Origin of the sequence: Pantoea sp. BS_8 (genome assembly GCF_041954965.1) — a bacterium.
GTDB lineage: Bacteria > Pseudomonadota > Gammaproteobacteria > Enterobacterales > Enterobacteriaceae > Pantoea > Pantoea stewartii.
This window is the reverse complement of the sequence record NZ_JAVAXU010000002.1, coordinates 56,122-113,792: the sequence shown is the minus strand read 5'-3', so window position 1 is coordinate 113,792 and position 57,671 is coordinate 56,122. Positions and strand designations below refer to the sequence as shown.

The following is a 57,671-nucleotide window of genomic DNA, read 5'->3' as shown; positions in this document are numbered from 1 at the left end:
CAATACCAATGCGCTGCAGGCTTCCAATTATACCGTGACTTATGACGGAACAAACTGGTCAGCCACGCGTCTGTCAGACAACACCAAAACGACGCTCACGCCCACTACTTCTGGCGGCGTCACCACGCTCAGCCTGGACGGGATGAGCCTGACGGTCAATGGTACACCAAACGCCAAAGACAGTTTCCTGGTAAAACCCGTTCAAAACGTGGTTAACGGGATGTCAGTGGCGATTACCAGCGGCTCGCAGATTGCGGCGGCGGCGGCACCAGGCGGTGAAAGTGATAACCGCAATGCCCAAAATTTGCTGGCGCTACAGGATGCCAAAATCGTCAACGGTAATTCTACGTTGTCCCAGGCCTATGGCGCGATGGTGAGTACCGTTGGTAACAAAACACAGGCCCTGAAAACGGCCAGTACAACGCAGCAGAACGTGGTGACGCAGTTAACAAACCGTCAGCAGTCTGTCTCCGGCGTTAACCTGGACGAAGAGTATGCGAACCTGACCAAATACCAGCAATATTACATGGCGAATGCGCAGGTTTTAAAAGCGGCCAGCACCGTTTTTGACGCCCTGCTTAGCATTAACTAAGAGCAGAGGACATCATGCGACTCAGTACAAATATGATTTTTGACCAGCAGGTTCGCGGCGTAAGTGATGCGCAATCCTCCTGGTTGAGTGCAGGCAAACAGCTGTCTACCGGATACAGAGTATCTAACCCCTCTGACGATCCGATCGCCGCTTCCCGTGCCGTGGTGTTATCGCAAACTCAGGCGCAGGCAAGCCAGTATGCGGTTGCCCGTACCTTCGCCGACCAGGGCTTATCCCTGGAAGAAAACACGCTGGACGGTGTGACAAACAGCATTATGAGCGCGCAGTCGATGATTGTGGCCGCCTCAAACGGCTCATTGAGCGACGATGACCGCGCCTCGTATGCGACGCAGCTGGAAGGGTTGCGTGCGCAGTTACTGAACCAGGTCAACAGCAAAGACGCCAACGGGCGTTATATCTTTGCCGGCTATAAGACCGATACACCACCGTTTGTGGATGGTGCCGGCGGCGTGACCTATCAGGGCGGAACCGACGCGATTACGCAAAAAGTCGATACGGACCGTACGATGACGATCGGTCATACCGGCAACAGCATCGTAATGTCGATCACCAGCAACGCGGTGAAAGAACCGAACGGTGGCACCAGTGAAACGAATTTATTCAATATGCTGGACAGTGCTATTAGTGCGCTAAAAGTGCCCCAGAATGGCGCGGATGATGCCACCAAAGCGACCTTTTCAGCGGCAATGGATAAAACCAACCGTGGTCTGAGCAACTCGCTTAACAACGTGCTCAGCGTGCGTTCCGAAATCGGAACACAGCTGAAAGAGCTGGATACGTTGAATGCGCAGGGTGACGATCGCAAAGTGATTTATGACTCGCAGATGAGTAGCCTGGTGGATGTGGATTACACCCAGGCGATTTCCAGCTACACCATGCAACAACAGGCGCTGCAGGCTTCTTATAAGACCTTCACTGATATGTCTCAGATGTCATTGTTCCAGTTAAATTCATAAAAATTTTAGGCGTACTTTAACCGGGTGCGCTTAGTTTTTCCCATCGTCCTACAGGGACGGTGGGATTTTTTTTGTCTGCGTAATGCCTCTTTCGCTGCTCAATTAACATGGCGACCTGTGCGGAGAACCTTTGCTGCATGATTGACGCTGTGCTGCACGGATCAGGCTAATGTAGCCCTGATTACATACCTCAGGATGATCCCTCCGTGGTGTTTCTGCCCGCATACCTCACCCGAAATGTCCGTAACAGACAATAAAAAACCCGGCCGGAGCCGGGTTTATCACGTCTGCGAACCGTGCTTATGGCTTGGTCGCAGGGGCCGTTGCCTGGTGGGTAGCACTATGGCCGCCCGCAGAACCTTTGCCTTCAAAATTGAAGGAAGGACGCTGCCAGTCGCTGTGACGCGCAGGCTCTGGTTGCCATGCTGGCGCAGGCGCTTTGGTCATTGGGGCTGACGCAAAGTGCTTCCAGCGCGTTTCCGCATTGGCCTGGAGGGCTTCTACAGCAACGTCGCGCGCAGCCACAGGCGCATGCGGTTCGGTGATGGGTGCAACGGTTTCCTCTGCAGCAACCGGTGCATTTAACACCGCGTCAACCTGAGCTTCGGTTGTCGGGCTCACCGCCGTACCGGCCTGCTCTGCGGGCCCAACGTGCTCGTGTTGGGCGACCTCGGGCGCGGCGGTCACGTCGGACTTATGCGCGTCTTCAGCCGTGACATCGGCAGGTTGTGCCTGCTGCGCGACGGCGTCGGCGCGGGCTTCTGCAGCCGCAGGAATCACAGAGGGTTCCTGATGCACAGGAGCATCAATCGCCTGCGTGTCATCCGTATTCACCACAGTAACCGGCGTGTCTGTCTGGGGTTCAGCAACCTGTACTGGATCGGGCTGTGAAACCGGCGCCTCGTCTACGGCCGCTGCCACAGGCAGGGCGATAGCAGGTGCTGTGTCTGCATGGCTGTCGTCCTGTGCGGTTTTCACGGCATCCTGTGTGGTCTGCTCTTCGTTCGTCTGTGCGACCGGATAGCGCACCCAGACTTTGCCTGACGCCATCTCAGGTGAGGCCGAAGCGGCTTCTAATGGCATAGCAGACTGTGTTGGGTAGCGCTCATCGCGGTAACGACGGCGACGCTGACCACTGACGCGCAGATGGCGCGGTGAACGACGAGAGCGACGCGGCATGTTGGCGTTATCACGCGCTTCGGTTTCGTCCGCGTCGTCGACCTGTGAGGCTTCTGCAACCGGCTGAATCTTGCGGGCTTCAACAGATTCTGCTGACTCGACGGCAGCATGCTGAGGCTGATCATTGTTGTCGCCAACACGCACTTTTTGCGTCAGCTGACGCGGTTTGCGGCGTGGCATAGCCTGAACGCGCTCATCGTCCTGTGCTTCAGCCGCAACGGGCTCAGCGGTTTCAACGGCCTGTTCAACCGCGCTGTTCGCTTCCTGCTGGGCACGTTTCTCTTCCTGACGACGACGCTGACGTTCAGCACGCTGTTCACGACGCTGCTGCTGTTGCTCATCGCGTTGCTGGCGAGCTTCATCGCTCAGCGCCGGACGTTCATCACGCGCCTCATTAGACTGCCCCTGACGCTTATTACGACGGTTGTCTTCACGCGGTTCACGATTGTCACGGGTTTCGCGGTTGTCCCGAGATTCACGCTGCTGAGTGGTGTCACCATTACGTGGCGTGCGCTCACGGCGGTTATTGTTACGGCGGTTGTTACGACGATCGCCACGCTGATTGCCGTTCTCCTCACCGCTGGTTTTCTGCGGTTCGGTCACTTCAGCAACGGGCTCTGCCGTGGCAGGCGCAGGCTCACCGGCGAACATTTTTTTCAGGCCCGCCAGCAGGCGACCAACAAAGCCTGTTCCGTTGGATGGCGTTGCAGGGGCGGTTTCAGCAACCGGCGCAGTTCGCGCTTTGGTCGCTTCCGGCGCTGCTTCCGTCGGTGCCGGTGGCGCATCAGGCATCACAAATGCCGCCAGGGCCGGTTGTTCTGGACGACGACGTTCGGCATGTTCTTCTTCCGAAGGCATCGCCATTTCGGCTTCGTGCAGCTTAGGCAGGTGATAGCTCAGCGTCTGCGTTTCTTCACCTTTCCGCACGCGCAACACGGAGTAGTGCGGCGTTTCCATCCGGTCGTCCGGTACGATAACCGCACGCACGCCGCCCTGGCGTTTTTCGATAGCATTGACCGCTTCACGTTTTTCATTCAGCAGGTAAGAGGCCACAGGCACCGGGACAATAGCATGCACTTCTTTGGTGTTGTCCTTCAGGGCTTCTTCTTCGATCAGGCGCAGAATAGACAGTGACAGCGACTCGTTATCACGAATGGTGCCGGTACCGCTACAGCGCGGGCAGACATGATGGCTCGACTCGCCCAGTGACGGGCTGAGACGCTGGCGGGACATTTCCAGCAGGCCAAAACGTGAAATATGGCTGATCTGAATACGGGCGCGATCCTGACGGACCGCCTCACGCAGACGGTTTTCTACCGCGCGCTGATGGCGAACCGGCGTCATATCGATAAAGTCGATAACGATCAAACCGCCGAGGTCGCGCAGGCGTAACTGGCGGGCGATTTCATCTGCTGCTTCGAGGTTCGTGTTAAACGCGGTTTCTTCGATATCGCCACCACGCGTAGCGCGTGCCGAATTGATATCGATGGCGGTCAGTGCTTCGGTGCTGTCGATAACAATCGAGCCACCGGAAGGCAGGCGCACTTCACGCTGGAAAGCGGACTCGATTTGCGACTCGATTTGATAGTGGCTGAACAACGGGATTTCGCCGGTGTAGAGCTTGATCTTGCTGGTAAAGTCCGGACGGCCCAGAGCCGCAATATGCTGACGCGCCAGTTCCAGGACCTTCGGGTTATCGATAAGAATTTCGCCGATGTCCTGGCGCAGGTAATCGCGGAATGCGCGCACGATTACGTTACTTTCCTGATGAATCAGGAAGGGCGCAGGACGGCTGTCAGCGGCTTTCTTAATCGCTTCCCAGTGTTTCAGACGGAAGCTGAGATCCCACTGCAGCGATTCGGCTGATTTGCCTACACCTGCGGTACGGACAATCAGCCCCATACCATCAGGCAGTTCCAGTGCCGAAAGCGCTTCTTTCAGTTCGGTACGGTCGTCACCTTCAATTCGACGAGAAATGCCGCCCGCGCGCGGGTTGTTCGGCATCAATACCAGATAACTTCCTGCCAGCGAGATAAAGGTGGTCAGCGCGGCGCCTTTATTACCCCGTTCTTCTTTATCGATCTGAACAATAACTTCCTGGCCTTCACGCAGCACATCCTTAATGTTTGGACGACCGTGAGCGTTGTAGGAAGCAGGGAAGTATTCGCGAGAAATTTCTTTGAGAGGGAGGAAACCGTGACGTTCTGCACCGTAGTCGACGAAAGCCGCTTCAAGGCTGGGTTCGATACGGGTGATTTTACCTTTGTAGATATTGGCTTTTTTCTGTTCGTGTCCGGGACTTTCGATATCCAGATCGTACAGACGTTGACCATCAACCAGGGCAACGCGCAACTCCTCCTGCTGAGTTGCGTTAATTAACATTCTTTTCATCGTAACGTACTCGTTATTCTTTCATGAGTGATTAAAGCTGCGGGCATAGTTACCCTGGACGAGTATCAACCGATGGCCCCGTGACTTAGTGCAATGTCGTCAACCTCACGGTTATCGACCGCGCGAGGGGCGCAAATAACGTCGGTGGCCTGTTTTTCATAAGGAACAACAGCACCAGATAGTGGAAATGCGAGAGATAATTCTGTAAACCCGTGCACTCCATCTCATGTCCAGGCCGCAACCCGCAGCCCGCTAAGTGCCTGATTTCGCATTACGTCTTACGCCATTGCTGCGTGTCTGCTCAATCCGACAAAATAACTAATTTCGCTTTTTTTCTTATCTGAATCCTCAGCTAAGAAACCTAAGCATTATTCCACTGCTAACCTTCATATAGCAAGGTGACTTTAACTGACTGATCAATTTTCTTTACATTTTAAGAACCCTGCGACAGAAAGCGCATTCAGGCTGTTGAAAATGCCAGCAATCTGATTGCTCATCCCGACGCTACGCAGAGAGTTAAGCACATAAAAAGGGGTGGCGCTATCAGGGGACACTATTTAGAATCGCCGCCATGAAAACAGAGAATCCCGGCGTACAGTTTGTCGCCATCACGGCTGAAAACGCCGGACAACGTATTGATAACTTTTTGCGCACCCAGTTAAAGGGCGTGCCGAAGAGCATGATTTATCGCATCGTGCGAAAAGGTGAAGTGCGCGTGAATAAAAAACGCATCAAGCCTGAATATAAACTCGAAGAGGGCGATGAGGTGCGCATTCCGCCAGTACGTGTGGCGGAGCGTGATGAGGACGCTGTCTCGCCCAAACTGGCCAAAGTTGCCTCACTGGCTAACGCCATCCTCTTTGAAGACGATCATTTGCTGGTCATGAACAAACCGTCCGGTACAGCCGTACACGGCGGCAGCGGCTTAAGCTTTGGTGTGATTGAAGGACTGCGCGCCCTGCGTCCGGAAGCGCGCTTTCTGGAGCTGGTACATCGCCTTGACCGCGATACGTCCGGCATTTTACTGGTGGCCAAAAAGCGCTCAGCATTGCGTTCGCTGCATGAACAGCTGCGTGAGAAGGGCATGCAGAAAGATTATCTTGCGCTGGTGCAGGGCAACTGGCCCTCGCATATCAAAGTGGTTCAGGCGCCGCTGCTGAAAAATATCCTGCAAAGCGGTGAACGTATGGTGCGTGTCAGCAGTGACGGCAAACCGTCGGAAACCCGCTTTAAAGTGGAAGAACGTTTTGCGTTTGCCACGCTGGTCAAAGCCAGTCCGGTAACCGGGCGTACGCACCAGATTCGTGTACACACCTTGCACGCCGGTCATCCCATCGCCTTTGACGATCGTTACGGCGAGCGCGACTTTGACAGCAAACTGGCCTCTACGGGGCTGGATCGGCTCTTCCTGCACGCGGCTGCGTTGACATTTACGCACCCGAATACAGGGGAAACCCTGCGTATGGAAGCGCCGCTGGATGACACGTTACAGCAGTGCCTGACGAAGCTGCGCCAGCAAAAAAACTGACGCAGGGCGGCATCACGCTCCCAGGGGATTGATGCCCGCTTCACGCAGCATCGCGCTGAGCGCGATAAGCGGTAGTCCCACCAACGCATTCGGATCGCGCCCTTCAAGCCGGTCAAATAAGCAGATGCCCAGTCCTTCACTTTTGAAACTGCCGGCGCACTGTAGCGGTTGCTCTTTCTTTATATAGTTGGTGATGTCGGCCTGACTCAGCGTGCGGAAATGCACGGTAAAAGGTTCGCAGCACTGCATCAGCCGCTGGCTGGCAGGGTGGTAGAGGGCGAGGCCGGTGTAAAAGGTTACGCGGTTGCCACTGGCAGCGCGTAGCTGTGCTTCTGCGTTCTGCGCCGTATGGGGTTTTCCGGTAATCCTGCCGTTAAGGACGCAGACCTGATCGGAACCAATGATCCAGTGATGTGGATAACGTTCAGCCAGCGCCTGAGCTTTGGCTATGGCCAGGCGCGTAACCAGATCCTCTGCGCGTTCATTTTCTAACGGCGTTTCATCTGTCTGGGGTGAATCTACTGTAAAAGGCAGGCCAAGCTTGCTCAGCAGCGCCTGACGAAACGGTGAGGTTGATGCTAAAAGAATCGATGCTGTCATTTTTTTTCAATATTGATAGCGAATTGGTGGCAGTCATTTTAAACTGTGCGCCGCACTGGATGCGAATAGTGGTTGAAAGATGCTGTCCAACGGCCTTTTTCTTTGACTCTATGTGATTACAAAGTTAATATGCGCGCCCTATGCAAAAGGTAAAATTACCCCTGACGCTGGACCCCGTCCGCACCGCTCAAAAACGCCTTGATTACCAGGGTGTTTATACCTCGCAACAGGTCGAGCGTGTGGCTGAGTCGGTCGTCAGTGTGGACAGTGATGTTGAATGTGCCATGTCGTTCGCGGTTGATAACCAGCGTCTGGCAGTACTGACGGGTACTGCTGATGTTGAGGTTACGCTTCGTTGTCAGCGCTGCAACCAGGTTTTTCCACATCATGTTCACGTAAGCTATTGCTTCAGTCCTGTTTCATCTGATGAGCAGGCCGAGGCGTTGCCGGAAGCGTACGAGCCGGTTGATGTCAACGAATTCGGTGAGATCGACTTGCTGGCGGTTATCGAGGATGAAGTTATTCTCGCGCTGCCTGTGGTTCCGGTGCACGATTCTGAACACTGTGAAGTGTCCGAGGCGGACATGGTCTTTGGCCAATTGCCTGCAGAGGCAGAAAAACCAAACCCATTTGCCGTATTAGCCAGTTTAAAGCGTAAGTAATAGGAGTAAGGTCCATGGCCGTACAACAGAATAAACCCACCCGTTCTAAGCGTGGTATGCGTCGTTCGCACGATGCGCTGACCACTGCTGCTCTGTCAGTAGATAAAGTTTCTGGTGAAACTCATCTGCGTCACCACATCACTGCGGATGGTTACTACCGCGGTCGCAAGGTTATCGTTAAGTAAGATCTTTGCTTAGCAAGGCGATACCTTGACACGTTTGACCCTGGCTATCGATGCCATGGGCGGGGATTTCGGTCCCTGCGTGACGGTGCCTGCAGCATTGCAGGCACTGGCCTCTCATTCGGAACTTATCCTTCTTCTGGTCGGAGACCCCGACATTCTCACGCCATTGCTTGCCAAAGCCGATTCCGCCCTGCTGGCGCGTTTGCAGGTTGTCCCTGCAGAATCCGTTATTGCAAGTGATGCGCGACCCGCACAAGCCATACGTAACAGCCGCGGCAGTTCAATGCGAGTGGCGTTAGAGTTGGTGAAAGAAGGGCGGGCAGAGGCCTGCGTCAGCAGCGGCAATACCGGCGCGCTGATGGGGCTGGCGACATTATTACTGAAGCCGCTGGACGGCATTAAGCGTCCGGCGTTGATGACCGTTTTACCCCACCAACATCAGGGAAAGACGGTCATTCTGGATTTAGGTGCCAACGTCGATTCTGACAGTGCGATGCTGGTGCAGTTTGCGGTAATGGGCGCGGTCATGGCCGAAGAAGTGTTGGGCATAGCGCATCCCCGCGTGGCACTTCTCAATATTGGCCATGAAGAGCATAAAGGGCTTGAAAGCATTCGCGATGCGGCGTTAAGTCTGAAGGCATTACCGCAAATTAATTACATTGGTTACCTTGAAGGTAATGATTTGCTGACCGGCAAAACGGACGTGCTGGTTTGTGATGGTTTCGCTGGAAACATCACACTGAAGACAATGGAAGGCGTGGTAAGAATGTTCCTTTCTCTGCTGAAATCATCGGGAGAAGGTGAAAAGCGGTCGTGGTGGCTGACGTTGCTGGGGCGCTGGGTTAAAAAGCGTTTGGTCAGGCGTTTCGGCCATCTCAACCCCGACCAGTATAATGGCGCTTGTCTGTTAGGATTGCGCGGGACAGTGATCAAGAGTCATGGCGCAGCAAATCAACATGCCTTTGCCATGGCGATCAATCAGGCCGAGCAGGCGGTGAGGCGGCAGGTTCCTGAACACATTGCCGCCCGTCTGGACGCTGTATTAGCCAGGAGTGACAAAGCCTAGATGTTTACCAAAATTATCGGTACGGGCAGTTATTTGCCCAGCCAGGTCCGCACCAATGCCGACCTGGAAAAAATGGTGGAGACCTCGGACGAGTGGATTGTTACCCGTACCGGCATCCGTGAGCGCCGTATTGCTGCGCCGGATGAGACTGTTGCAAGTATGGGCCACCAGGCAGCACAACGTGCCCTGGAGATGGCGGGCGTCGATGCCAATGACGTGGGCCTGATCATTGTGGCGACCACGTCTTCCAGTCATGCCTTCCCCAGCTCTGCCTGCCTGATTCAGCAGATGCTTGAAATCAAAGATTGTGCCGCGTTTGACCTGGCTGCGGCCTGTGCAGGCTTTACTTATGCGTTAAGCGTTGCCGATCAATACATCAAAAATGGTGCAGTGAAACATGCGCTGGTCATCGGTTCTGATGTCCTGGCGCGTACGCTCGATCCTGAAGATCGTGGCACGATCATTCTGTTCGGTGACGGTGCGGGCGCAGTGGTACTGGGTCAAAGTGAAGAGCAGGGCATCATTTCTACCCATCTGCATGCTGATGGCCGTTACGCCAAATTGCTGACGCTGCCTTATCAGGATCGCGCGCATCAGGATCAACCCGCTTACCTGACAATGGCAGGTAATGAAGTCTTCAAAGTGGCCGTGACAGAACTGGCGCACATCGTTGATGAGACCTTGCAGGCGAACAACATTGCGCGTGAAGAGCTGGACTGGCTGGTGCCGCATCAGGCAAACCTTCGCATTATCAGCGCCACGGCGAAAAAACTGGGCATGACCATGGAAAAAGTGGTGGTCACGCTGGATCGTCATGGAAATACCTCAGCCGCATCGGTGCCCAGCGCACTGGATGAAGCCGTGCGCGATGGCCGCATCAAACCCGGACAACTTATTTTGCTGGAAGCCTTTGGTGGTGGATTCACCTGGGGTTCTGCGCTGGTTCGCTTTTGATTGACAGGAACTGAAAATGACGCAACTTGCTTTTGTTTTCCCAGGTCAGGGCTCACAGTCTGTGGGCATGTTGACAGAACTCGCTGCCGCTTATCCGGTGGTTGAAGAGACGTTCCGTGAAGCCTCTGAGGCCCTCGGTTATGATCTGTGGCAGTTAGTGAGCCAGGGGCCCGCGGAAGAGTTGAACAAAACCTGGCAGACGCAGCCTGCGCTGCTGGCCGCTTCTGTGGCGATTTACCGTGTCTGGCAGCAGCAGGGGGGCAAACAGCCTGTGCTGATGGCGGGCCACAGCCTGGGCGAATATTCTGCGCTGGTCTGTGCGGGCGTACTGGATTTCGCGGACGCAATCAAACTGGTTGAACTGCGCGGTAAACTGATGCAGGAAGCCGTGCCAGAAGGCACCGGTGCCATGCAGGCGATCATCGGTCTTGATGATGCGGCCATTGCGAAAGCCTGTGAAGAAAGTGCGCAGGGTGAAGTCGTTTCGCCGGTGAACTTCAATTCGCCAGGCCAGGTCGTTATCGCGGGTAACAAAGATGCGGTAGAACGTGCAGGCGCGGCCTGCAAAGCGGCGGGCGCCAAGCGCGCGTTGCCGCTGCCGGTCAGCGTACCTTCGCATTGTGCACTGATGAAGCCTGCGGCGGAAAAACTGGCACTGACGCTGGAAACGCTCACCTTTAAAGCACCCCAGGTGCCGGTGATTAACAACGTCGACGTGAAAGCCGAAACGGATGCCGACGCGATTCGTCAGGCGCTGATTCGCCAGCTTTACAGCCCGGTACGCTGGACAGAAAGCGTAGAGGCGATGGCTGCGCAGGGCGTGACGCAACTGATTGAAATGGGTCCGGGTAAAGTGCTCACTGGCCTGACCAAACGTATCGTAGATGGCCTGTCTGCGGCAGCGGTGAACGATACTGCGTCATTGACTGCGGCACTTGCACAGGAATAAGAGGAAAATCATGAGCTTTGAAGGTAAAGTAGCGCTGGTAACGGGCGCGAGCCGCGGCATTGGCCGTGCGATTGCAGAAACCCTGGCTGCACGTGGTGCAAAAGTGGTGGGAACTGCAACCAGCCAAAGTGGTGCCGATGCGATCAGTGCTTACCTTGGCGATAAGGGACTGGGCCTGCTGTTAAATGTGACAGATGCCGCTTCCATCGACAGCGTTTTAGAGAAAATTCGCGCTGAATTTGGCGAAGTGGACATTTTGGTCAATAATGCAGGCATTACGCGTGATAATTTACTGATGCGTATGAAAGACGATGAGTGGCAGGATATCCTTGATACCAACCTCACATCAGTTTTCCGTCTTTCTAAGGCGGTGATGCGTGCCATGATGAAAAAGCGCATGGGGCGTATCATCACTATTGGTTCCGTTGTCGGAACCATGGGTAATGCGGGTCAGGCAAACTATGCTGCAGCAAAAGCGGGTTTGATTGGCTTTAGCAAATCACTGGCGCGGGAAATCGCGTCACGTGGCATTACCGTCAACGTCGTGGCTCCGGGCTTCATAGAGACCGACATGACGCGGGCACTGAACGAAGATCAACGTTCCGGTATTCTGGCAGAAGTGCCTGCGGGTCGCTTAGGCGAAGCGCAGGAAATTGCTAATGCTGTTGCATTCTTAGCCTCTGACGAAGCAGCCTACATCACGGGTGAGACGCTGCACGTCAATGGCGGCATGTATATGGTCTGATAATCACGAAATCATTTGCATTATTTGCGTATAAAACCGCACAATAGCGTAAATCGTGGTTAGACCAGCCGGGATTTTGTTGCATCTTTTTCAACATTTTATACACTACGAAAACCATCGCGAAAGCGAGTTTTGATAGGAAATTAAATAGTATGAGCGATATCGAACAACGCGTTAAGAAAATCATCAGTGAGCAGCTGGGTGTGAAAGAGGAAGAAGTGACCAACTCTGCATCTTTCGTAGAAGACCTGGGTGCCGATTCTCTTGATACCGTTGAGCTGGTAATGGCTCTGGAAGAAGAGTTTGATACTGAAATTCCAGACGAAGAAGCTGAGAAAATCACTACCGTTCAGGCAGCGATCGACTATATCAATAGCCACAAAGGCTAATGAATATCTTCAGGCGGTCAATTGACCGCCTGAGTTTTATGTTTGCCCCACAATAGTCATTTTTTTCCCTCCCTGGAGGACGAACGTGTCTAAGCGTCGTGTAGTTGTGACTGGTCTTGGCATGTTGTCTCCTGTCGGCAATACCGTAGAGTCTACCTGGAGTGCTCTCCTTGCCGGTCAGAGCGGCATTAACCTGATCGACCATTTTGATACCAGCGCCTATGCAACACGCTTTGCAGGTCTGGTAAGAGATTTCAATTGCGATGACTTTATTTCCCGTAAAGATCAACGCAAGATGGATGACTTCATTCAGTACGGCATCGTGGCAGGCATTCAGGCCATGCAGGACAGCGGTCTTGAAGTGACCGAGGAAAATGCAGGCCGGATTGGCGCGGCAATTGGTTCGGGCATTGGTGGTTTGGGTCTGATTGAAGAAAACCATACCTCGCTGGTGAACGGCGGTCCGCGTAAAATCAGCCCTTTCTTCGTGCCTTCCACAATCGTCAATATGGTGGCGGGACATCTCACCATCATGTATGGCCTGAAAGGCCCCAGCATTTCCATTGCGACCGCCTGTACTTCTGGCGTTCACAACATTGGTCATGCGGCACGTATCATCGCTTATAACGATGCTGACGTGATGCTGGCAGGTGGCGCGGAAAAAGCCAGTACACCATTGGGTGTAGGTGGGTTTGGCGCGGCGCGTGCACTGTCTACACGTAACGACAACCCACAGGCGGCAAGCCGCCCATGGGATAAAGACCGTGATGGTTTTGTACTGGGCGACGGCGCGGGCATTATCGTACTGGAAGAGTACGAGCATGCTAAGAAGCGTGGCGCTAAAATCTACGCGGAAATCGTGGGCTTTGGGATGAGCAGCGATGCCTATCACATGACCTCGCCACCGGAAGACGGCTCTGGCGCAGCCGCAGCGATGATCAATGCGCTGCGTGATGCACAGATGACGCCTGACAGGATCGGTTACGTCAACGCGCATGGCACGTCAACGCCAGCAGGCGATAAAGCCGAAGCGCAGGCGGTGAAATCAGTGTTTGGTGAGGCTGCCAGCAAGGTTATGGTCAGCTCAACTAAATCAATGACCGGCCATTTACTGGGTGCGGCAGGCGCGGTTGAATCGATCTATTCGATTCTGGCGCTGCGCGATCAGGCGGTTCCACCGACCCTGAACCTGGATAACCCGGACGAAGGTTGCGATCTTGATTTCGTTCCTCACACTGCACGTCAGGTGTCTGGACTGGAATATACGCTGTGTAACTCTTTCGGTTTCGGTGGCACTAACGGTTCACTGATTTTCCGTAAAATCTAAACCTGGCGTTTATGATTGCTTAAAAGGCCCGCTATGCGGGCCTTTTTTCTGTCCAGCGACGAAGAGAAACCGATAAAATCACCGTCATGACAACCACGATATCGATACGGGAGACGCGGTAATGTGGATTAACGGCATCGAACAATCTCATCTCACGGCCCGCGATCGCGCCGTACAATTTGGCGATGGCTGCTTTACCACGGCCGCTATCATCAAGGGCAATATCGCGCTGTTTGACTGGCATATTCAGCGGCTAAAGCAAAGCTGCGAACGCCTGTGGTTACAGAATGTTGACTGGCAGGCTCTGGCGGGGGAAATGCTGCAGGCGGCCTCGGGCCATGACAGCGCGGTGCTCAAAGTCATTATCAGCGCAGGCAGTGGGGGACGCGGTTACAGTCGTGCGGGCTGTAGCGGGCCGACGCGCATTGTCTCGGTCTCTGACTGGCCCGGGCACTATGCTGCGTTAGAAAATACCGGTGTCAGGCTGGTGGTCAGTCCGGTCCGGCTGGCACGCAACCCCCAGTTTGCCGGGCTAAAACATCTCAACCGGCTTGAACAGGTGATGATTCGTGCCCATCTTGAGCAGACAGACGCGGATGAAGCCCTGGTGCTTGACACCGAAGGTTGGGTGGTGGAATGCTGTGCGGCCAATTTATTCTGGCGGAGCGGCAACACGATCTTTACGCCCCGGCTGGATCAGGCTGGCGTTGACGGCATTATGCGGCAGAATCTGATAGCGCAAATACATGCAGCAGGACAGAGTTGTCAGGTGGTGCAGGCGACGCTGGCGGCGCTGTTAGCCGCAGACGAAATTGTCATCTGTAATACGCTCATGCCCGTCTTGCCCGTTCGACAACTTGATGCGGTGACCTTTCATCAACGCACATTGTTTAACCAGCTACAGGCAAGCTGTAAAACGATAATGGAAGCAGAATGAGTCGAAGCAAAAAAATTATTGCGGGTGTGCTGGCAGTGCTGCTGGCGGCCGCAGGCGTCAGCTACTGGCAGGTGAAGCAACTTGCTGCCAGCCGTCTGACCCTTTCCCAGGAAACGATTTACACGCTGCCCGCCGGGACGGGCCGTGTGGCGTTAGAAGCCCAGCTGGAAAGTCAGCATATTATTCCCCACAGCATCTGGTTTGGCGCGTTGCTTAAGTTTGAGCCTGAACTGGCAAAATTCAAAGCCGGAACCTATCGTCTGGAACCGTCAATGACGGTGCGCGAGCTACTGGCGTTGCTGGCCAGCGGCAAAGAGGCCCAGTTCCCGCTGCGCTTTGTAGAAGGACAACGCCTGCAGGAGTGGCTGAGTGAATTACGCCAGGCACCCTATGTAAAACATACGTTGCCTGATGATAAGTATGCCACCGTGGCAAAGGCGCTCAGGCTGGATGAAAATCAGCTGGAAGGGAGCTTCTGCCCGGATACCTATCTGTATACCGCCAATACAACGGATATTGCGTTGCTGACGCGTGCGCATCAGCGAATGCAAAAGATGGTTGATGAAGTCTGGCAAGGCCGCATGGACAACCTGCCCTACAAGAATGAGCAGGAGATGGTGACGATGGCGTCGATCATTGAAAAAGAGACGGGTGTCAGTGAAGAGCGGGCGAAAGTGGCCTCTGTGTTTATTAACCGACTGCGGACGGGTATGCGCCTGCAGACCGATCCGACCGTGATTTACGGTATGGGCGCAGCCTACAATGGCACGCTGACGCGCAAAGATCTGGAAACAGCGACGCCGTACAATACCTATATCATCAGTGGTTTGCCGCCAGGCCCGATTGCGATGCCGAGTAAGGCCTCATTGATTGCCGCCGCCCATCCGGAAAAGACCAACTACCTCTATTTTGTGGCGGATGGCAAAGGTGGACATACGTTCACGACCAATCTTGCCAGCCACAACAAGGCCGTCCAGGCTTACCGGCTTGCGTTAAAGGAAAAAAATGGACAGTAAGTTTATTGTGATTGAAGGCCTGGAAGGCGCGGGAAAAACCACGGCCCGTGAGGCCATTGTGGCAACGTTACAGGCACACGGGATTGAAGACATCGTCTTTACCCGTGAACCCGGCGGTACGCCGCTGGCTGAACAGCTCCGTATTCTGGTGAAGCAGGGCATTGAGGGCGAGCAGGTGACCGATAAAGCGGAACTGTTAATGCTGTACGCCGCCCGTGTCCAGCTGGTCGAAACCGTTATTAAACCGGCCCTTGCGCGCGGCGCCTGGGTGGTGGGCGATCGGCATGATCTCTCCTCTCAGGCTTACCAGGGCGGCGGCCGTGGGGTTGATGCCGAACTGATGCGTACATTGCGTGATACGGTGCTGGGGGATTTTCGTCCTGACCTGACGTTGTATCTGGATGTCACACCGGAAACAGGATTACAACGTGCCCGCGCTCGTGGTGTGCTGGATCGCATCGAGCAGGAGTCACTGCGCTTTTTCGAACGCACGCGTGACCGCTACCTGGCCCTGGCGGCGGAAGATGCGACGATTCGGACAATCGATGCGACGCAGCCTCTGGAACAGGTGACCACCGCGCTGCAATCCACATTGTCTGCCTGGCTGGCGGAACAGCGGGCATGAACTGGTATCCCTGGCTAAACCAGCCTTACCGGCAGGTGATTGCACAGCACCAGGCGGATCGCGCGCATCACGCGCTGCTGGTGAATGCCATGGAAGGCATGGGCGATGATGCCCTGGTGTGGGGAATGAGCCGCTGGCTGATGTGTCAGTGCCGCGACGGACTGAAAAGCTGCGGTCACTGTCATGGCTGTCAACTGATGCAGGCAAACACGCATCCTGACTGGTACCGGCTGGAAGCCGAAAAAGGCAAAGCCACGCTCGGCATTGATGCCGTGCGCCAGGTGACGGAAAAAATGTACCACCATGCACAGCAGGGCGGGGCTAAAGTCGTCTGGCTGCCCGATGCGTCGCAGCTCAGTGATGCGGCAGCGAACGCCTTGCTGAAAACCCTTGAAGAACCGCCGGCAAACAGCTGGTTCTTTCTGAGCAGTCGTGAACCTTCGCGTTTGCTGGCGACGCTGCGCAGCCGCTGTATGGTGTTAACGCTGGCACCGCCAGACGAAGCCCACAGTCTGGCATGGCTCAGAAAGCAGGGAGCGTATGACGAGTCACACTTACTGGCTGCGCTGCGCCTGAGTGCGGGCGCGCCCGGTGCCGCCCTGGCGCTGCTGGATGAGCGAGCATGGCAGGCAAGGCAGGCACTCTGTGATGCCCTTGCCAGCGCCCTGCAACAGGACATCCTGCAACTGCTTCCAGTACTGAATACTGATAACCCAGGCACGCGCATAGGCTGGCTGCTGGCGTTGATACTGGATGCCATCAAGTGGCAGCAGGGTGCGACACAGTGGCTGACCAATGTGGATCGTCAGGATGTAGTGGCGATGCTGGCGCAGCATTTCTCGCAAACGGCGCTGAACAACAGCGCTCAGGACTGGATGCGCTGCCGCGAAACGCTGTCAGAGGTTGCGGCAGTGAATCGTGAACTTTTGTTAACTGACAGGCTACTGAGCTGGGCGGACAACCTGAAGCCCGCAGTACCCGGCTGACTGAGAAAACTATGTTTATTGTTGATTCCCACTGCCATCTTGATGGCCTTGACTATGAAAAAAACCATCAGGATCTTGATGACGTGATCGCCAAAGCGGCAGCGCGCGACGTCAGGTTTATGCTGGCGATTGCCACAACGTTACCTGGCTTTAGCACGTTAAAGGCGCTGGTAGGCGGTCGCGAAAATATCGCACTCTCCTGCGGTGTACATCCGCTGAACCAGGAGGAACCTTACGATGTCGACGAATTCCGTCGGCTGGCCGCCGATCCACAGGTGGTGGCCTTGGGTGAAACCGGACTGGATTATTATTACCAGCAGGAAACCAAAGCGCAGCAGCAGCGCTCGTTTCGCGAGCATATCCGTACCGGGATCGCGCTGAACAAGCCGATCATCGTGCACACGCGTGATGCGCGTGAAGATACCCTGGCGATTCTGCGTGAAGAACAGGTTGAACGCTGCGGCGGTGTACTACACTGTTTTACGGAAGATCAGGCGACAGCGGCGAAGCTGCTGGATATGGGGTTCTACATTTCTTTCTCAGGGATCGTGACGTTCCGTAATGCTGAGCAGATACGCGAGGCGGCACGCTATGTTCCCCTTGATCGTATTCTGGTTGAAACCGATTCGCCCTATCTGGCACCTGTACCTTATCGCGGCAAGGAGAATCAACCGGCCTATACACGCGATGTAGCGGACTATCTGGCGGTACTGAAAGGCGTGGATATCGAGACGCTGGCAGCAACCACCACGCAGAATTTCTCCACGCTTTTCCATATCCCCATGAGCCGCCTCGGCGCCTGACAGTTAGTTTATTTCAGGCTTTGTAATAAATACGACATATCCGCTGCTGACTCTGTTTTTGTCCAACAGAGTCAGGGGATTTCGCTGAAAAAATAGGCGGTTATGCACGTATGTTTACCCGTCTGAGCGCTCTGGTTTGCGAAACGTGATAGCCGTCAAAGTAACGAGGCGTAATTTATTTTACCCTTCGTAATAAATCAAAATGGCGGCTAACGCCAACCGGTAAAGAACCTCCCTCTTTACCACGCGCACTGCGCGAAAAACGCACTCATACTCAGGAGTTTCACGTTATGTTCAAAAACGCTTTTGCCAACTTACAAAAGGTTGGTAAATCGCTCATGCTGCCGGTGTCGGTTCTGCCTATCGCCGGTATTTTATTAGGAGTAGGTTCCGCCAATTTCAGCTGGTTACCTGTGGTCGTCTCACATGTTATGGCGGAAGCGGGCGGCTCAGTCTTTGCGAATATGCCGTTGATTTTTGCCATCGGTGTTGCGCTGGGCTTTACCAATAACGATGGCGTTTCGGCCCTGGCGGCGGTAGTGGCTTATGGCATCATGGTGAAAACCATGGCCGTGGTGGCACCGTTAGTGCTGCATCTGCCTGCGGCAGAAATTGAGGCCACACACCTGGCGGACACCGGTGTGCTGGGCGGTATCATTGCCGGCTCCATCGCGGCTTACATGTTCAACCGCTTCTATCGCATCAAGCTGCCTGAGTATCTGGGCTTTTTTGCGGGCAAGCGCTTTGTGCCGATTATTTCCGGTCTGGCGGCTATCGCGATGGGCCTGGTACTGTCATTTATCTGGCCGCCGGTCGGTTCCGCGATTCAGGATTTCTCACAGTGGGCAGCCTATCAGAACCCTGTGGTCGCTTTTGGTATTTACGGCGTGGTTGAACGTGCGCTGGTGCCATTTGGTCTGCACCACATCTGGAACGTCCCTTTCCAGATGCAGATTGGTGAATATACCAATGCGGCAGGTCAGGTCTTCCACGGCGATATTCCGCGCTATATGGCGGGTGACCCAACCGCAGGTAAACTGTCGGGTGGCTTCCTGTTTAAGATGTATGGCTTACCTGCGGCCGCCATTGCGATTTGGCATTCGGCAAAACCAGAAAACCGGGCGAAAGTGGGCGGCATCATGATTTCGGCTGCACTGACCTCGTTCCTGACCGGGATTACCGAGCCGATCGAATTCTCGTTCATGTTCGTTGCGCCTGTCCTGTATGTCATCCATGCGATCCTGGCCGGTCTGGCGTTCCCGATTTGTATTCTGCTCGGCATGCGTGATGGCACCAGCTTCTCTCACGGACTGATCGACTTTATCGTTCTGAGTGGTAACAGCAGCAAAATCTGGCTGTTCCCGATCATCGGGATGATTTATGCGGCGGTTTACTACACCGTGTTCCGTGTGCTGATCGTTAAGCTGGATCTGAAAACGCCAGGCCGTGAAGACAGCGCCAGCGAGCAGTCGTCATCAGCAACCGGCACCGAAATGGCGGGCAAACTGGTTACGGCGTTTGGCGGTAAAGATAACATTACCAACCTGGATGCCTGTATTACTCGTCTGCGCGTCAGCGTGGCGGATGTCAGCAAGGTCGATCAAACAGAACTGAAAAACCTGGGTGCACGCGGTGTGGTCGTGGCAGGTTCAGGAGTTCAGGCCATTTTCGGCACTAAATCTGATAACCTGAAAACCGATATGGATGACTACATCCGTAAAATGTAACAGGCCGTAGCGTACGTTTTTGCCTTTCATAAACAGCGTTGAGTTCCGACTCAACGCTGTTTTTTTATGGCATGACATAACGGCATGACGGCGATAACCTGTTTTGGGCTGGCTTTAGCTGGCCTGACGCGTCACAAATTTAGAGGTCGTCTGCAACAGCAGATCGGACAACCGTTGCAGCTGAGCTGTGGCCGCCGCCGTTTCTTCAACCAGTGCCGCATTCTGCTGCGTATCGCTGTCCATCTGCGCCACGGCAATGCCGACCTGTTTCACGCCGGTGCTCTGCTCATGGCTTCCGGTGCTGATTTCGGCAACCAGATCGTTAACGCGATGAATCTCTTTCACCACCGCCTTCATGGTCTCGCCCGCCACGCTGACATTATTCACCCCGGTTGCTACCCGCGAGTGGCTCTCCGTAATCAACGCTTTGATTTCCTGAGCCGCCACGGCGCTGCGTTGTGCCAGACTGCGAACCTCTCCGGCTACCACAGCAAAACCCCGTCCCTGATCGCCCGCCCGGGCCGCTTCGACCGCCGCGTTAAGCGCCAGGATATTGGTCTGAAAAGCAATGCCGTCAATCACGCTAATGATTTCCCCTATCCGGCTGCTGCTTTCCTGGATAGCGTGCATGGTCTCTTCTACATCCGAGACGGACTGGCCGCCGCTGGCCACAATCTGAAACGCGTGTTTGACGACATCATTGGCCACCCGCGCATTATCTGCATTGCTCTGTACTGCCGAAGAGAGCTGTTCCATTGAGGCGCTGGTTTCTTCCAGTGCAGATGCCTGAGACTCGGTACGGCGTGACAAATCCTGCGTGCCGTTGGCGATTTCTGCGGAAGATTTTGCCACCTGCTCAGCGGCGTCCTGAACTTCACTGATCAGATCGCGGATGTGCTGACGCATCACAGACAACTGAAAAATCAGGCTGGAGGTATCACCGGGTTTTGTTTCGTTGTGCCCGTGAAGGTCACCGCGCGCAATCAGTCCCGCCATGTGGACCGCCACTTCCGGTTCCGCCCCCAGTTGCTTCATGACGGAGATAAAAATCAGCGTACCCAGTACGCCGCCGGCGAGGAAGGTCAGACCGATTAACAGAATGAGCGTGAACGAGGTACTGTCTATGTGGGAAACATTGTCATCAATGACCTGATGCACAGAGGCGTTGTAAATCTTCACGGCCTCCAGCAGCGGATCTCTGACAGCGACGTGCAGGCGGTCAGTCTGAGTGGCAATTTCCTTCAGGGCGCCCGGAATGTCGTTATTGTTCGCCAGCGCATAAACCCGCTGCATAGAGGCCAGATAGTCCGGCCAGGCCTGCAACACTTTTTGCGTAATCGCGACCAACGCGGGATCCTGGGACTGTTTCAGAAAATCCACTGCGGTCTGGACCGACTGCTGTGATTTTTGGTTAAATTTTATCGTATTTTGACGGGATTCGGCCGCGGTGACGTTGCCACCCGGAAAAACATACGCATAGCCCCGTCGAAAGTGGGTCGCCATTTCGCGGGCCGCCACGTTCATCATCTGAACCGGTTCAAGTCGCGATGTGTATAACTGCTGTTCTGACGCCGCCAGTGTTCTGAGGGAATGAAGACAGATAACGGCAATAATGACCATGGCTATGAGAAAAAAAGCGGTGAGAAAAATCAGTCGGTGTGACAGTTTAACGCGTTGTAAGAATCGCATAATTAACATCCTGTTTAACGGTTAATTGTAATCGTTTTCATTCAGGCACGTTATTGCGCATCAAGATTTAACGGCCTGAGGCGGTGTAAAACGCGACGGGCTCGGGATCAAACTAATCCGACACGTTATTTATAGTTTCGGCAAGAAATGATAGGGCTTTAATGATCAAATGTTGCAACCTTTTGCTGTCACCCCCGCTCAGTAATGCAGGGACTTAAGCAACGCCCGTCACGCTGTGGATGAGCCGACTGTTGAGGTCAACAGTGCGTAGAGCAGAAAGGGCTGTTGTTGCACGGAAAGACAGCGGGTGATATCCGTCAACCCGGCCAGGACAGCAGGGGAGCGGAGACTGTGGCAACGACCCAACGTTTACAGGGCTGCTGCGCGTGAAAACCAGAGATACGTGATCGTTTCATTACCCGGCAGGTCGCAGGAAAGGAGACGATACTGACTGTGGGGTGATAAAAATGGAAAGGCCCGTTTCGTGCCCTTACAAGGGCGGAAATGCGTTAAACACCGCCACTTAATGTAAGAAAGAGCGGCGCGAGGTTGAAAGAAAACGAATTTCTCCCGCATACTGAGAGATTATCTACCCAGGCTAAAGGAACTGCTCTCTATGGCTGAAGAAACGATTTTCAGTAAAATCATCCGTCGCGAAATTCCCGCCGACGTGGTTTATCAGGATGAACTGGTCACGGCCTTTCGCGATATCTCGCCTAAAGCCCCCACGCACATCCTGATTGTCCCTAACATTCTTATCCCGACCGCCAACGATGTTGAGGCGGCACATGAGCAGGCGCTTGGCCGGATGTTCACGGCGGCGGCGAAGATTGCGCGTGAAGAAGGGATTGATAAAGAGGGTTATCGCCTGATCGTCAACTGCAATCAGCACGGTGGTCAGGAAGTTTACCATATTCATATGCATCTGGTAGGCGGTAAACCGCTTGGTCCGATGCTGTCACATTGATCCCTGAAGGGGACCTTGCTATGCGTTCATGGCTGACAGGACTGGCCGTTTTGCTGAGTCTGACCGGTTGCAGTAGTGATAAACCGATGATCAATACGTCTCAGTCGCTGGTGATGGAATCATCCGTGCTTTCAGCGGGCATTATTACCGATGAGCCCACGCTGGATGACCACGACGGTCAGAAACGTGCCAGCAGCATACTCTACAATCAGCGTGAAACGCCGGTTGTGGTGCACTATCGTTATTACTGGTACGACGATAAAGGGCTGGAAATAACGCCGCGTGAACCCGCGCAGATTGTCACGGTGCCGCCTGACGGCAGCGTCGCTGCGGTGTCGCAACTGGGTAACCTGACGGCCAGCAAGGTTCGTCTCTATATCTATCTCTGAGGACTGTTACGTGATTCGCAGTGTTAATCGTACTGGCGCACTGATGATGGCGCTTATTCTTTCGGGCTGTGTGTTGAAACAGCAGCAGCCTGCCCCCGTGGAACAGCAAACTCAGCCCGAGGAACAGACTCAGCCCATTCCTCAGCCTGAGCCGCAGCCGGTTCCTCAGCCTCAACCCGTTCCGCAGCCGCCAAATCTGGTGACAATTAACTGGGATGCCACCGTACAGCCGCTGGTCGCCCAAATGGTGCGTGCCGCAACTGTGCAGCCGGGCAGCGTGCTGTTGGTGGATCGTATCAAAAACAACACCAACGGTTCACTCCAGTCGGAGAAGGCAACCAGTGCCATTCAGACGGCGCTGAACAACAATGGTAAGTTCAGCCTGGTGTCGCCGGAGCAGCTGGCGCAGGCCAAACAGGCGCTGGGGCTTTCGCCGGACGACAGTCTTAACTCACGCAGTAAAGCGATTGGCCTGGCGCGTAACGTTAACGCCCAGTATGTGCTTTACAGCACGGCGAAGGGTGACGTCAAAACGCCGACCATCCAGATGCAGCTCATGCTGGTGCAGACGGGCGAAATTATCTGGTCGGGCAACGGTGTTGCCCAGAATTAATGCCGCTTTTTTACAGCTGATTCAGGCTACAACGGGTGAGCAGCCGGTCAACCTGACCTCACTCGCGGGCTTAACCGGGCAGAGTTGTCGCATCCTGACCGCACAGGGACGCTATCTTCTCCGCCCGGCACCGCATCCCGCGATACCGTTCGTTAATCGCCAGCGCGAGCACCGTGTGTTGCGCAAGTTGCAGCCCAGCGGGCTGGTGAACGCGCCGCTGGCGGGTAACCGCCATGGCCTTATTATGCCCTGGCAGGAAGGTGAGGTGCTGGATGAGGCGGGTTTTCGTGCACAGCGGTACGAGGTGATTACGCTCCTCCAGCGGCTTCATCACCAGCCGCTGACCGGTTATCGTGTCGTGCTGTTACCCCTGCTGTGGCAATACTGGCAGCAGTGCCAGCAGCGTCAGTATTGCTGGCTGCGCCAGCTAAAACGGCTGACAGAGCAGGGGGAGCCGCGTCCGTTGCGCCTTGCCCCGCTGCATATGGATGTTCATCCTGCCAACCTGATCCAGTCATCGCAGGGACTGCATCTTATCGACTGGGAATATGCCGCGGACGGGGATGTGGCGCTGGAGCTGGCCGCCGTCTGTTTAGCCGTGCCGGATCAGCAAACCGGTTGGCTAACCGACTATGCTGAGCGGATGCAGTTACCGCTGGCTTCACTTCAGCGTCAGGTTCGTCGCTGGCAACCATGGCTGCACCTGCTAGTGGCCAGCTGGTATCAACTGCGCGCAGAACAGAGTGGCGATGCCCAATTACAACAGCTGGCTCAACAGAGCTGGTCACAGATTTAACGGCTTTGCGCAGAGGCGCAGAGAGACAGGATACAGGTTATGACAACACGTTTTCCCGGCCCACTCATGCTGGACGTTGAGCGTTTCGAGCTGGATGCCGAAGAGCGCGACATACTGCGCCATCCGCTGGTGGGTGGCGTGATTCTTTTTGCCCGCAATTACCACGATCCGGCGCAACTGGCCGAGCTGGTCCGTCAGATCCGCGCCGCGTCGCACACTCGTCTGGTTGTGGCCGTCGATCAGGAAGGTGGTCGGGTACAGCGTTTTCGTGACGGCTTCACCACACTACCGGCGATGCAGTCATTTGCTGCGCTCCACGATATGAGCACGGCAGGGGAGTTGGCCCAGCAGGCAGGCTGGCAGATGGCCGCCGAAATGATAGCGATGGATATCGACATCAGCTTTGCGCCGGTGCTGGATATCGGCCACATCAGTGCGGCCATTGGCGACCGGTCATTTCACGCGGATCCGCAGATCGCCCTCGCGATAGCGCGCCGCTTTATTGCCGGTATGCATGAGGCGGGAATGAAGACGACCGGTAAGCATTTCCCCGGTCATGGTGCGGTCAGCGCAGATTCCCATAAAGAAACCCCGCGCGACAATCGCCGTGAAGCCGAGGTGCGCGAGCACGATATGGCCATTTTCCGTACGCTGATTCATGAACAGGCGCTGGATGCCATTATGCCTGCCCATGTGATCTACAGCGAAGCGGACCCGCTTCCTGCCAGCGGATCACCCTACTGGCTGAAAACGGTGTTACGCCAGGAACTGGGCTTTAAGGGCGTGATTTTCTCTGACGATCTCTCCATGGAAGGTGCCGCCGTGATGGGCAGCTATGCGGAGCGTGCGCAGCAGTCACTGTCTGCCGGTTGTGACATGGTTCTGGTTTGTAACGATCGCAAGGGCGCCGTCAGTGTCATAGATAATTTGACCCTGATCGAAGCGGAGCCTGTCATGCAGTTATATCATCTTGGAACCCTGAGCCGGGAGAGCCTGAAAGCGAGTCGCCGCTGGAAAGACAATGCGCAGCAGCTCAGTGCGCTACAGGCGCGCTGGCTGGCACATAAAGCCGCGTTATAGCCATCAGGTTGCCCGGCGCGACAGCCATTGAGGATAAACATGATTATTTATCTGCACGGTTTTGACGCGACGAGCCCGGGCAACCACGAAAAAGTGTTGCAACTGCAGTTTATCGATCCTGATGTCAGACTCATCAGTTACAGCACCCGTCATCCTAAACATGACATGCAATTTCTGCTGAAAGAAACGGATAAAATGCTGGGCCTCAGTGATGATCCCCATCCGCTGATCTGCGGGGTCGGCTTAGGAGGCTACTGGTCCGAGCGTATTGGTTTTTTATGCGGTATCCGTCAGGTCCTGTTTAATCCCAACCTTTTTCCCTTCGAGACCATGGAAGGCAGGATTGATCGTCCTGAAGAGTACCTGGATATAGCCACCAAGTGCGTCAGCGATTTTCGCGAGCGTAATCGTGACCGCTGCCTGACCATTTTAGCGCGTCATGATGAGGCGCTTGACAGCCAGCGCACCGCGACGCTGCTCCAGCCTTATTACCCCCTTATCTGGGACGAAAGCGAAAGCCATAAGTTCAGGAATCTCTCGCCCCATCTCCAGCGAATCAACGCCTTCAAAACCACCGTTTAACACAACGCGGCAACCGCACGATGCCGGGCTTTATGCCAGGAACAGTCTGCTAAATTTGATGTACATCAATTTTCTGAGGCCCATCCGGGGCCGTCATGGTATTCTGCCTTCAGATAGCGATGTTATGTCGCCAACCCTATGTTTATTAAGGTTTAATTTAACCATTGATTAACTTTTGGTTCACAATTTGAGGGGGTCCTTGTTGACTGCATCTGTTAAGAAAATTGTTATTGTTGGCGGCGGTGCCGGCGGGCTGGAAATGGCCACGCAACTGGGCCACAAGCTGGGGCGTAAAAAGAAAGCCGAGATTATTCTGGTCGATCGCAACCACAGTCACTTGTGGAAGCCGCTGCTGCATGAAGTCGCTACCGGATCGATGGATGAGGGGATTGATGCGCTGAGTTATCTGGCGCATGCCCGTAATCACGGTTTCCAGTTCCAACTGGGTTCGCTCACTAACATCAACCGCGAAAAGAAAGTGATTCAGCTGGCCGAAGTGGTCAATGCGCAGGGGGACGTATTAGTGCCCGAGCGCGAACTGGCCTACGACACGCTGGTGATGGCGCTGGGCAGTACCTCAAACGACTTTGGGACGCCGGGCGTCAAAGATCACTGCATTTTTCTTGATAACCCGCACCAGGCTCGCCGTTTCCATAACGAAATGCTCAACCTGTTCCTGAAATTCTCGGCCAGTGAAGGGGCGCTGGAGAAGGTCAATATCGCCATCGTCGGGGGCGGAGCAACAGGCGTTGAGCTGTCGGCGGAGCTGCATAATGCCGTGAAGCAACTGCACAGCTATGGCTATAAGGCGCTCGACAGCGAAGCGCTGAACGTAACGCTGGTGGAAGCGGGCGAACGTATCCTGCCAGCCTTACCACCGCGTATTTCGGCTGCGGCCCATCAGGAACTGTCAAAACTGGGTGTTCGCGTGCTGACACAAACGATGGTCACCAGCGCAGATAAGCAGGGCCTGCACACGAAGAGCGGCGAATTTATCGAAGCCGATTTAATGGTCTGGGCAGCGGGCATCAAAGCGCCTGATTTTATGAAAGGCATTGGTGGACTGGAAACGAATCGCATTAATCAACTGGTGGTCAAAGACACGCTGCAAACCACGCTGGATGAGGATATCTACGCTATCGGCGACTGCGCCTCCTGTGCCTTGCCGGGTGGTGGATTCGTGCCACCGCGTGCGCAGTCAGCTCATCAGATGGCGTCCTGTGCGCTGGATAACATCCTGCTGCAGTACCGGGGCAAGCCGTTGAAAGCCTACGTCTATAAAGACCACGGCTCGCTGGTGTCGCTGTCGCGCTTTAGTACGGTGGGAAGCCTGATGGGCAACCTGATGCGCGGCTCTATGATGATTGAAGGGCGCATCGCCCGTGTTGTCTATATCTCCCTGTACCGCATGCATCAGGTCGCCCTGCATGGCTATATCAAAACTGGCCTGATGATGGTGGTGGGGAGCCTGAACCGGGTGATTCGCCCCCGGCTGAAACTGCACTAAGAGTACGGGGCGGATTCGCCTGACTTCGCCACCGGTGCTGTTCCGGTGGCGAAACCCGCGCACGATTTTACGCTGTCATTTCTGTTCAGAACTCTCCGAAAACGTGGTAGTACCACTGTTGGCGCGATTTTCTTCCCAAATTCCGATATTGCAAAAGCTTTACATCTGTAAAACTTATCTCAACCAAACGGCGAGTCGCGCACGCCGGTTCTGCCAGTGCTGTGAGGGATATCCAGCGGCAGGAATGCGCGGTAACACTTTCAGGAGGAACTTCCTGTGAATAAATCAATGTTAGCGGGTATCGGTATTGGCGTGGCAGCGGCACTGGGTGTTGCCGCCGTAGCAAGCATTAACGTGTTTGACCGCGGTCCTCAATACGCACAGGTGCTGTCAGCAACACCAATAAAAGAATCTATCAAACAACCGCGTCAGGAATGTCGTAACGTGACGCTGACGCATCGTCGTCCGGTTCAGGATGAAAACCGTATCGCCGGTTCAGTACTGGGTGCGGTAGCGGGCGGTGTGCTGGGTCATCAGTTTGGCGGTGGTCGCGGACGCGATGTCGCAACGGTAGCCGGTGCACTGGCAGGCGGTTATGCCGGTAACCAGGTTCAGGGCGGCCTGCAGGATCGTGATACCTATACGACGTCTGAACAGCGTTGCAGAACCGTATACGACAAACAAGAAAAGATGCTGGGTTATGACGTAACCTACAAGATCGGCGACCAGCAGGGTAAAATCCGTATGGAAAACGATCCGGGTACGCGTATTCCGGTTGACCGTAACGGACAATTGATCCTGAACGGCGACAAGGCTTAAGGGCAAAGCTTGCCGCACTGCGGTCACACAGCACACATAACAAAAATGATAAGCGCATCTCCGGATGCGCTTTTTTTTTGCTTATCCGAACGCTAAAGCGCGCAACCGAACGATAGCCTCTTCCAGGCTGCTCGCCGTGCATGGCTGACCTTATGCATCAGATCCCGGCTGCCCGGTAAATATGATTGCGTTAAAGCGGCGGCGTCAGGCTGACATTTTCATTCACGCGATTCACAGACAGTCACGTCAGGACAGTTTTTGTAACACATTACTTGCTGGATTTTTACATATTTAGAACAAAGTGCACAGTCAGGGAAAGAGCATTACGCTTAATTACTCTTTCTTATCAAATGCATTGAGAAAGCAGGCTAACCGTTGATAACAAAACCGGTTTGCTTCGGTGCAAAAGTAAAAGGGAACAGTTCAATGCGTGATAACACCTCAGTCGAGCACAGCACAGTGCGCAAGATGGCATGGCGGCTGATGCCGCTGTTTACGGTAGGCTATTTTCTGGCGTCCCTGGACCGCGTCAACGTCGGCTTTGCGGCATTACAAATGAATGGCGACATCGGCTTATCCGCTGCCGCATACGGCCTGGGTGCAGGGCTGTTTTTCTTTGCCTACTGCCTTTTCGCCGTGCCCTGCAATATGGTGATGACAAAAGTGGGCGCAACCCGCTGGCTGGCTGCCGTCATGATTGCATGGGGATTGCTGGCGGCGGGCATGTCAATGGCGCAGGGCCCGGTATCTTTTTATCTTCTCCGGTTTTTACTGGGGATCGCGGAAGCCGGCTTTTTCCCGGGCGTCATTTATTACTTTACGCTTTGTTTTCCCAAACGTTATCGTGGACAAATGGTGGCCATCCTGATGATGGCGCTGCCGGTGTCCAGCGTGCTGGGTTCACCGCTGTCCGCCGCACTGCTTAATTTCGATGGCCTGATGAACCTGCGTGGCTGGCATTGGTTATTTATCCTTGAAGGTGCGCCGGCTGTCGCGCTGGGATTCCTGACTTTTCTGATGTTGCCGAGGCAGCCTCTGGAGGCTAAATGGCTGAGCCCGCAGGAAAGCAGCTGGTTACGCCATACGATGGCGGAAGAGCAGAAAAGTACCGCCCCGACAACCCCGCGCGTCAGCCTGTTCGCCACGTTGTTCAGTCCGCGCGTGCTGCTGCTGACGCTTATTTATCTGGGCGGAACCGCCGTTACCAATGGTCTGGCATTATGGCAACCTCAAATCATTAAAACCTTTAACCTGAGCGTTATGCAGATTGGCTTAGTCAATGCCATTCCGTTCGCGGTGGCGAGCCTGGCGATGTATCTGTGGGGACGTCACTCTGACCAGACAGGCGAGCGTCGTCTGCACACCGCTTTTCCGTTATTGCTGGGAGCGACTGGTCTTGCGGCCAGCATGTATGTTACCCATCTCTGGCCGATGCTGATGGTGCTATGCCTGACCATTACCGCAGCGTCGATGATTAAGGGCCCGTTCTGGGCGATGGCAACCGAGATGATCCCCGCCAGCGCGGCGGCTGTGGTCATCGGGCAAATCAATGCCCTTAATAATCTGGGCGTGTTTGTGGGCACCTGGCTAATTGGCTTAATTCGCACCAGCACGGGGAGTTTTACCTATGCGCTGACGCCCCTGATGCTGGTCACGTCCTGTGCCTGCCTTGGCGCGCTGTTGATTGGCCGACGTCAGTCACCGCGTGATCCGCATAAAAAGCCTGTCTGACACCACGGCATGAATGCACGCTCCTGATGAAAAGCGTGGCAGCGGAAACAGGCGCATGATACGCACTTCTCAGCCAACCATAAAAAAAGCCGCCGTAAGGCGGCTTGTCAGCTGCATGAATGCAAAACGATGAGCGCGGTTAAGACGCGACCTGATTTTCCAGTAACTGGTTCATAAATGACTGCACCCAGTCCATGCGCACCTTTCGTTCCGTCAGCTCACGGGTAAAGCGTAACCGTGTCGGACCTTCCAGTTTCCACTGCTTTGCATCTTTCTGCAGCAGACCAATCAGCCAGGCCGGATCGACACTGTTCTGCGGAGCAAAATCAAAATAACCGCCTTTGTCGCTGGCTTCAATTTTGCGCACGCCCACCGCTCGCGCTTTCATGCGCAGCACGGCGATGTCCAGCAGATTACGCGCCGGATCGGGTAACAGACCGAAGCGATCGATCATTTCCACCTTCAGCTCCTGCAACTCCTCTTCCGTTTCGGCACTGGCTACGCGTTTATACAGCGATAAACGGGTATTCACGTCCGGAATAAAGTCTTCCGGCAGCAGGGCAGGCATGCGCAGTTCTACTTCGGTCTGATTACTGGTGAGATCTTCCAGCGAAGGCTCGCGACCGGCTTTCAATGCATCGACCGCATTTTCCAGCAGTTCCATGTACAGCGAGAAGCCCAGGGTTTCCATCTGACCACTTTGCTCTTCACCCAGCAGTTCACCGGCACCCCGAATTTCGAGATCGTGCGTAGCCAGCGCAAAGCCTGCCCCCAGATCTTCCAGGGAGGCGATGGCTTCCAGACGTTTTTGCGCGTCGGTCGTCATGGCTTTGGGATGTGGGGTCAGCAGCCAGGCATAAGCCTGATGGTGCGACCGGCCCACGCGACCACGCAACTGATGTAGCTGTGCCAGCCCGAAGTGATCGGCCCGTTCGATAATGATGGTATTCGCCGTCGGAATATCAATGCCGGTTTCGATGATGGTGGTACATACCAGAACATTGAAACGCTGATGATGGAAGTCATTCATCACCCGTTCCAGATCGCGTTCGCGCATCTGTCCGTGACCAATGGCAATGCGCGCTTCCGGCACCAGTTCCGCCAGCCGCTGCGAGGCTTTCTCGATATTTTCGACATCGTTATACAGGTAATAGACCTGACCACCGCGCAAAATTTCGCGCAAAATGGCTTCGCGAATCACTAAGTCGTCGTATTCCCGTACAAAGGTTTTTACCGCCAGACGACGCGCGGGTGGCGTGGCGATGATGGACAGGTCGCGCATCCCGCTCATGGCCATATTCAGCGTACGGGGAATCGGCGTGGCGGTCAGCGTAAGGATATCCACATCGGCGCGCATCGCCTTAATGCGCTCTTTATGACGCACGCCAAAGCGGTGTTCTTCATCGACGATCAGTAAGCCCAGATCGTGCCACTTAATGTCGCTCATCAACAGCTTGTGAGTGCCAATCAGCACATCAATTTTGCCTTCGCTGGCCTCCTGCAAAATCTGATTCTGCTCTTTGGCGCTACGGAAGCGTGACAGCATTTCGATGCGCACCGGCCAGTTAGCGAAGCGGTCACGGAAATTATCGTAATGCTGCTGAGCCAGCAGGGTGGTGGGAACCAGCACCGCCACCTGCTTGTTGTTCTCCACCGCCAGGAAGGCCGCGCGCATGGCAACTTCGGTTTTACCAAAGCCCACATCACCGCACACCAGACGATCCATGGCCAGCGGCTGGCACATGTCACTTAACACGGCATTGATGGCCTGGGTTTGATCGGGTGTGGTTTCAAACGGAAAACTTTCGCAGAACAGTTGATACTGCTCACGGTCATGTTTGAAGGCAAACCCGGCCTTGGCGGCACGCTGAGCATAGATATCCAGCAGTTCAGCGGCCACGTCGCGCACTTTCTCCGCCGCTTTCTGCCGCGCGCGCGACCAGGCATCGCTGCCCAGTTTATGCAGCGGTGCATTTTCGTCGGCACCGCCGGCATAACGACTGATAAGATGCAGGGAGGAAACCGGGACGTACAACTTGGCGTCATTGGCATAGGAGAGCATCAAATACTCTGCCTGAATGCCGCCGGCTTCCAGCGTGGTCAGGCCGATGTAGCGTCCGACGCCGTGTTCAAGGTGCACCACAGGCTGGCCTGGATGCAGTTCCGCCAGGTTGCGAATCAGGATGTCCGGATTAATGGTGCGGCGCGTATCCTGGCGGCGGCGGCTGATGCGTTCGCCCAGCAAATCGCTTTCACAGATGAAAGCCAGCTTCCCCTGCGTATCCACAAAGCCACGCTCGCTGGCACCGATCATCAGACCATACTGTGCCTCACGGGCCTCGCGCAGATGACGAATGGGTTTCGGCCGTACTTTAATGCGCGCCAGCAACTCCTGCAGGCTTTCACGGCGGCCTTCGCTTTCCACAGAAAACACCACGTCGCCGGTAAACTGTTCCAGGAACTGACGTAAATGATCCAGCGGCGCTTTCGCCTGCGCCTGAACGGACAGATCGGGCAGGGATTCATAGCCCAGGTTGGTATTGGCGGCCCTGGCCGGCAGCACCTCATGGGTCATACGGATACGCGGCCAGGCTTTGAGTTCCCCCATTAAGGCATCCGGGCGCAGCCACAGCGTGGTCGGCTCCAGCAGCGGGCGCATGGGATCGACACGGCGGTTTTCGTAACGCGCATTCGCATCCTGCCAGAAGCGCTCGGCACTGCCTTCCAGATCGCCACAGTTCACGATCAACGTGTTGTCAGGCAGATAGCTAAACAGCGACGGTAACGGCTGGTCGAAGAACAGCGGTTGCCAGTATTCAATACCGGCCGGCAGGGTGCCTTTGCTCACCTGCTGATAAATATGCTCTGCCTCACGGCGCACATCAAAGTTTTCACGCCAGCGGCTACGGAACAGTTCAATGGCTGTTTTATCGCTGGGAAATTCATGGGCCGGCAGCAAATTAATGGCGGGAACGGCTTCCAGCGTTCGCTGGCTGTCGACATCAAACAGGCGCAGGCTGTCAATCTCGTCATCAAAAAAATCGATACGGTAGGGCTGATCACTGCCCATCGGGAACAGATCGAGCAGGGCGCCGCGTGTGGCGTACTCGCCGTGCTCCATTACCTGATCGACATGGCGATAGCCGGCCTGTTCAAGCTGGTCGCGCAGGCGGTCGCGTGACAGTTTCTGGCCCTGCTGCATCACCAGCGCATGACCGTGCAGGTAGCTGTGAGGGCAAACGCGCTGCATCAGCGTGTTGACCGGCATAATCAGCATGCCGCGTTGCAGCGTGGGTAACTGATACAGGGTGGACAGACGTGCCGAGATAATATCCTGGTGGGGTGAGAAGCTGTCATAAGGCAGCGTTTCCCAGTCCGCAAGGTGGGTAACAGGTAAATCGGTAAACTGACGAATCTCGTCCAGCAGACGCAGAGCGGTTTGCGTATCGGGTGTAATCATTAACACCGGACCTGCATGGCGCTCAGTGATGCTGGCACACTCAACCGCGTGCGCAGCGCCAGTCAGCTGACCGAGCAGGCGTTGGTCGCCTGATTTCACGGGCAGGGTATAGCGAGTCGGTTCGGACATGTGATCTCGAGGTTGCTCCATTTTTACCAGGGCGTCATCATTCCATAATACGCCATGGGGATCACCTCTGCGGCAGATTTTTTCTGCCGCTTCGCCTGAAGCAGGCGATGCAGAAGGGTTGCTGTGTGTAAATCTTTTTTGCGAACAGGGCTCGCAGGAAAGTGAATCGGGTACATCAGAGTCACGGTCATAGCCGTCACCGCTTTACCCGAATAAGTATACCGATGTGGGGCGTGGATGATCGTACGATAAACATCATCTTTGTGGCTTAATCCTGTGCATCAAACCGTCTGCTAACCTATTCTGATACAACTTTGCAGCAGACTCAGAGGGTTAGAGGTTTCATAAAGTGCACAGCTCCTTTATCATCCTCTCTACTTATTTTCCAGCAACTGCACATTGGATACCATGTATCAACCTGTCGCGCTATTTATCGGTCTGCGCTACATGCGCGGAAGAGCAGCGGATCGTTTCGGTCGCTTTGTCTCCTGGCTCTCCACCATTGGTATCACGCTTGGCGTGCTGGCCATGATTACTGTGCTGTCTGTGATGAACGGTTTCGAGCGCGAGCTTGAGGGCAACATCCTGGGCCTGATGCCACAGGCGCTGATCACCAGCAACACGGGCAGCATCAATCCGCAGCAATTCCCTGCCTCTGCACTCAAGCTCAATGGCGTTGACCGCATCGCGCCGCTGACCACCGGTAATGTGGTGCTGCAAAGTGCACACAACGTCTCAGTCGGGGTGATGCTGGGGATCCAGCCGGACGAAAAGGATCCCCTGACGCCTTTTCTCGTTAACACGCCGCAAAGCGTGTTACAGCCCGGTCAGTATAACGTCATCCTGGGCGAACAACTGGCCTCGCAGCTGGGCGTGAAACGGGGTGATCAGATCCGCCTGATGGTGCCGTCCGTCAGCCAGTTCACGCCCATGGGGCGCGTGCCGAGCCAGCGCCTGTTTACCGTGGCGGGCACGTATGCGGCTAACAGCGAAGTTGATGGCTATCAGATTCTGGTTAACCAGCAGGATGCGTCGCGCATTATGCGCTATCCCGCGGGCAATATTACCGGCTGGCGTCTGTGGCTGGATAAGCCGCTTGAGGTTGACAGCGTGAGCCAACAGGCTCTGCCCGCGGGCATGGTCTGGAAAGACTGGCGCGAACGCAAAGGGGATTTATTCCAGGCCGTGCGTATGGAGAAAAACATGATGGGGCTGCTGCTGAGCCTGATCATTGCCGTTGCGGCCTTCAATATCATCACCTCGCTGGGCCTGCTGATCATGGAGAAGCAGGGTGAAGTGGCCATTCTGCAAACCCAGGGATTAACCCGTCGTCAGATTGTCGCCGTTTTTATGGTGCAGGGTGCCAGTGCCGGGATTATTGGCACGTTGCTCGGGGCGCTGCTTGGCGTCCTGTTAGCCAGCCAGCTTAATAATCTGATGCCGGTAATTGGCCTGTTTTTGGACGGTGCCGCGCTGCCTGTGGATATTAATCTGTGGCAGGTGGTGACTATCGCCTTCAGCGCAATGGTGATTGCGCTGCTTTCTACGCTTTACCCTTCATGGCGCGCTGCCGCCGTACAACCCGCTGAGGCTTTACGCTATGAGTAACTCTCCTTTGTTGCAGTGCCGCGACCTGTGCAAACGCTATCAGGAAGGCAGCGTACAGACCGACGTACTGCGCAACGTGAATTTTGATGTGCAACCTGGTGAACTGATGGCGATTGTCGGCAGTTCAGGGTCAGGAAAAAGTACCCTGCTGCACCTGCTGGGCGGCCTGGATACGCCCACTGCGGGCGATGTGGTGTTTGACGGGCGTTCGCTGAACAGCATGTCTTCTTCTGATAAGGCCGAACTGCGTAACCGCGAACTGGGCTTTATCTACCAGTTTCACCACCTGCTGCCCGACTTTAGCGCGCTGGAAAACGTCGCGATGCCGCTGCTGATTGGCAAAACCGCTAAAGGCGAAGCCCAGGCACGCGCGCGGGAAATGCTGGCCGCCGTCGGGCTGGAACACCGCGCCGCCCATCGTCCGTCTGAACTGTCTGGTGGTGAGCGTCAGCGCGTGGCGATTGCCCGTGCGCTGGTGAATCGTCCCCGCCTGGTCATGGCTGATGAGCCCACCGGTAACCTGGATGCCCGCAATGCGGATGCCATTTTTGAACTGCTGGGGGAGCTGAATGTGCGTCAGGGCACGGCGTTTCTGGTGGTCACCCACGATCTGCATCTGGCAAAACGCATGACGCGTCAGATGGAAATGCGCGACGGCCAGCTCAGCGATCAGATTATCCTGGCGGGAGCGGTCTGATGGGATCGTCGCTATCACTGTTACTGGGGCTGCGTTTTAGCCGTGGCCGTCGTCGCGGCGGCATGGTGTCGCTGATCTCGGTGATTTCCACCGTGGGCATTGCACTCGGCGTTGCGGTGCTGATCATTGGCCTGAGCGCCATGAACGGCTTCGAGCGTGAGCTGAATAAACGCATTCTTGCCGTGGTCCCGCACGGTGAAATCGAAGCCGTTAATCAGCCTTTTCAGCGCTGGCAGTCATTGATCGCGCCGATTGAGCGGGTGCCTGGCATCGCGGCTGCCGCGCCCTATGTCAACTTTACCGGCCTGATTGAAAGTGGCGCGAAGATGGAAGCGTTGCAGGTGAAAGGCGTGGATCCGGCACAGGAGCCACGGCTGAGTGCCTTACCTTCTTTTGTCACCGACAATGCCTGGTCATCCTTTGCGGCAGGGAAACAACAAATCATCCTCGGTGGTGGTATCGCAAAGGCGCTCAACGTGAAGCAGGGCGACTGGATCACCATCATGATCCCGAACAACGACGGTGAGAATAAGCTCCTGCAACCCAAACGTATTCGCCTGCAGGTGAGCGGTATTTTGCAGCTGAGCGGAATGCTGGATCACAGCCTGGCTCTGGTGCCGCTGGCGGACGCGCAGCAGTATCTGGATATGGGTGACAGCGTGACCGGCATCGCGCTGAAGATGAACGATCCCTTCCAGGCGGCCAAACTGGTGCGCGCGGCGGGTGAAGTAACGCACGCTTACGTGTATATCAAAAGCTGGATTGGCACCTACGGTTATATGTACCGTGATATCCAGATGATTCGCGCCATCATGTACCTGGCCATGGTGCTGGTGATCGGCGTCGCCTGTTTCAACATTGTGTCGACACTGGTGATGGCCGTTAAAGACAAGAGCAGTGATATCGCCGTTCTGCGGACGCTGGGCGCAAAAGATGGCCTGATTCGGGCAATTTTTATCTGGTACGGCCTGCTGGCAGGCCTGCTGGGCAGCGTGAGCGGCGTGGTGGTCGGTGTACTGGTGGCGCTGAATCTGACATCGCTGATGAAAGGTCTTGAAACGCTGACCGGTCACCATTTGTTAGCCGGCGATATCTACTTCATCGACTTCCTGCCGTCTGAATTGCACTGGCTGGACGTGTTTTCAGTACTGATTACCGCTATTGTGCTAAGCCTGCTGGCAAGTTGGTATCCCGCACGGCGCGCCAGCCGCATCGATCCGGCGCGTGTCCTGAGTGGACAGTAGTCGTACCAGACAGCGCCGTTCATGCTGCGCTGTCGGCCCTGTTCTTTAGATTGTCGGGCCAACTGGCCCAAACTTTGTTGATTGACCTGCGGACGTTTTACTCACCGCACCAGGAGACTTTATGCGTACACCTCGTCGCCGTATACGACTTGCCCGCCTGAAGAAAACACGCAGGAAAGTGCATCAGCGCTTTCGCCAGCGTATTTTCGAACGCGATCGTCAGGCCGAACTGGCGGCGCACCCGTTGCCGCGCATCGTCGTGTTAACGGGGGCAGGGATATCCGCCGAATCCGGTATCAGGACCTTTCGTGCCGCGGACGGATTATGGGAAGAGCATCGGGTTGAAGATGTCGCCACGCCAGAAGGTTTCCGACGCGATCCGGCGCTGGTGCAGCGCTTTTATAACGCGCGGCGTCAGCAGCTTCAGCAGCCCGAGATCCAGCCCAATGCCGCGCATCTGGCGCTGGCAGAACTGGAACAGGTGCTGGGCGACAACTTTTTCCTTGTCACGCAAAATATCGATAACTTGCACGAGCGCGCGGGCAACAGCCGTGTGCTGCATATGCACGGCGAATTGTTAAAAGTGCGCTGTGCCAGTAGCGGACAGGTGATCGACTGGCAGGAAGACGTCACGGAGAACGACCGGTGTACCTGCTGTCAGTTTCCCTCTGTCCTGCGCCCCCATGTCGTCTGGTTTGGCGAAATGCCGCTGGGTATGGAAGACATCTACCAGGCGCTGGAACAGGCCGATCTGTTTATCGCCATCGGCACCTCAGGCCACGTGTATCCCGCGGCGGGCTTTGTCCATGAGGCAAAGCTGCAAGGCGCGCACACGGTGGAACTGAATCTGGAGCCCAGTCAGGTGGGCAATGAGTTTGCCGAAAGTCACTACGGGCTCGCAAGTGAAGTGGTTCCCGCCTTCGTACATAAGCTGTTGCACGGGCTGCACAAATAATCTTGTGTGTGATGCCACCGCACACCTGAAAGAAAACACTTGCAGCAGTAAGACGGTCGCGCCACAAGCCGGCCTCAGGGTTTACGGCAGCCCAGCGGCGGCAGGGAGTCAGGCCGCCTGTTGATGCACGGGTTAACGGCCTGCGTGCGGTTTCCGAACGGCATGCGGCTGTTGCCTGCCTCCTCTCATCCTCAGTCGCGTTAAACTCCGCCGCCGTATGATTAAGCGCAGCCGGATGCTTCCTGGGGCGCATCACAAAGGTTACAGGAGCCCGAAACGGCTGTGTGCGTGCTTACCTTATTAATATTTCTGTCTGCTGACCCGGCAGCCTGTCAGCAAAGAAAAGGGCCGCGATAGCGGAAAAAAACGCGCCCCGGTTTTGGCTCTGAATCTGGATGATGCAGGGCAGGATTGCGTTAACCGCCGCAAAAACCAGCGATTACCCGTTTTTTTATGCTGTCTGGCGTGCGGAATATGTCCCGGCAGCCTTAACCTGAACGATAATGATTTGACGCAACACGATGTCTTGCCGGTTTATCAATAATGACCGGCGGTAAATTTTAAGGATGGCATATGAAGCAACTATTAGAACGCTTTTTGCGTTATGTGGCAGTAGAGACGCAGGCAAAACCGCAGGCACGTCAGGTGCCCAGCAGCGAAGGTCAGTGGGTACTGGCCCGCCAGTTGCAGGAAGAACTGCTGGCCCTGGGTTTTGTGGATGTCAGCCTGAGCGATCACTGTTATGTGATGGGCACGCTACCGGCCAATGTGGACTGGCCAACGCCGGTGGTGGGCTTTATTTCGCACATGGATACCTCACCGGATTTCACCGCGAAACATGTTAATCCGCAAATCATCGAAAACTACCGGGGCGGCGATATCGCGTTGGGCAATGGTGATGAAGTGCTGTCACCGGTCATGTTCCCCGTGTTGCATAAGCTTATCGGTCATACCCTGATCACCACCGATGGCAAAACCCTGCTGGGCGCGGATGATAAAGCGGGCATTGCCGAGATCATGACGGCCATGGCCAGACTGGCGGAAGGCGATATTCCGCACGGTGCCATTCGCGTTGCCTTTACCCCAGACGAAGAGATTGGGCGGGGCACGTCGCATTTCGATGTTGAAGGCTTTGCAGCTGACTGGGCCTATACCGTCGACGGCAGCGATCTGGGCGAATTTGAATACGAAAACTTCAATGCGGCCTCGGCGCTGGTCAAAGTCGTGGGCAACAATGTTCATCCCGGGTCTGCGAAAAATGTCATGGTCAATGCGCTGGAGCTGGCGACGCGTTTCAGTGCAGCGTTGCCTGCGAAAGAGAAGCCGGAATGGACAGACGGTTATGAGGGCTTCTTTCATCTGCACCAGATGAAAGGCACGGTTGAGCACGCTGAGCTGCACTACATCATTCGTGATTTTGATACCGAGGCGTTTGAACAACGCAAACGCACACTGCAGCAAATTGCGGATGAGATCAATAAAGACCTGCATCCCGGCTGTGGTATTACGGTAGAGATCAGCAACAGCTACCGCAATATGCGCGAAAAAGTCGAACCTTTCCCGCACATTATCGATCTGGCCTTGCAGGCGATGCGCGACTGCGGCATCGTGCCGGTGGTGAAACCGATTCGCGGCGGTACGGACGGTTCGTCCCTGTCATGGAAAGGATTGCCCTGTCCAAACCTGTTTACCGGGGGCTATAACTACCACGGCAAGCACGAGTTTGCCTCGCTAAACATCATGGCGCAGTCTGTCGACGTCATCGTTCGCCTGGCAGAACTGGCCGGTCAGAAGAAAGGTTAAAACAACGTCTCCTCGTCCGGGCAGGGCGAGGAGACGGCGTAAACGGATGGGAACACCACTTCTCCAGCGGTTTATTCAGCGCCGAAATACCAGTAACCCGCGTTAATCAGCCCGGCAATCTGCGCCAGCACGGCCGGATCGTCAAGAGCCTCCCCCAGATCATCCAGGGTAATTTCATCGCGATGTGCCAGCACTGACATCACGCGCGGATCGGCGCATTCGACGCGCTCGCCGTTGATATAAATCGCATCGCCCAGCGTCAGGACGCGTAATCCACCCAGACGGGACAATACATCGCCCTGTTGCAGCGCATCATAGATTTCATCGGGCTGATAAGGCGGTTCCGGTGGCGCAACGTCAAGTTCGTGGCGTGATTGTGAAATAAATTCGCCCAGCCACTGCTCAAAATGCGCAGGCTGATTCACCACATCCAGCATCACCTTGCGTAAGCCTTCCACTTCTTCAGGCAAAATCAGCGACGGGCAGTCGCGCGAAGGCACATCGGGATCGGTATAACGCAGGCTGCCCAGCTCGTTAGCCAGCGCATAATCGGCGAAGCCGCTGATGAGTTCACGTCCGCTGGGCGCGCGGAATCCTACAGAGTAGTTCAGCGCATTTTCGAGGGAGTAGCCTTCATGCGGGAAACCCGGCGGAATATAGAGAATATCGCCCGGTTCCATTTCTTCATCGATAATGGCGTCAAACGGCTCGACCTGCAGCAGGTCAGGATGCGGGCAGTGCTGTTTCATCGGCACTTTTTCCCCGACGCGCCAGCGGCGGCGGCCGGTGCCCTGAATAATAAACACATCGTACTGATCGAAATGCGGACCCACGCCGCCGCCGGGCACGGAGAACGAGATCATCAGATCGTCAATGCGCCAGTCCGGCAGAAAGCGGAAAGGGCGCATCAGTGCGGCAGAGGGCTCATGCCAGTGATTGACCGCCTGAACCAGCAGTGACCAGTTGTTTTCGCCCAGGTGATCGTAGCTTTCAAATGGACCATGGCTGACCTGCCACTTTCCGTTTGGCTGGCTGACCAGCCGACTGTCGACCTCATTTTCCATGGCTAAGCCCGCCAGTTCATCCGGCGAAATGGGATCGATAAAATTTTTAAAGCCACGCTTTAGCACTACCGGGCGCTTTTGCCAGTAACGCTGAATAAAATCGGGCCAGTTGAGATCGAGCTGATAATCCATAAAGAAAGTCCGCTAAGGGCTGAAAATACCTGCAAGTATAACAGCCCGCAGCCTGAACTACTCGCGGCGATGTTCCATTTCCTGGCGCTGAAATACGACTTCCATGCGCGCACCGCCTAACGGGCTGCTGGAGGCGATGACATTACCGGCGTACTGCTCAAGGATATCTCGCACCACGGCAAGCCCGAGCCCCTGGCCTGGTCGCATGGTGTCGACGCGCTGTCCCCGCACGAAAATCAGGTCGCGTTTACTTTCCGGAATGCCCGGACCGTCATCATCAATATAGATGTGCAGCGCATCTTCGGTCTGATGAGCACTGACCTCAATAAATTCCAGACAGTATTTGCAGGCGTTATCCAGCACATTGCCCATCACTTCCATAAAGTCGTTCTGATCGCCAAAGAAGGTGATTTCCGGGGAAATATCCAGGGTAATTTCCACCCCTTTACGCTGATACACTTTATTCAGTGCCGAGCACAGGCTGTCCAGTAAACCCGATACCGAATGCAGATCACGCTGCAGGGGATTATGATCGGCCTGCATGCTGGCTCGGTGCAGGTAATAACCGACCTGCTGAGAGATGCGGCTGATCTGCTCCAGCATCACCGGCTCGGCCTGTTCGATGGTTAACTCTTTTCCGCCGCGCAGCGAACGCAGGGTACTTTGCAGGACCGCCAGCGGTGTTTTCAGGCTGTGGGTCAGGTCGGCCAGCGTCGTGCGGTAACGCGTGTAACGTTGACGCTCGTTGGTCAGCAACAGATTGAGGTTACGCACCAGCGAACGCAGCTCCTGCGGGGGCTTATCGTCCAGATTTTCACGCTGTCCGGTTTCCAGTTCGCGTACCTGAAGCGTCAGATGCCCAATCGGCCGTAAACTCCAGTGCGCCGCCAGCCAGAGCAGCGGGACAATTAAAATCAGGTTAGCGGCCAGAACATAGCTGAACCATGACCAGACCACATCGGAATGCTGTAGCTCTTGTGGAATGGTATCGACCACCACAATGGTCAGGGCGGGCAGGTTGGTGGTGGCATCGTAGCGGTTGACGGCAACCGAATGGGTAAACGTATCCTGATCGTCATCGTCGTTATCATCCCACGCATGAAGCTGCTGCTGTGCCGTCAGATTGTCGCCCATGGCGGCCCGGCTGGTGCTGTTGTTGGTATCAATCTCGTAGAAATCAGGTTTTAACAGCCATTCGGGTTGAATCTTCTCACGAATTTCCGGCACATCACGCTGCTGCCAGAGCAACTTGCCGTGTTCATCATAAATAAATACCAGGGTGGGGAAATTAAGCATGGTGCGCTCGGGCTGCGCAATTGTCAGCTTATTATCTTTCCACTGTGCCAGGGTAAAAAATAAATTGCTCTCGCCTCGCATCACACGATAGGTGTTTTTATCAAAACTCACCACATAGCCAATCACGGCGACCATGCCATAAGAAAGCGAGAGAATGAGAACGATGGCTGCGGAGGCCAGTAAAAAGCGTGTCCGCAGCGAAATAGGGCGATAACGTTTAAGCCAGGACATCATCAGAGATCAAAGCGGTAACCCTGGCCGCGAACGGTAGCGATAACTTCGTCAGAATGCAGCGCGAGGATTTTTTTGCGCAGGCGGCCCATTAATACATCGATCGTGTGGCTTTCACGCAATTCGGCATCGGGATACAGCTGCAACATTAATGAATCTTTACTCACCACTTTGCCCGCATTACGAATTAAGGTTTCCACGATGGTATATTCAAAGGCGGTCAGCTTAACCGGGCTTTCATTCACCGTCAGTTCGCGACGCGATAAATCGACCTGAAACGGCGGCATGGCAATAATTTGCGACGCATGACCACTGTTGCGGCGCATTAATGCCTGCAGGCGTGCGGCAACTTCTTCAATATGAAACGGTTTTGTGACGTAATCATCCGCACCGGCTTCCAGCGCTTCGACTTTCGCCTGCCAGCCTTCACGGGCGGTCAGCACCAGAATAGGCTGACGCACGGCATCATTGCGCCAGCGACGAATTAACGACATGCCGTCTTCACCGGGTAAGCCCAGATCAACCAACGCGATATCAGGTAAATGTTCCTGGAGAAAATAATCGGCTTCTTTGGCATCTTCAGCAGCATCAACCTGATGACCCATTTCTCGCAGTTGTACTGAAAGATGGTGGCGCAGCAGGGCATTATCTTCCACAACCAGAACACGCATAGGATTTCCTTAGCATCAGATCGAAACGAATTTAAATAAGTATAAGCGAAATGAATTAAACAGCAGGTTAACGCAGACCGGCGGGAACCGGTCTGCAGAAGGGATATTATTTCAGATCATCAACCATTTGAATCGCACGGCCAAGATAATTTGCCGGGGTCATCTGTTTTAAACGGGTTTTTTCTTCTTCAGGCAGCGCCAGGCTGTCGATAAAGGCCTGCATGCCTGCGGCGTCAACACGTTTACCGCGGGTCAGCTCTTTCAGCTTCTCGTACGGTTTTTCGATGCCGTAACGGCGCATCACGGTCTGAATCGGCTCGGCCAGCACTTCCCAGTTGTGATCCAGTTCATCCAGCAGGCGCTCGCGGTTCACTTCCAGTTTTGAAATACCTTTTAAGGTGGCCTGATAGGCGATCAGCGCATAGCCTACGCCGACACCCAGGTTACGCAGCACGGTAGAATCGGTCAGATCACGCTGCCAGCGGGAAACCGGTAGTTTGCTGGCCAGATGCTGCATGACCGCGTTGGCCAGGCCCAGATTGCCTTCCGAGTTTTCAAAATCGATAGGGTTTACTTTATGCGGCATGGTCGACGAGCCGATTTCGCCCGCAACGGTTTTCTGTTTGAAGTGGTTGAGTGCCACATAGCCCCAGATATCGCGATCAAAGTCGATCAGGATGGTGTTAAAGCGGGCAATACAGTCAAACAGCTCGGCAATGTAGTCGTGCGGCTCGATTTGCGTCGTATAGGGATTCCAGGTGATGCCCAGCGAGGTAACAAACTCTTCACTCAACTGGTGCCAGTCGGCTTCCGGGTACGCCGCAATGTGCGCGTTGTAGTTGCCCACGGCGCCGTTGATTTTGCCCAGCACTTCAATCTGCGACAGCTGACGCAGCTGACGTTCCATGCGGTAGGCTACGTTGGCCATCTCTTTACCCATAGTCGATGGCGTAGCGGGCTGGCCGTGCGTGCGAGACAGCAGGGGAATATCACGGTATTCCTGCGCCAGGCCTTTTACGGCGGCGATCAGCTGCTGCCAGTAAGGCAGAATGACATCGCGGCGTGCTGTTTCCAGCATCAACGCATGGGACAGGTTATTAATGTCTTCAGAGGTGCAGGCAAAATGAATAAATTCCGACACTGCATGAAGGGCGGGCACATCCGCCACTTTTTCTTTCAGGAAATACTCAACCGCTTTCACGTCATGGTTGGTGGTGCGCTCAATGGTTTTGATGCGTGCGGCGTCTGCTTCGCTGAAACGGGCGACGATTTCGTCAAGGAAAGCGTTTGCGTCAGCATCAAATGCAGGAACTTCCTTGATCTCTGCGGTCGCAGCCAGTTTTTGTAACCAGCGAACTTCAACCTCAACGCGGAACTTCAGCAAACCAAATTCGCTGAAAATTGCGCGCAGCGGGCTGACTTTATCGCCGTAACGACCATCGACAGGTGAGACGGCGGTCAGAGAGGATAATTCCATCAGTGCAACTCCTGATTCATTTAACGGTGTTTGCCTCACTGACTCAGTAAGTCAGTGGCAGGCGGGATAAAATCGATTTGGCTTCGCGCAGTAAACGCTGGCGCGAAAACATCAGCTGCAGTCGGCCTCCGCCGACCTGTTGCCACAACACGGCGGCACGAATGCCGGCCAGCAGCGTGGCGCGAACTTTACTCTGTAGCAGGGAATTCTGTAGTACTGCCGGCGATCCGGTTACCTGAATACGTGGGCCGAGCGGGCTAATCACATCGACATAAATACCCGCCATGGCGCTCAGAATAGTGTCGGATTCCAACGCGTAATGTGCCAGCTGACGATCGAGCTGGCTGATACGCTGGGCCAGGGTGTTCATAGCCGGCTTGTTCGCATTGAGCTTGCGCTCCAGTACCATCAGGCTCAACGTGTAACGGGTCAGTTCGGCACCAGCGCCCTGACGTTGCGTGCTGTTCAGCACGGCCATCAGGGTTTCCAGCCCCAGGCGCAGGTTGGCTTCGTTGTTACCAAATACCGCCAGGGTCGAGGGAGGATTCAGGTCCAGTACGCTGCGCAGTGACACCGTCAGCGCCTCCGGCTGACAATGTCCCTGATTGGCTAACTGCTGCACCAAATGGGCCGCCTGGCAAATGCCCGCCAGTGCAAAGGTAATGTCCTGATAGTTTTTTGCCACGGTTACTCCTGTTTACGCGTTATTCGCACCGGTCTTATGCGGCAACCCAAGGCAAACGTTCTTCGATGATACCGCCACCCAGGCAGACTTCATCAAGGTAGAACACCGCAGACTGACCCGGCGTGACCGCAGCAACGGGCTCATCAAACCGGACTTCAATTTTATCCTCGCCGTGCGGGATAATTTCGCAGGGGATATCGGTCTGACGGTAGCGGGTTTTCACCGTACAACGCAGCGGTGCGGTTAGCGGCTGACGATCAACCCAGTGTAACTGCTGGGCAATCAGACCCACTGACATCAGTCGGGGATGGTCGCCGCCCTGCGCCACGATCAGGCGGTTGCGCGCCACGTCTTTATCAACGACGTACCAGGGATCGTCTTTGCTTTCTTTAAGACCGCCAATGCCCAGCCCTTTACGCTGGCCGAGCGTGTGATACATCAGGCCCTGGTGCTCACCCACAACCTGTCCGTCGACGGTTTCAATTTCACCCGGCTGGGCAGGGAGGTAGCGCGCCAGGAATTCGGTAAACTTGCGTTCACCGATGAAGCAAATGCCGGTGGAGTCTTTTTTCTTCGCCGTCACCAGCTCAAGTTGTTCAGCGATGCGACGCACTTCAGGCTTTTCCAGCTCGCCGACCGGGAACAGGCTCTGCGCGATTTGCTGGTGGCTGAGTGTGTAAAGGAAATAGCTCTGGTCTTTGTTACCATCCAGACCGCGCAGCAGGTGGCTGCGGCCATCGATATCCTGACGGCGGACATAGTGCCCGGTGGCGATGAAGTCTGCACCCAGATCCTCTGCGGCAAACTCCAGAAACGCCTTGAATTTGATTTCTTTATTACACAGGATATCGGGATTGGGAGTGCGGCCCGCTTTGTACTCTTCCAGGAAGTGTTCAAAGACATTGTCCCAGTACTCTGCTGCAAAGTTCACTTTGTGCAGTTTAATACCTAACTTGTCGCACACGGCTTGCGCATCCGCCAGATCGTCAGCGGCGGTACAGTATTCCTCGCCATCGTCTTCCTCCCAGTTCTTCATGAACAGGCCTTCAACCTGATAGCCCTGCTGTTGCAGTAACCAGGCGGAAACGGAAGAATCGACGCCGCCGGACATTCCGACGATCACTTTTTTCTGGCAGTTATCAGACATCACAAGCTCGCAAAACAGTAAAACAGGCGGCGCATTCTATCACGCTGAACGCGGGTGCGCACCTTCATGAAACGGCCAGTTGAACGGGCTGATCAGGTCGAGCGGATAGCGTACGCCCTGTTGCCAGCGGCGTACGCTTTCGGCAACCAGAGGCGAGCGCAGGTTAGAGGCCGACAGAATCTGCTCTGGCGCGACCCACCAGCAGCAATCAATGTCGCTGTCCTGCGGAGCCGTTGGCTGGATGTCGTCCAGATCCACGCCAAACAGAAACCGCACAAAAGGCGTATTATCCGGGGCGATCCACTGGTTTATGCCGATAAAATACTGCATTTCGGCCCGAATGCCGGTCTCTTCAAACAATTCGCGTGATGCGGCTTCATGCAGCGTTTCATCGGCTTCAAGATGACCGGCAGGCTGATTCCAGGTGGCGATGCCGTTGACGCGTTCTTCAACGACCAGTAATGCACCCCGAGCCTGCACCAGGCACGCGACGGTGACATGCGGTTTAAACATCGATCCTCCTGAATTGTTAACTTAAAGTTATGGAAATGATAATGGCAGTCAGTCTTGTGCGCTGATATCGCGCCAGGCACCCGGGGCCAAATCGCCCAGCGTAAACTCGCCCATGGCATAGCGCACCAGACGCAGGGTTGGAAAGCCAATATGGGCCGTCATACGTCTGACCTGACGGTTGCGTCCTTCAAAAAGTGTTATTTTCAGCCACTGTGTTGGAATGGCTTTGCGCTCGCGAATCGGCGGCTGGCGCGGCCATAACCAGCCGGGCTCAGCAACTCTTTCGACGCCAGCCGGTAACGTCGGGCCATCTTTCAGATTAACGCCATCGCGCAAAGGTTGTAGATCGCTTTCCTCAGGCGCGCCTTCCACCTGCACATAGTAAATCTTGCCGGTGCGCTTGCCGGGCTGCGTCAACGCCGCCTGTAGCGGGCCATCGTTAGTCAGGACCATCAGTCCTTCGCTGTCGCGATCGAGTCGGCCCGCCGCGTAAACGTCACTCACGTCGATAAAATCTTTGAGGGTGCGGCGGCCGGCTTCATCGGTAAATTGCGGCAGAACATCGAAGGGTTTGTTGAACAGAAGCACGCGGCGGACGGCAGGCGGCGATGACACCTTGCGATGCACAGGACGTGTTTGTCGGCTGAATCGTTTATTTGGATGAGAAGTCTGATTAGTTTTTCGCATACGCTTTGCAGTCTGGAACATTCAGCGCATTATAACGCGAAATTGCGGTGATTGGCGTGGCGTGAATATTCAAGTAGTATTGACGCGCATCTTACAAATCATTAACAAAAAATCGCTCGAAGGAGAGGTTAATGGAAAGCAAAGTAGTTGTTCCGGCGGAAGGTCAGAAAATCACCCTGAATCAAGGTAAACTGGTTGTCCCAAATAACCCGGTTATCCCTTACATCGAAGGGGATGGTATCGGCGTTGATGTGTCACCAGTGATGCTGAAAGTGGTTGATGCCGCTGTGAAAAAAGCCTACAACGGCGAGCGTAAAATCTCCTGGATGGAGATTTATACCGGTGAAAAATCGGTTGAACTCTACGGTCAGGATGTCTGGCTGCCGCAAGAAACCCTCGATTTAATCAAAGAATACCGCGTAGCGATCAAAGGCCCACTGACCACGCCAGTTGGCGGTGGCATCCGTTCTCTGAACGTTGCGCTGCGTCAGGAACTGGATCTGTACGTTTGCCTGCGTCCGGTGCGCTACTACACCGGTACACCAAGCCCGGTAAAACGCCCTGAAGACACGGATATGGTGATCTTCCGCGAAAACTCCGAAGATATCTATGCTGGTATCGAATGGAAAGCGGGCACGCCAGAAGCGGATAAAGTCATCAAATTCCTGCGTGAAGAAATGGGCGTGAAGAAAATTCGCTTCCCAGAAAACTGCGGTATCGGTGTTAAACCGTGTTCGGAAGAGGGCACCAAGCGCCTGGTCCGTGCAGCAGTGGAATACACCATCACTAACGATCGTGATTCACTGACGCTGGTACACAAAGGTAACATCATGAAGTTCACCGAAGGCTCTTTCAAAGACTGGGGTTACCAGTTAGTGAAAGACGAGTTCGGCGGCGAGCTGATCGATGGTGGCCCATGGATGAAATTCAAAAATCCAAACACCGGTAAAGAGATCATCGTAAAAGACGTGATCGCCGATGCCTTCCTGCAGCAAATCCTGCTGCGTCCGGCAGAATATGACGTTATCGCCTGTATGAACCTGAACGGTGACTACATCTCTGACGCCCTGGCGGCGCAGGTTGGCGGTATCGGTATTGCACCAGGCGCAAACATCGGTGACGAATGTGCGCTGTTCGAAGCCACCCACGGTACGGCTCCGAAGTACGCAGGTCAGGATAAAGTGAACCCAGGTTCCGTGATTCTGTCCGCTGAAATGATGCTGCGTCATATGGAATGGTTCGAAGCCGCAGACCTGATTGTTAAAGGCATGGAAGGCGCAATCGCTGCCAAGACCGTGACCTATGACTTCGAACGTCTGATGGATGGCGCTAAACTGCTGAAATGTTCAGAGTTTGGTGACGCGATTATCGCGAATATGTAATCCAGAATGTTGGGTTAAACGAGAACGGGAGCCGGTTGGTTCCCGTTTTTTATTGAAAGCAAGGTTGGATGAACGGCTGCATGTGGCGTTGCCGATAAAACGCCGTCCGAGGGGAACGCTGGCTTCGCCCTTCACGTTTTATGCTATATACTGCGCCCGCAGTTTTCCGCCAGTCTGCGTGACTAAGTAACATGCGCTTCTTGCCTTGACCACACGGAAAAGGGGCCGGGGGCACAGTAAGGATAATGAGGCGTCAGTCAGGACCACTTATGAGTAAAATCGCAAAGCAAAAAGCCGCCAGATTGTTCCTGTCGCTATGGAAGTTGACGGGTTATCGCGTCAAAAAAATTGACCGCTTTTCTGAGCACCATGATCTCAAAAGCATCGCAATTATTTCGAACACGGCACTTGGCGATTTCATGTTTAACACGCCCGCAATTGGCGCGATAAAAGATCGCTGGCCCGATGCCAAAATCATCATGGTGATTCAGCCACGTAATCTTGCGCTGGTGGAAGGAAGCCCCCTGATTGACAAGATATTATACTGGGACGGAAAAATCGGCGGTATGATGCAACTGGTCAAATCGCTGCGTAAAGAGCAGGTTGAAGCGACCTTTATCCTGCATTCGCGTGCACCCTATGACATTGTTGCCGCCTCGCTGGCCGGGTCTGACTATATACTGAAAGACGTTTATTACGCGGACTACCAGGGCAAAGAAAAATTTATTCTGGAAAATTGTTTGTCCGCGTTTCATGACAACCGAAAGCACGGCAATATTCATCTTATCCGTCAGAAAAAAGACCTGTTGAGTGCTGTCGGTATTCCGATGCCGTCAGAAGCCATGTTTATTCCGGCGCCTTTCAAGCGTCAGGTTAATCACGCGCCGGTTATTGGTATTCATGCTGGCGCATCCAGTATGGAGCGATGCTGGCCTGACAGCTACTATTCACAGCTCATTGATACCTTAATTTCCCGACATGATGATCTGACCATTGAACTTGTAGGTGCTCCGGGCGAAAAGGCCCTGAACCAACGCATCATTGACGGCATGAAGGTGCCCAGTGAGCGGGTCAAAAATGTGGCGGGCACCACAAACCTCATTCAACTGGCGGAAAAGATCAGCGGCTTTAAAACGCTGGTGGTGGGCGATACCGGCCCCTTACATCTGGCTGTGGCCGTGCAAACGCCGACCGTGGCGTTGTTCAGTGATCAGAATGCGATTGATGGCGCTGCGCCTGTTCAGGACAGCACAATGCATCAGGTATTGCGCCCTGCAGAAGCACATGCGGGGCTACGTGCGATTCGTTGTGATGACGTTTTAGCCGCTGTTGAACGTAATCTTTCAGCGTAGTCATCCTGTCTCGGGGGCCCGGCACGGGCTGTACGTTTATCGCCGTAGCCGGACCACACAGTGTTACAACGCTGTGTGAGGCTCTATCGCGTCCGCATTACCGCAGATATGAATCGCGTTCTACGCAGCATATCGCCGGAAGAAATAACGGGAATGAAACAGACATAAACACTCGCGATATAACCTTAAGATCTTCATAACCCCTTTCGACGCTTAGTCTCATCTACCCGTTTAGCGATCGTAATTGATGACGCGTAACGGTTAAATTTTCACTCCTTCTTTCATGAAATAGCCCCATCCAGGGCAATAACGTGATGCGCCGGTCATACTGTAATCGGGCAGGCATAAAATCCTCATCTCTTCTCTGTCATCTTTACCTCTTTCATATTGACCTTGTATTGCATTTCAAGGCTGCCGTAATGTCAGTTCCTCCTCAGTTTAAACAGGTCGCTGTTATTTTTTTTCGGAAATTTAAGCGGATATCTATTTAAATAAAACTGCACTTCATGCATGGGCTGTAAGCTATCCGACATGGCTTTTAGTAAAGCAATTTTCAAATAAATGCTTAGATGGGTAACTGACTTATAATGGTTTTGCTTCATGGATTTTTCATTGAAATATTAAGATTTAATTTCGACTGGTCGACAGTTTTACTGATTTTTAACAATAAACCCATAAGATGATGATGTAGATTGATTGTGTGAAGTTTTTACCCCTTTCCCAAACTTATTCAACGACAGAGAAACTTAATCAGCGATGATATACATGAATTGATGGCATTCAAAGTGAATGGTTGATATGTCACAGTAGGTGCCACTTTTAAATCAAGAATTGATAACTCAACGGTTTGACCGTGGAGTATTGCTTGTGCGCTGTCTCATTTCAATCACGATTAGCAAATCAAAAGATATTCACAGTTATGGCCGTTAAATTTTTCAGAGTGAATTTAAAATAACACAAAGGAGCGATATATGTGGTTTTTCAGAAATGCAAAAATGATCCCATAGAGTCTGAACGGTCACCAGCCCGGAGATGTTCTTTCTATGGGGGCAGTAGAAATCAATCCGGACGTTACGGAGGCGCAAAAAAAATACAAGGTAGCGATGCGCCTTTATCGAGTCGGATGCGATACTGGCATAATACACTGGTCCGGTGGTCCATTTGTCAGCCCTGGATACGTATTCATTAACTACAACGGTACGCGAAATATTTTTCCTTATGGAACTACGGCTGACAAGTTCGACACTGTCGGCGACTTCCTGGAGTATTAAAAGGAAAATGTTAAAATTCACCATAGTCTTGTCGAGGACGGTATAATTAATGAAAACATGTTTATTTTGCCCATTAATGGCTATCTGTTTACCGAAGCAATTATGGAAATTATTGTGTATGAAAACGAAGAAGATGAGAGAGATAATATCGAATATGGAAGTTTCCAGTTGAATGCCGTGTTTTGCCCGCTTACGAAAAATTAAACAGATAGAAAATGCGCTTCATTGAAGAACGTACCTTGTCAGAGGCACTGCATTTCAGTGCCTCATCAGCGTTCCATATCATCTCTCTTTGTGCCAAAAATAGGTAATTCGGTTACTTCCCAACAGTCGCGCGAAGCGTGCTGCGATGTTTCTCAACGTTACCGTTCTGGTCAATCACTTCATATTCGACGTTTGCACCGGGATTAACGGAAGTGGTGACAGGAACCACAATATCAGACAGCGGTGCGACCATAATATTTCTCAATACCGCTTTTTCCACTTTCGCGTTCAGGCTCATATACCAGGGCGTAGGGTTAGAAATCATGATTTGCTGGCTTTGTCGGGTAAAGCGTAGTTTTTGTGCATCTTCCGGCCGGGGTGCACCCAGCCCTGTCGGACGTACAAAAACCTTCAGGCGAAGACGCAGCGGCAGAACGACTTTTTTATCGCGTTGGTTGTCAGATTTTTTGAGCGCCGGTATCTGGTAGAGATTCAGCCAGTACAGGGTTTCTTTCCCGGGCGGCAAGCGAGCACGTGAGGTCAGCATCAGCTTTATAGAGCGTAATTCGCCGGGCTGCATTTTCAAGACCGGCGGCATAGCCATGACTGGTGTTTTGCTCTTCTCTGGCGGGGCATAGAGATCGCCGTCATCTGTCCAGATTTGTAAAACGGCAGGGCTGTTTTCACTGTTGACCAGATTGACGGATTGCGCAATCTCGTTGGCGTTGAAAATAATGCGGGTTTTATCAATGTTTACAACGGCAACTGCCTGCGTTGACAATAACGCCGTGAGTAAATACAGGCTGCTACTGAAAACTGACCACCACTTGTAACTGTGCATTAACGGTTCCTGAAGTGATAACTTGTCCGGGAATAGCCTCAAGGGAGGCAGTAAAATCGCCGCTGTAGATCTCACCGTTGTCTGATGACGTAAGTGTGGTTAAATCTTTATAGGCATACCATCCACGCGTATTGCCTGTGCCGGTACTGCTTATATCGGGCAACAGGTTGAGAGGAGTACCGGCACTATTGTAGATTTTTATCCCTACGCCAGAGGCTGAACTGCCGTTGCTTTCCCCATAATTTGTGTCAAGCAGCCAGGTTAATCCACCGCTACTGGTGGTGAGACCCAGCGTCTGAGCCATGGCCACAGCCTGAGGCTGATTTACCAGAAAACCCATCGCGACGTTGGCTGATTTCAGAGTGGAGTTCTGGATCCCGGATGTTGCCCCGGTCTCGCAGCGAAGGGTAATGGAAAAAGGTGCCTGGCTGCTGCCTCCACCGGCTAAAACGCCAATACTGGTCAATGGCAGAGAGACGACCGCAGGGTAATCGTACACCTCGCAGGCTGCGCCGCGAACATAGGTGACTGTCTTCCATGAACTCCAGCCAACAGGCCAGTCATAGTGCCAGCCATTCCACACCGTGGCATGATCCGCACCGATATAAAGATTATTACTTTCCAGTCCAGGACCTTTAAATGCAATATATCCGCGGGGTTGATTGTTTGTCTCAAAATAATAGTTGTCACTATTGACGTAATGTTTACCTTCATCAATTTTAAATATCTCGTAGAGCACACTGCTAAATATACTGGCCGGGATGTAGATTTTTTGCCCGTCGGTATACCAGTCGCTGGCACTAAGCTGCCGTCCTTTCCAGTAGCGGCTGTAATATTCACCCGTGCTAAGGTTGGTTAGTCTCACCGCCACATTTTTGAACTTATCAAAATAAGCGCCGTCAACCTCGCTGGTGACATATTTACCAGCTTCTTCTCTGTCGCCATTAGTCGAATACATTTCATAGAGTTTGCCGGCATCAGCCATGTCGCAGCGGTACAGAATCTGATTTGGCGTAAACGCATCCTTCATCGGGTTATTGAGCGGATGGCCGACCGCACTGGCCAGCAACGTCCCCGAGGGCTGAAAGAGGTTGCCGGAATTAATATTAATGATTGCAGGCAATGCCAGCCGCCCTGTGCATTCATCACAGGCACCTTCCCATCCCTTTGCGGTATAGCCAGCATCTTGAGCGGCCTGGGAAAGCTGGCTTTTACTTGTCACTTTTGTGCAATTCGCCAGTAGTGGAAGCGGTACCAGTGAAGTAATGATTAATAAAAGCAGGGTTCTTGTAAACACGCGCTACTCCTTATTACATAAGCCGGGAAGCTGGATCAGGTGATCGTCTTGCTTTCCGGTAATTTGATAATTCACAAGACAGGTTTGTTGACCATCGTTATCCCAACTGACTTTAAGTGTGCCGGAGTCGTGGGGGACCCGCGCATAAAGCTGGCCGCCCTGGCCGACGACACCAATGACGGTGTTGTCGGCATCACGAACTTCAGCGCCCATCGGGGGCGCTTCCCCTTCGTTACTGGTGAGCGAGATCAAGACTGCTTTGCCTTTAATGGTGGCGAAATTTACCCGTACAACAGCCCCCGCATAGGGAACGACACGTTGACTACCACCGGTCAGTTCGGCATCAGCATTCATATCCAGCGTGTCCAGGCTGATGTTATTTTCGCGGTAGGCACTGAGCGAAGGCAAAATGGCATAGCCGAAGCGATCGATGACAGCTCCCTGACCATTACGCACCAGCGCGCCCTGTGCGCCATCGGCCTCAACCAGAGCGAACGTCTCACTGCTGTACGGGCCAAGTGTGATGCCGCCCCGATGAAGCACCACGGTGCCAGATGCTCCCAACCCAGCCTGGCGATAGTCTTCGCCCTGGCCATAATTCGCACGAAAAGCCCCCAGACGCGTATTCTGCTGAACGTTCCCGCCAAAGTTCAGTGCGTGTCCGCTGTTGCCATCGCCATTGCGAGAATGCTCGCTGCCGCCATAGACAGAATAAGACACATCATTGTTGTCACCCGCCGCGCCTGACAGGGACAGGGATGAGCTACGTGTTTGTTTTGACTGGTTATAGTAACAGGAGACAGAAGAGGTGTTGTTCCAGTCCAGAGGCATTGAGATATTAAAGGAGAAGGTATTTTCGGTATAACGTTGTGCGCGAGAGTCATCCTGCCGGTTGAAGAGATCCAGGTCGGATCGCGTCGTATTCCATGTCGTGCGCTGGCGTGCGACGTTGAAGCCGTAACTGATCTTTTTCCAGTTGTTGTTATAGCCAAGCTGCAACTGAGTGATGCGGGATTTATTGTTGTAGTAATCGGCTGTGCTGGCGCTCAGGCTGAACATACCGACGTTATCAAATGACTGCCCCAGGGTTGCGGATAACCGGTTACGCTGGTTCATCGAATCGGAATAGTAGCTGATGCCTGTCTCATTCTGCCTTCTGACGCCCAAAACGTCCTGCAGATCGCGGAAACCGCTGGTGGAGTAACGGTAGGCCGCTAATACCAGATTTGTGCCGGTTTCAAAGGTTTTGCTGTAGCTCAGTTCGGCACGCCAGCCGGTCGTTTTTTTATTTTGCTCCACGCGAGCTTGTGAAAAAATGGTGTTTATACCCATAGCTCCGACCGGTGAACCCCATACACCGCCTGCCAGCCATGCCTGATAATCTTTCGCGATGCGTGAACCGGCCGTTGCGGTGAAGCGGTTACTGATGCCGCGCTGCAAGACACCTTCAAAAAAAGTGTTTTCCACACTGTAATACTGACGTACACGTCCCAATGCCAGGCCATATGTCCAGTTTCCAGGACGAACAGAATCCGGGACAGAAGAGTAGGGCACCGTAAAGGTCGATCGCTTCCCGTTAGCTTCAATAACCTCAACTTCCAGGTCTCCCTGACCGCTGGTGTTATACAGGTCGTCAATGACAAAGGGGCCGGGTGGAACGCTTGTCTCATAGACAACGTTATTGAGCTGACGCACGATAACGCGGGCATCGGAAGTCGCCACACCCTGTACTTCTGGCGCATAACCTCGCTTGCCCTGCGGCCACATGCGTTCGTCAGAGGCGAGTTTGATGCCGTTAAACGCAAGGCTGCCGAACAGAGAGTTGCTCGTGTAGTTATCACCTAAAGCAAGCTGACTGTTTATGCCCTCTAAAGGCCGTTGCACCCAGCTTCTGACCTGATTGTATTGATAACGGCTTCCGGCTCGGCTGTTGCGTAAATAACGCAGATTGCCCTGATGACGAAACTGCCACTTTTCCAGATTGGTGCCTGCTGTGATTCCGCTCCATAAATATTCATACCGGTAATTTGACGAGCGGTTTTCCGACCACATGAAGTTGGTGTTGTGACGCAGAAAGAGGGCCGTAACGCCTTCATCCCATTCAGATGTGGGAATGTAGCCGCGGGGAGCACGGTTCAGGCTCGCCAGTGGAAGCATAAAATGCAGACGAAGCGATGACTGATCGAAACGCCAACTGCCCGCCTCTGTCCAGCCGGCTAATGGCTGACAGCGCTCTGTAGGTTGCCCGGCGCGCGGGGTTTTTAATTGCATTAGCGTCACGATATCTTCAGGCAGGCAGGGCTCGACTTCGCCCTCGTCGCTGAATTTCCTGAAGTTAATTTTGACCCCAGATTTAATCATCTTGTTGTTGAGGTAAATATCAACCAGGTAATAGCCTTGGACAATTTCGTTTTGATTGAATTGTTCGATGTTTTTCCCAAATGTCGCCCCTTGAAAAAGCGAGGAGTCGAAATAATATTCTTCGCTACAGACAGAGTAAGAAAAGCAGGCCGACACGGTAAAAGCTATGAGTTTCGGACTAATTAACTTCAACCGTAAAGTTTTCACTGATTTTAGCTCCCTGATCATTAACTGCCGAGACTGAAACCACCCCTGTGCCCTGAAGACGTTTACTATTACTAAACCAGTAAGTCTTTCTGGAGAAAGGAGAGACCATATCCGCCTCTTGTTTTAAAGACTGATTGCCCACTTTTAAAACAACATCCACTAATGACGCGTGCCAGGGCTGCGCGTTGTCAATTTCGATCCCCATCCCCTTATTCGACTGATATAAAGGTGTTATCTTTATGCCTTTAAGAATATTTTTTGGCGCGCCAATACTTTTAGGGCGATAAAAGATCTTCATACGATTACGTAATACCACCAGCATTGCATTCTGCGCTTTATCTTTAGCGATATTTGAAGGTGGGATCTGAAGTGTATTAAACCAGTATACAGATTCACGATCCTGCGGTTGTGATGCGGGATTATTTAATATTACTTTAGCAATCTGACCAGCTTTGGGCTGAATGCGGAATACCGGTGGCGTAATAATGAACGGTGTATTTGCGCGGCTTTCTGGCTGTGAGCTGTCGTCGCCATTATCGAACCAGCTCTGAATAACGTAGGGAACAGCATCATTGTTTTTAAATTGAACATCTATAGAGCGTGCCTGTTCGGGATAGATAATACGACTGCCCATAATTGTCACGCTGGCATTCGTGCAAGGGGCCAATAACAAGGCCGAAAATAATATTGACAAAAATTTTAACGCAATGGCGCGTCTGCGAATAAACATAGACAGGTTCTCAATCATTTATTGTGCACTCCGCTGAATGGGAGTGCACCAGGTAAGAATTACTGATAAGTCACGGCATACTGAAGTGAAGCGCTAACGGTACCTGCAGTAGCGGAGTTAGTAGCATAATATTGTGCAGAATAGGTCGCTGATTTTTCCGTTTCGCCGGGGCTCAGGGTTAAATCACCATTACCGTCGTAGCCTCCGGTTAAATCTATTTCTTTACCTTCCGTGTCCAGCAACTGAACTTCAACGTTTTCAGCACTACCATTGCTTTTCAAATTACCGGTAGTGCTCACGTTGTTACCGATAAAAATAGTGGACACGCGAGTTGAATTTGTTGAACCGGTACAGCCACTGATGGCGACAGTGAAATCCGTCTTACCAGCGATATCTCCGGTTTTAAGCAACTCGTT

Annotated in this window: 50 protein-coding genes (2 of these 50 only partly in view); 33 read left to right on the top strand and 17 right to left on the bottom strand. The window is 53.9% G+C overall.

All coding sequences use genetic code 11. The annotated features are described in order from the left end of the window. Together flgK and flgL are read left to right on the top strand one after the other, a co-directional pair. Positions 1-592, top strand: the 3' portion of a protein-coding gene (flgK, locus tag RAC65_RS05940; protein WP_039341122.1) for a flagellar hook-associated protein FlgK. It extends 1,049 nt beyond the left edge of the window; only the last 592 of its 1,641 coding nucleotides appear in the window; its start codon lies beyond the left edge, outside the window; the stop codon is at positions 590-592. A gap of 14 nt (positions 593-606) precedes the next feature. Beyond that, a complete protein-coding gene (gene flgL / locus RAC65_RS05935; RefSeq protein ID WP_039341120.1) occupies positions 607-1,569 on the top strand; it encodes a flagellar hook-associated protein FlgL in 963 nt (320 codons plus the stop codon). A gap of 300 nt (positions 1,570-1,869) precedes the next feature. On the opposite strand, the gene rne is transcribed toward flgL, so the two are convergent. Then, positions 1,870-5,139 carry a ribonuclease E gene (gene rne, locus RAC65_RS05930; protein WP_110267685.1) on the bottom strand — a complete coding sequence of 1,090 codons (3,270 nt, stop codon included), beginning with the start codon at positions 5,137-5,139 and terminating at the stop codon, positions 1,870-1,872. 571 nt (positions 5,140-5,710) lie between these two features. On the opposite strand from rne, the gene rluC reads away from it, so the two are divergent. Beyond that, positions 5,711-6,667, top strand: coding sequence for a 23S rRNA pseudouridine(955/2504/2580) synthase RluC (rluC, locus tag RAC65_RS05925; protein WP_039341117.1), 957 nt, complete (start codon positions 5,711-5,713; stop codon positions 6,665-6,667). A gap of 12 nt (positions 6,668-6,679) precedes the next feature. On the opposite strand, the gene RAC65_RS05920 is transcribed toward rluC, so the two are convergent. Beyond that, the gene (locus RAC65_RS05920) at positions 6,680-7,267 is read right to left on the bottom strand and encodes a nucleoside triphosphate pyrophosphatase (protein WP_006118828.1); all 588 of its coding nucleotides are present in this window, start codon (positions 7,265-7,267) and stop codon (positions 6,680-6,682) included. A 140-nt stretch (positions 7,268-7,407) separates the two neighbouring features. On the opposite strand from RAC65_RS05920, the gene yceD reads away from it, so the two are divergent. The 14 genes from yceD (at position 7,408) to ptsG (ending at position 19,638) form a co-directional block, all read left to right on the top strand. Continuing rightward, entirely contained in the window at positions 7,408-7,929 is a 522-nt protein-coding gene (gene yceD, locus RAC65_RS05915) for a 23S rRNA accumulation protein YceD (RefSeq protein WP_006118829.1), read from the top strand. 14 nt (positions 7,930-7,943) lie between these two features. Then, the gene (gene rpmF / locus RAC65_RS05910) at positions 7,944-8,114 is read left to right on the top strand and encodes a 50S ribosomal protein L32 (RefSeq protein ID WP_003849870.1); all 171 of its coding nucleotides are present in this window, start codon (positions 7,944-7,946) and stop codon (positions 8,112-8,114) included. 25 nt (positions 8,115-8,139) lie between these two features. After that, positions 8,140-9,180, top strand: a complete 1,041-nt coding sequence (plsX, locus tag RAC65_RS05905) for a phosphate acyltransferase PlsX (RefSeq protein ID WP_033737556.1) — start codon at positions 8,140-8,142, stop codon at positions 9,178-9,180. After that, on the top strand, positions 9,181-10,134 hold the full coding sequence (locus RAC65_RS05900; protein WP_006118831.1) for a beta-ketoacyl-ACP synthase III: 954 nt from the start codon (positions 9,181-9,183) through the stop codon (positions 10,132-10,134). Positions 10,135-10,150: 16 nt separating this feature from the next. Further along, positions 10,151-11,083 carry an ACP S-malonyltransferase gene (gene fabD, locus RAC65_RS05895; protein WP_006118832.1) on the top strand — a complete coding sequence of 311 codons (933 nt, stop codon included), beginning with the start codon at positions 10,151-10,153 and terminating at the stop codon, positions 11,081-11,083. A gap of 10 nt (positions 11,084-11,093) precedes the next feature. Then, complete coding sequence (fabG, locus tag RAC65_RS05890) at positions 11,094-11,828, top strand: 3-oxoacyl-ACP reductase FabG (RefSeq protein ID WP_006118833.1); 735 nt, start codon at positions 11,094-11,096, stop codon at positions 11,826-11,828. A gap of 152 nt (positions 11,829-11,980) precedes the next feature. Then, positions 11,981-12,217, top strand: a complete 237-nt coding sequence (gene acpP / locus RAC65_RS05885; RefSeq protein WP_003849865.1) for an acyl carrier protein — start codon at positions 11,981-11,983, stop codon at positions 12,215-12,217. Between the two features lie 85 nt (positions 12,218-12,302). Next, positions 12,303-13,544: a beta-ketoacyl-ACP synthase II gene (gene fabF / locus RAC65_RS05880; RefSeq protein WP_033737555.1), complete on the top strand. Its 1,242-nt coding sequence runs from the start codon at positions 12,303-12,305 to the stop codon at positions 13,542-13,544. 121 nt (positions 13,545-13,665) lie between these two features. After that, the gene (pabC, locus tag RAC65_RS05875; protein WP_205950015.1) at positions 13,666-14,481 is read left to right on the top strand and encodes an aminodeoxychorismate lyase; all 816 of its coding nucleotides are present in this window, start codon (positions 13,666-13,668) and stop codon (positions 14,479-14,481) included. Further along, the gene (gene yceG, locus RAC65_RS05870) at positions 14,478-15,497 is read left to right on the top strand and encodes a cell division protein YceG (RefSeq protein WP_006118836.1); all 1,020 of its coding nucleotides are present in this window, start codon (positions 14,478-14,480) and stop codon (positions 15,495-15,497) included. Before pabC ends, yceG begins: the two co-directional genes overlap by 4 nt. Further along, positions 15,487-16,122, top strand: a complete 636-nt coding sequence (gene tmk, locus RAC65_RS05865) for a dTMP kinase (RefSeq protein WP_006118837.1) — start codon at positions 15,487-15,489, stop codon at positions 16,120-16,122. Before yceG ends, tmk begins: the two co-directional genes overlap by 11 nt. Continuing rightward, positions 16,119-17,108 carry a DNA polymerase III subunit delta' gene (gene holB / locus RAC65_RS05860; protein ID WP_375096499.1) on the top strand — a complete coding sequence of 330 codons (990 nt, stop codon included), beginning with the start codon at positions 16,119-16,121 and terminating at the stop codon, positions 17,106-17,108. The genes tmk and holB overlap by 4 nt, the downstream gene beginning before the upstream one ends. An 11-nt stretch (positions 17,109-17,119) precedes the next feature. Then, positions 17,120-17,911, top strand: coding sequence for a metal-dependent hydrolase (locus RAC65_RS05855; protein WP_375096498.1), 792 nt, complete (start codon positions 17,120-17,122; stop codon positions 17,909-17,911). Positions 17,912-18,201: 290 nt separating this feature from the next. Next, complete coding sequence (ptsG, locus tag RAC65_RS05850) at positions 18,202-19,638, top strand: PTS glucose transporter subunit IIBC (RefSeq protein WP_375096497.1); 1,437 nt, start codon at positions 18,202-18,204, stop codon at positions 19,636-19,638. Positions 19,639-19,752: 114 nt separating this feature from the next. Here the strand turns inward: ptsG and RAC65_RS05845 are convergent, their stop codons facing one another. Continuing rightward, complete coding sequence (locus RAC65_RS05845; RefSeq protein ID WP_375096496.1) at positions 19,753-21,327, bottom strand: methyl-accepting chemotaxis protein; 1,575 nt, start codon at positions 21,325-21,327, stop codon at positions 19,753-19,755. A 616-nt stretch (positions 21,328-21,943) separates the two neighbouring features. Here RAC65_RS05845 and hinT point away from each other — a divergent pair. The 9 genes from hinT to RAC65_RS05800 all read left to right on the top strand — a co-directional run bounded on the left by hinT (position 21,944) and on the right by RAC65_RS05800 (position 29,811). After that, positions 21,944-22,294 (top strand): purine nucleoside phosphoramidase, encoded by a 351-nt coding sequence (gene hinT, locus RAC65_RS05840; RefSeq protein WP_006118842.1) that lies wholly within the window; start codon positions 21,944-21,946, stop codon positions 22,292-22,294. Positions 22,295-22,314: 20 nt separating this feature from the next. Then, positions 22,315-22,683 carry a YcfL family protein gene (locus RAC65_RS05835; RefSeq protein WP_033737550.1) on the top strand — a complete coding sequence of 123 codons (369 nt, stop codon included), beginning with the start codon at positions 22,315-22,317 and terminating at the stop codon, positions 22,681-22,683. 10 nt (positions 22,684-22,693) lie between these two features. After that, positions 22,694-23,296 carry a penicillin-binding protein activator LpoB gene (lpoB, locus tag RAC65_RS05830; RefSeq protein ID WP_375096495.1) on the top strand — a complete coding sequence of 201 codons (603 nt, stop codon included), beginning with the start codon at positions 22,694-22,696 and terminating at the stop codon, positions 23,294-23,296. Continuing rightward, entirely contained in the window at positions 23,280-24,092 is an 813-nt protein-coding gene (gene thiK, locus RAC65_RS05825) for a thiamine kinase (protein WP_375096494.1), read from the top strand. Before lpoB ends, thiK begins: the two co-directional genes overlap by 17 nt. Before the next feature lie 39 nt (positions 24,093-24,131). Then, complete coding sequence (nagZ, locus tag RAC65_RS05820; RefSeq protein WP_375096493.1) at positions 24,132-25,172, top strand: beta-N-acetylhexosaminidase; 1,041 nt, start codon at positions 24,132-24,134, stop codon at positions 25,170-25,172. Positions 25,173-25,211: 39 nt separating this feature from the next. Next, positions 25,212-25,754, top strand: a complete 543-nt coding sequence (gene ycfP, locus RAC65_RS05815; protein WP_375096492.1) for an alpha/beta hydrolase YcfP — start codon at positions 25,212-25,214, stop codon at positions 25,752-25,754. A gap of 202 nt (positions 25,755-25,956) precedes the next feature. Then, positions 25,957-27,261, top strand: a complete 1,305-nt coding sequence (locus RAC65_RS05810) for an NAD(P)/FAD-dependent oxidoreductase (RefSeq protein ID WP_033737546.1) — start codon at positions 25,957-25,959, stop codon at positions 27,259-27,261. Between the two features lie 276 nt (positions 27,262-27,537). After that, a complete protein-coding gene (locus RAC65_RS05805) occupies positions 27,538-28,080 on the top strand; it encodes a glycine zipper 2TM domain-containing protein (RefSeq protein ID WP_033737545.1) in 543 nt (180 codons plus the stop codon). Between the two features lie 426 nt (positions 28,081-28,506). Continuing rightward, a complete protein-coding gene (locus RAC65_RS05800) occupies positions 28,507-29,811 on the top strand; it encodes an MFS transporter (protein ID WP_375096491.1) in 1,305 nt (434 codons plus the stop codon). Between the two features lie 139 nt (positions 29,812-29,950). Here the strand turns inward: RAC65_RS05800 and mfd are convergent, their stop codons facing one another. Continuing rightward, a complete protein-coding gene (gene mfd, locus RAC65_RS05795) occupies positions 29,951-33,400 on the bottom strand; it encodes a transcription-repair coupling factor (RefSeq protein WP_058701382.1) in 3,450 nt (1,149 codons plus the stop codon). Positions 33,401-33,808: 408 nt separating this feature from the next. Here mfd and lolC point away from each other — a divergent pair, with 408 nt between their 5' ends. From lolC to pepT, 5 genes are all read left to right on the top strand, one after another. Then, complete coding sequence (lolC, locus tag RAC65_RS05790) at positions 33,809-35,008, top strand: lipoprotein-releasing ABC transporter permease subunit LolC (RefSeq protein ID WP_033737765.1); 1,200 nt, start codon at positions 33,809-33,811, stop codon at positions 35,006-35,008. After that, a complete protein-coding gene (gene lolD / locus RAC65_RS05785) occupies positions 35,001-35,705 on the top strand; it encodes a lipoprotein-releasing ABC transporter ATP-binding protein LolD (RefSeq protein WP_033737542.1) in 705 nt (234 codons plus the stop codon). Before lolC ends, lolD begins: the two co-directional genes overlap by 8 nt. Beyond that, the gene (gene lolE, locus RAC65_RS05780; RefSeq protein WP_375096490.1) at positions 35,705-36,949 is read left to right on the top strand and encodes a lipoprotein-releasing ABC transporter permease subunit LolE; all 1,245 of its coding nucleotides are present in this window, start codon (positions 35,705-35,707) and stop codon (positions 36,947-36,949) included. The genes lolD and lolE overlap by 1 nt, the downstream gene beginning before the upstream one ends. A gap of 121 nt (positions 36,950-37,070) precedes the next feature. After that, entirely contained in the window at positions 37,071-37,904 is an 834-nt protein-coding gene (gene cobB, locus RAC65_RS05775) for a Sir2 family NAD+-dependent deacetylase (protein WP_033737540.1), read from the top strand. Between the two features lie 573 nt (positions 37,905-38,477). Next, positions 38,478-39,707 (top strand): peptidase T, encoded by a 1,230-nt coding sequence (gene pepT, locus RAC65_RS05770; RefSeq protein ID WP_375096489.1) that lies wholly within the window; start codon positions 38,478-38,480, stop codon positions 39,705-39,707. A gap of 71 nt (positions 39,708-39,778) precedes the next feature. Here the strand turns inward: pepT and RAC65_RS05765 are convergent, their stop codons facing one another. The 8 genes from RAC65_RS05765 to rluE all read right to left on the bottom strand — a co-directional run bounded on the left by RAC65_RS05765 (position 39,779) and on the right by rluE (position 47,631). Continuing rightward, positions 39,779-40,903, bottom strand: a complete 1,125-nt coding sequence (locus tag RAC65_RS05765; protein WP_006118859.1) for a cupin domain-containing protein — start codon at positions 40,901-40,903, stop codon at positions 39,779-39,781. Between the two features lie 57 nt (positions 40,904-40,960). After that, positions 40,961-42,430, bottom strand: coding sequence for a two-component system sensor histidine kinase PhoQ (phoQ, locus tag RAC65_RS05760; RefSeq protein WP_033737764.1), 1,470 nt, complete (start codon positions 42,428-42,430; stop codon positions 40,961-40,963). A 2-nt stretch (positions 42,431-42,432) separates the two neighbouring features. Further along, positions 42,433-43,101 carry a two-component system response regulator PhoP gene (gene phoP / locus RAC65_RS05755; RefSeq protein ID WP_033737538.1) on the bottom strand — a complete coding sequence of 223 codons (669 nt, stop codon included), beginning with the start codon at positions 43,099-43,101 and terminating at the stop codon, positions 42,433-42,435. 106 nt (positions 43,102-43,207) lie between these two features. Further along, positions 43,208-44,578: an adenylosuccinate lyase gene (gene purB / locus RAC65_RS05750; RefSeq protein ID WP_039341046.1), complete on the bottom strand. Its 1,371-nt coding sequence runs from the start codon at positions 44,576-44,578 to the stop codon at positions 43,208-43,210. Positions 44,579-44,621: 43 nt separating this feature from the next. Beyond that, positions 44,622-45,263: a high frequency lysogenization protein HflD gene (hflD, locus tag RAC65_RS05745; RefSeq protein ID WP_375096488.1), complete on the bottom strand. Its 642-nt coding sequence runs from the start codon at positions 45,261-45,263 to the stop codon at positions 44,622-44,624. Between the two features lie 34 nt (positions 45,264-45,297). After that, a complete protein-coding gene (mnmA, locus tag RAC65_RS05740; RefSeq protein WP_039341044.1) occupies positions 45,298-46,410 on the bottom strand; it encodes a tRNA 2-thiouridine(34) synthase MnmA in 1,113 nt (370 codons plus the stop codon). 39 nt (positions 46,411-46,449) lie between these two features. Further along, on the bottom strand, positions 46,450-46,923 hold the full coding sequence (locus tag RAC65_RS05735) for an NUDIX domain-containing protein (protein WP_033737534.1): 474 nt from the start codon (positions 46,921-46,923) through the stop codon (positions 46,450-46,452). A gap of 48 nt (positions 46,924-46,971) precedes the next feature. After that, positions 46,972-47,631 carry a 23S rRNA pseudouridine(2457) synthase RluE gene (gene rluE / locus RAC65_RS05730; RefSeq protein WP_058701379.1) on the bottom strand — a complete coding sequence of 220 codons (660 nt, stop codon included), beginning with the start codon at positions 47,629-47,631 and terminating at the stop codon, positions 46,972-46,974. 110 nt (positions 47,632-47,741) lie between these two features. Here rluE and icd point away from each other — a divergent pair, with 110 nt between their 5' ends. Both icd and RAC65_RS05720 read left to right on the top strand, forming a co-directional pair. Beyond that, positions 47,742-48,992: an NADP-dependent isocitrate dehydrogenase gene (gene icd, locus RAC65_RS05725; RefSeq protein ID WP_033737532.1), complete on the top strand. Its 1,251-nt coding sequence runs from the start codon at positions 47,742-47,744 to the stop codon at positions 48,990-48,992. A 269-nt stretch (positions 48,993-49,261) separates the two neighbouring features. Then, on the top strand, positions 49,262-50,344 hold the full coding sequence (locus RAC65_RS05720; RefSeq protein WP_054687912.1) for a glycosyltransferase family 9 protein: 1,083 nt from the start codon (positions 49,262-49,264) through the stop codon (positions 50,342-50,344). A gap of 1,587 nt (positions 50,345-51,931) precedes the next feature. On the opposite strand, the gene RAC65_RS05715 is transcribed toward RAC65_RS05720, so the two are convergent. The 5 genes in view from RAC65_RS05715 to RAC65_RS05695 are tightly spaced (at most 41 nt apart) and all read right to left on the bottom strand, a layout consistent with a single transcriptional unit that may run on beyond the window. Next, entirely contained in the window at positions 51,932-52,660 is a 729-nt protein-coding gene (locus RAC65_RS05715; protein WP_054687910.1) for a fimbrial assembly chaperone, read from the bottom strand. After that, entirely contained in the window at positions 52,626-53,957 is a 1,332-nt protein-coding gene (stbD, locus tag RAC65_RS05710; RefSeq protein ID WP_054687909.1) for a fimbrial usher protein StbD, read from the bottom strand. Before stbD ends, RAC65_RS05715 begins: the two co-directional genes overlap by 35 nt. A 3-nt stretch (positions 53,958-53,960) precedes the next feature. After that, complete coding sequence (locus RAC65_RS05705; RefSeq protein WP_375096487.1) at positions 53,961-56,546, bottom strand: fimbrial outer membrane usher protein; 2,586 nt, start codon at positions 56,544-56,546, stop codon at positions 53,961-53,963. After that, positions 56,497-57,273, bottom strand: a complete 777-nt coding sequence (locus RAC65_RS05700) for a fimbria/pilus periplasmic chaperone (protein WP_253274986.1) — start codon at positions 57,271-57,273, stop codon at positions 56,497-56,499. Before RAC65_RS05700 ends, RAC65_RS05705 begins: the two co-directional genes overlap by 50 nt. Positions 57,274-57,314: 41 nt before the next feature. Beyond that, positions 57,315-57,671, bottom strand: the 3' portion of a protein-coding gene (locus RAC65_RS05695; RefSeq protein ID WP_054687907.1) for a fimbrial protein. The gene runs 183 nt beyond the window's last position; only the last 357 of its 540 coding nucleotides appear in the window; its start codon lies beyond the right edge, outside the window — the gene reads right to left on this strand; its stop codon occupies positions 57,315-57,317.

Bases quoted from the DNA above. Each gene is read 5' to 3' on its own strand.
- flgL (WP_039341120.1), top strand. From the start codon at position 607: ATGCGACTCAGTACAAATATGATTTTTGACCAGCAGGTTCGCGGCGTA.
- rne (WP_110267685.1), bottom strand. From the start codon at position 5,139: ATGAAAAGAATGTTAATTAACGCAACTCAGCAGGAGGAGTTGCGCGTT.
- rluC (WP_039341117.1), top strand. From the start codon at position 5,711: ATGAAAACAGAGAATCCCGGCGTACAGTTTGTCGCCATCACGGCTGAA.
- RAC65_RS05920 (WP_006118828.1), bottom strand. From the start codon at position 7,267: ATGACAGCATCGATTCTTTTAGCATCAACCTCACCGTTTCGTCAGGCG.
- yceD (WP_006118829.1), top strand. From the start codon at position 7,408: ATGCAAAAGGTAAAATTACCCCTGACGCTGGACCCCGTCCGCACCGCT.
- rpmF (WP_003849870.1), top strand. From the start codon at position 7,944: ATGGCCGTACAACAGAATAAACCCACCCGTTCTAAGCGTGGTATGCGT.
- RAC65_RS05900 (WP_006118831.1), top strand. From the start codon at position 9,181: ATGTTTACCAAAATTATCGGTACGGGCAGTTATTTGCCCAGCCAGGTC.
- fabD (WP_006118832.1), top strand. From the start codon at position 10,151: ATGACGCAACTTGCTTTTGTTTTCCCAGGTCAGGGCTCACAGTCTGTG.
- fabG (WP_006118833.1), top strand. From the start codon at position 11,094: ATGAGCTTTGAAGGTAAAGTAGCGCTGGTAACGGGCGCGAGCCGCGGC.
- acpP (WP_003849865.1), top strand. From the start codon at position 11,981: ATGAGCGATATCGAACAACGCGTTAAGAAAATCATCAGTGAGCAGCTG.
- pabC (WP_205950015.1), top strand. From the start codon at position 13,666: ATGTGGATTAACGGCATCGAACAATCTCATCTCACGGCCCGCGATCGC.
- yceG (WP_006118836.1), top strand. From the start codon at position 14,478: ATGAGTCGAAGCAAAAAAATTATTGCGGGTGTGCTGGCAGTGCTGCTG.
- tmk (WP_006118837.1), top strand. From the start codon at position 15,487: ATGGACAGTAAGTTTATTGTGATTGAAGGCCTGGAAGGCGCGGGAAAA.
- holB (WP_375096499.1), top strand. From the start codon at position 16,119: ATGAACTGGTATCCCTGGCTAAACCAGCCTTACCGGCAGGTGATTGCA.
- RAC65_RS05855 (WP_375096498.1), top strand. From the start codon at position 17,120: ATGTTTATTGTTGATTCCCACTGCCATCTTGATGGCCTTGACTATGAA.
- ptsG (WP_375096497.1), top strand. From the start codon at position 18,202: ATGTTCAAAAACGCTTTTGCCAACTTACAAAAGGTTGGTAAATCGCTC.
- RAC65_RS05845 (WP_375096496.1), bottom strand. From the start codon at position 21,327: ATGCGATTCTTACAACGCGTTAAACTGTCACACCGACTGATTTTTCTC.
- hinT (WP_006118842.1), top strand. From the start codon at position 21,944: ATGGCTGAAGAAACGATTTTCAGTAAAATCATCCGTCGCGAAATTCCC.
- RAC65_RS05835 (WP_033737550.1), top strand. From the start codon at position 22,315: ATGCGTTCATGGCTGACAGGACTGGCCGTTTTGCTGAGTCTGACCGGT.
- nagZ (WP_375096493.1), top strand. From the start codon at position 24,132: ATGACAACACGTTTTCCCGGCCCACTCATGCTGGACGTTGAGCGTTTC.
- ycfP (WP_375096492.1), top strand. From the start codon at position 25,212: ATGATTATTTATCTGCACGGTTTTGACGCGACGAGCCCGGGCAACCAC.
- RAC65_RS05800 (WP_375096491.1), top strand. From the start codon at position 28,507: ATGCGTGATAACACCTCAGTCGAGCACAGCACAGTGCGCAAGATGGCA.
- mfd (WP_058701382.1), bottom strand. From the start codon at position 33,400: ATGTCCGAACCGACTCGCTATACCCTGCCCGTGAAATCAGGCGACCAA.
- lolC (WP_033737765.1), top strand. From the start codon at position 33,809: ATGTATCAACCTGTCGCGCTATTTATCGGTCTGCGCTACATGCGCGGA.
- lolD (WP_033737542.1), top strand. From the start codon at position 35,001: ATGAGTAACTCTCCTTTGTTGCAGTGCCGCGACCTGTGCAAACGCTAT.
- lolE (WP_375096490.1), top strand. From the start codon at position 35,705: ATGGGATCGTCGCTATCACTGTTACTGGGGCTGCGTTTTAGCCGTGGC.
- cobB (WP_033737540.1), top strand. From the start codon at position 37,071: ATGCGTACACCTCGTCGCCGTATACGACTTGCCCGCCTGAAGAAAACA.
- pepT (WP_375096489.1), top strand. From the start codon at position 38,478: ATGAAGCAACTATTAGAACGCTTTTTGCGTTATGTGGCAGTAGAGACG.
- RAC65_RS05765 (WP_006118859.1), bottom strand. From the start codon at position 40,903: ATGGATTATCAGCTCGATCTCAACTGGCCCGATTTTATTCAGCGTTAC.
- phoQ (WP_033737764.1), bottom strand. From the start codon at position 42,430: ATGTCCTGGCTTAAACGTTATCGCCCTATTTCGCTGCGGACACGCTTT.
- phoP (WP_033737538.1), bottom strand. From the start codon at position 43,101: ATGCGTGTTCTGGTTGTGGAAGATAATGCCCTGCTGCGCCACCATCTT.
- purB (WP_039341046.1), bottom strand. From the start codon at position 44,578: ATGGAATTATCCTCTCTGACCGCCGTCTCACCTGTCGATGGTCGTTAC.
- mnmA (WP_039341044.1), bottom strand. From the start codon at position 46,410: ATGTCTGATAACTGCCAGAAAAAAGTGATCGTCGGAATGTCCGGCGGC.
- RAC65_RS05735 (WP_033737534.1), bottom strand. From the start codon at position 46,923: ATGTTTAAACCGCATGTCACCGTCGCGTGCCTGGTGCAGGCTCGGGGT.
- rluE (WP_058701379.1), bottom strand. From the start codon at position 47,631: ATGTTCCAGACTGCAAAGCGTATGCGAAAAACTAATCAGACTTCTCAT.
- icd (WP_033737532.1), top strand. From the start codon at position 47,742: ATGGAAAGCAAAGTAGTTGTTCCGGCGGAAGGTCAGAAAATCACCCTG.
- RAC65_RS05720 (WP_054687912.1), top strand. From the start codon at position 49,262: ATGAGTAAAATCGCAAAGCAAAAAGCCGCCAGATTGTTCCTGTCGCTA.
- RAC65_RS05715 (WP_054687910.1), bottom strand. From the start codon at position 52,660: ATGCACAGTTACAAGTGGTGGTCAGTTTTCAGTAGCAGCCTGTATTTA.
- RAC65_RS05705 (WP_375096487.1), bottom strand. From the start codon at position 56,546: ATGATCAGGGAGCTAAAATCAGTGAAAACTTTACGGTTGAAGTTAATT.
- RAC65_RS05700 (WP_253274986.1), bottom strand. From the start codon at position 57,273: ATGATTGAGAACCTGTCTATGTTTATTCGCAGACGCGCCATTGCGTTA.